Annotated in this window: 59 protein-coding genes and 1 pseudogene (1 of these 60 only partly in view); 54 read left to right on the top strand and 6 right to left on the bottom strand. The window is 39.0% G+C overall.

Features of this window, described 5'->3' with window-relative positions; genetic code table 11:
• From J2Y03_RS21915 to J2Y03_RS21780, 28 genes and pseudogenes are all read left to right on the top strand, one after another.
• Positions 1-93, top strand: partial view of a hypothetical protein gene (locus J2Y03_RS21915; protein ID WP_310198290.1) — the 3' end only. Its footprint begins 105 nt before the window's first position; only the last 93 of its 198 coding nucleotides appear in the window; its start codon lies off the left edge, out of view; it ends in the stop codon at positions 91-93.
• Between the two features lie 245 nt (positions 94-338).
• A complete protein-coding gene (locus tag J2Y03_RS21910) occupies positions 339-581 on the top strand; it encodes a hypothetical protein (RefSeq protein WP_310198287.1) in 243 nt (80 codons plus the stop codon).
• Between the two features lie 19 nt (positions 582-600).
• Positions 601-738, top strand: coding sequence for a heavy-metal-associated domain-containing protein (locus J2Y03_RS21905; protein WP_310198284.1), 138 nt, complete (start codon positions 601-603; stop codon positions 736-738).
• A gap of 30 nt (positions 739-768) precedes the next feature.
• Complete coding sequence (locus tag J2Y03_RS21900) at positions 769-1,365, top strand: short chain dehydrogenase (RefSeq protein WP_310198281.1); 597 nt, start codon at positions 769-771, stop codon at positions 1,363-1,365.
• A gap of 300 nt (positions 1,366-1,665) precedes the next feature.
• Complete coding sequence (locus J2Y03_RS21895) at positions 1,666-2,265, top strand: TetR/AcrR family transcriptional regulator (protein WP_310198279.1); 600 nt, start codon at positions 1,666-1,668, stop codon at positions 2,263-2,265.
• A gap of 21 nt (positions 2,266-2,286) precedes the next feature.
• Positions 2,287-2,655, top strand: coding sequence for a DsrE family protein (locus J2Y03_RS21890; protein ID WP_310198277.1), 369 nt, complete (start codon positions 2,287-2,289; stop codon positions 2,653-2,655).
• Positions 2,656-2,669: 14 nt separating this feature from the next.
• Entirely contained in the window at positions 2,670-3,380 is a 711-nt protein-coding gene (locus J2Y03_RS21885; protein WP_310198275.1) for an isochorismatase family protein, read from the top strand.
• A complete protein-coding gene (locus J2Y03_RS21880; RefSeq protein ID WP_310198272.1) occupies positions 3,377-4,186 on the top strand; it encodes a DUF3891 family protein in 810 nt (269 codons plus the stop codon). Before J2Y03_RS21885 ends, J2Y03_RS21880 begins: the two co-directional genes overlap by 4 nt.
• 131 nt (positions 4,187-4,317) lie before the next feature.
• Complete coding sequence (locus J2Y03_RS21875; RefSeq protein WP_310198271.1) at positions 4,318-4,545, top strand: hypothetical protein; 228 nt, start codon at positions 4,318-4,320, stop codon at positions 4,543-4,545.
• A gap of 40 nt (positions 4,546-4,585) precedes the next feature.
• The gene (locus J2Y03_RS21870) at positions 4,586-5,680 is read left to right on the top strand and encodes a zinc-dependent alcohol dehydrogenase (protein ID WP_310198268.1); all 1,095 of its coding nucleotides are present in this window, start codon (positions 4,586-4,588) and stop codon (positions 5,678-5,680) included.
• A gap of 22 nt (positions 5,681-5,702) precedes the next feature.
• Positions 5,703-6,860 carry an aromatic ring-hydroxylating oxygenase subunit alpha gene (locus tag J2Y03_RS21865; protein WP_310198266.1) on the top strand — a complete coding sequence of 386 codons (1,158 nt, stop codon included), beginning with the start codon at positions 5,703-5,705 and terminating at the stop codon, positions 6,858-6,860.
• A 24-nt stretch (positions 6,861-6,884) separates the two neighbouring features.
• The gene (locus J2Y03_RS21860; RefSeq protein ID WP_310198263.1) at positions 6,885-7,367 is read left to right on the top strand and encodes an aromatic-ring-hydroxylating dioxygenase subunit beta; all 483 of its coding nucleotides are present in this window, start codon (positions 6,885-6,887) and stop codon (positions 7,365-7,367) included.
• 15 nt (positions 7,368-7,382) lie between these two features.
• Complete coding sequence (locus J2Y03_RS21855) at positions 7,383-8,366, top strand: CobW family GTP-binding protein (protein WP_310198260.1); 984 nt, start codon at positions 7,383-7,385, stop codon at positions 8,364-8,366.
• Between the two features lie 153 nt (positions 8,367-8,519).
• Entirely contained in the window at positions 8,520-8,999 is a 480-nt protein-coding gene (locus J2Y03_RS21850) for an SRPBCC family protein (RefSeq protein WP_310198257.1), read from the top strand.
• Between the two features lie 50 nt (positions 9,000-9,049).
• On the top strand, positions 9,050-9,805 hold the full coding sequence (locus tag J2Y03_RS21845) for a maleate cis-trans isomerase family protein (protein WP_310198255.1): 756 nt from the start codon (positions 9,050-9,052) through the stop codon (positions 9,803-9,805).
• A 37-nt stretch (positions 9,806-9,842) separates the two neighbouring features.
• Positions 9,843-10,724, top strand: a complete 882-nt coding sequence (locus tag J2Y03_RS21840; protein WP_310198253.1) for an FAD binding domain-containing protein — start codon at positions 9,843-9,845, stop codon at positions 10,722-10,724.
• Complete coding sequence (locus tag J2Y03_RS21835; protein WP_310198251.1) at positions 10,721-11,197, top strand: (2Fe-2S)-binding protein; 477 nt, start codon at positions 10,721-10,723, stop codon at positions 11,195-11,197. The genes J2Y03_RS21840 and J2Y03_RS21835 overlap by 4 nt, the downstream gene beginning before the upstream one ends.
• Before the next feature lie 15 nt (positions 11,198-11,212).
• On the top strand, positions 11,213-13,576 hold the full coding sequence (locus J2Y03_RS21830; protein WP_310198250.1) for a xanthine dehydrogenase family protein molybdopterin-binding subunit: 2,364 nt from the start codon (positions 11,213-11,215) through the stop codon (positions 13,574-13,576).
• A gap of 74 nt (positions 13,577-13,650) precedes the next feature.
• Entirely contained in the window at positions 13,651-14,505 is an 855-nt protein-coding gene (locus J2Y03_RS21825; RefSeq protein ID WP_310198248.1) for a branched-chain amino acid ABC transporter permease, read from the top strand.
• Positions 14,505-15,494, top strand: coding sequence for a branched-chain amino acid ABC transporter permease (locus tag J2Y03_RS21820; protein WP_310198245.1), 990 nt, complete (start codon positions 14,505-14,507; stop codon positions 15,492-15,494). Before J2Y03_RS21825 ends, J2Y03_RS21820 begins: the two co-directional genes overlap by 1 nt.
• Entirely contained in the window at positions 15,469-16,218 is a 750-nt protein-coding gene (locus tag J2Y03_RS21815) for an ABC transporter ATP-binding protein (protein WP_310198242.1), read from the top strand. The genes J2Y03_RS21820 and J2Y03_RS21815 overlap by 26 nt, the downstream gene beginning before the upstream one ends.
• Before the next feature lie 2 nt (positions 16,219-16,220).
• The gene (locus J2Y03_RS21810; RefSeq protein ID WP_310198240.1) at positions 16,221-16,925 is read left to right on the top strand and encodes an ABC transporter ATP-binding protein; all 705 of its coding nucleotides are present in this window, start codon (positions 16,221-16,223) and stop codon (positions 16,923-16,925) included.
• A gap of 15 nt (positions 16,926-16,940) precedes the next feature.
• Positions 16,941-18,188, top strand: coding sequence for an ABC transporter substrate-binding protein (locus tag J2Y03_RS21805; RefSeq protein WP_310198238.1), 1,248 nt, complete (start codon positions 16,941-16,943; stop codon positions 18,186-18,188).
• 90 nt (positions 18,189-18,278) lie between these two features.
• A complete protein-coding gene (locus J2Y03_RS21800; protein WP_310198235.1) occupies positions 18,279-19,508 on the top strand; it encodes a benzoate/H(+) symporter BenE family transporter in 1,230 nt (409 codons plus the stop codon).
• A gap of 213 nt (positions 19,509-19,721) precedes the next feature.
• Entirely contained in the window at positions 19,722-20,774 is a 1,053-nt protein-coding gene (locus J2Y03_RS21795) for an XdhC family protein (RefSeq protein WP_310198232.1), read from the top strand.
• Complete coding sequence (locus J2Y03_RS21790; RefSeq protein WP_310198230.1) at positions 20,767-21,360, top strand: nucleotidyltransferase family protein; 594 nt, start codon at positions 20,767-20,769, stop codon at positions 21,358-21,360. Before J2Y03_RS21795 ends, J2Y03_RS21790 begins: the two co-directional genes overlap by 8 nt.
• Before the next feature lie 104 nt (positions 21,361-21,464).
• Positions 21,465-21,563: pseudogene (locus J2Y03_RS21785) on the top strand (twin-arginine translocase TatA/TatE family subunit); the annotation flags it as partial.
• A 63-nt stretch (positions 21,564-21,626) separates the two neighbouring features.
• A complete protein-coding gene (locus tag J2Y03_RS21780; protein ID WP_310198227.1) occupies positions 21,627-21,941 on the top strand; it encodes a hypothetical protein in 315 nt (104 codons plus the stop codon).
• Positions 21,942-22,255: 314 nt separating this feature from the next.
• On the opposite strand, the gene J2Y03_RS21775 is transcribed toward J2Y03_RS21780, so the two are convergent.
• From J2Y03_RS21775 to J2Y03_RS21765, 3 genes are all read right to left on the bottom strand, one after another.
• Positions 22,256-22,951: a hypothetical protein gene (locus J2Y03_RS21775; RefSeq protein WP_310198224.1), complete on the bottom strand. Its 696-nt coding sequence runs from the start codon at positions 22,949-22,951 to the stop codon at positions 22,256-22,258.
• A gap of 32 nt (positions 22,952-22,983) precedes the next feature.
• Positions 22,984-23,676 carry a uracil-DNA glycosylase gene (locus J2Y03_RS21770; RefSeq protein WP_310198221.1) on the bottom strand — a complete coding sequence of 231 codons (693 nt, stop codon included), beginning with the start codon at positions 23,674-23,676 and terminating at the stop codon, positions 22,984-22,986.
• Between the two features lie 134 nt (positions 23,677-23,810).
• Complete coding sequence (locus J2Y03_RS21765) at positions 23,811-25,145, bottom strand: Sau3AI family type II restriction endonuclease (protein ID WP_310198218.1); 1,335 nt, start codon at positions 25,143-25,145, stop codon at positions 23,811-23,813.
• A 278-nt stretch (positions 25,146-25,423) separates the two neighbouring features.
• Between J2Y03_RS21765 and dcm the strand changes: the two genes are divergently transcribed.
• Together dcm and J2Y03_RS21755 are read left to right on the top strand one after the other, a co-directional pair.
• Positions 25,424-26,668, top strand: a complete 1,245-nt coding sequence (dcm, locus tag J2Y03_RS21760; protein ID WP_310198215.1) for a DNA (cytosine-5-)-methyltransferase — start codon at positions 25,424-25,426, stop codon at positions 26,666-26,668.
• Between the two features lie 177 nt (positions 26,669-26,845).
• Entirely contained in the window at positions 26,846-27,166 is a 321-nt protein-coding gene (locus J2Y03_RS21755; protein WP_310198213.1) for a hypothetical protein, read from the top strand.
• A 250-nt stretch (positions 27,167-27,416) separates the two neighbouring features.
• Here the strand turns inward: J2Y03_RS21755 and J2Y03_RS21750 are convergent, their stop codons facing one another.
• Together J2Y03_RS21750 and J2Y03_RS21745 are read right to left on the bottom strand one after the other, a co-directional pair.
• Positions 27,417-28,166, bottom strand: coding sequence for a response regulator transcription factor (locus J2Y03_RS21750; protein ID WP_165903155.1), 750 nt, complete (start codon positions 28,164-28,166; stop codon positions 27,417-27,419).
• The gene (locus tag J2Y03_RS21745; protein ID WP_310198209.1) at positions 28,141-29,913 is read right to left on the bottom strand and encodes a sensor histidine kinase; all 1,773 of its coding nucleotides are present in this window, start codon (positions 29,911-29,913) and stop codon (positions 28,141-28,143) included. The genes J2Y03_RS21750 and J2Y03_RS21745 overlap by 26 nt, the downstream gene beginning before the upstream one ends.
• A gap of 225 nt (positions 29,914-30,138) precedes the next feature.
• On the opposite strand from J2Y03_RS21745, the gene J2Y03_RS21740 reads away from it, so the two are divergent.
• From J2Y03_RS21740 to J2Y03_RS21655, 18 genes are all read left to right on the top strand, one after another.
• On the top strand, positions 30,139-31,488 hold the full coding sequence (locus J2Y03_RS21740; protein ID WP_310198206.1) for an ABC transporter substrate-binding protein: 1,350 nt from the start codon (positions 30,139-30,141) through the stop codon (positions 31,486-31,488).
• Between the two features lie 60 nt (positions 31,489-31,548).
• Positions 31,549-32,487, top strand: coding sequence for a carbohydrate ABC transporter permease (locus tag J2Y03_RS21735; RefSeq protein WP_310198204.1), 939 nt, complete (start codon positions 31,549-31,551; stop codon positions 32,485-32,487).
• Positions 32,488-32,501: 14 nt separating this feature from the next.
• Positions 32,502-33,326 (top strand): carbohydrate ABC transporter permease, encoded by an 825-nt coding sequence (locus J2Y03_RS21730; RefSeq protein WP_310198201.1) that lies wholly within the window; start codon positions 32,502-32,504, stop codon positions 33,324-33,326.
• Between the two features lie 47 nt (positions 33,327-33,373).
• A complete protein-coding gene (locus tag J2Y03_RS21725) occupies positions 33,374-33,730 on the top strand; it encodes a cupin domain-containing protein (RefSeq protein WP_310198199.1) in 357 nt (118 codons plus the stop codon).
• A gap of 38 nt (positions 33,731-33,768) precedes the next feature.
• Positions 33,769-34,854, top strand: coding sequence for a Gfo/Idh/MocA family protein (locus J2Y03_RS21720; protein ID WP_310198196.1), 1,086 nt, complete (start codon positions 33,769-33,771; stop codon positions 34,852-34,854).
• A 15-nt stretch (positions 34,855-34,869) separates the two neighbouring features.
• Entirely contained in the window at positions 34,870-35,784 is a 915-nt protein-coding gene (locus J2Y03_RS21715) for a sugar phosphate isomerase/epimerase family protein (RefSeq protein ID WP_310198193.1), read from the top strand.
• Complete coding sequence (locus J2Y03_RS21710; RefSeq protein ID WP_310198190.1) at positions 35,777-37,012, top strand: Tm-1-like ATP-binding domain-containing protein; 1,236 nt, start codon at positions 35,777-35,779, stop codon at positions 37,010-37,012. The genes J2Y03_RS21715 and J2Y03_RS21710 overlap by 8 nt, the downstream gene beginning before the upstream one ends.
• A complete protein-coding gene (locus tag J2Y03_RS21705) occupies positions 37,005-37,850 on the top strand; it encodes a phosphoenolpyruvate hydrolase family protein (protein WP_310198187.1) in 846 nt (281 codons plus the stop codon). The genes J2Y03_RS21710 and J2Y03_RS21705 overlap by 8 nt, the downstream gene beginning before the upstream one ends.
• A gap of 146 nt (positions 37,851-37,996) precedes the next feature.
• On the top strand, positions 37,997-38,920 hold the full coding sequence (locus J2Y03_RS21700) for a DMT family transporter (protein WP_310198183.1): 924 nt from the start codon (positions 37,997-37,999) through the stop codon (positions 38,918-38,920).
• Between the two features lie 134 nt (positions 38,921-39,054).
• Positions 39,055-41,412, top strand: coding sequence for an FdhF/YdeP family oxidoreductase (locus J2Y03_RS21695; protein ID WP_310198180.1), 2,358 nt, complete (start codon positions 39,055-39,057; stop codon positions 41,410-41,412).
• Between the two features lie 30 nt (positions 41,413-41,442).
• On the top strand, positions 41,443-42,288 hold the full coding sequence (fdhD, locus tag J2Y03_RS21690; protein ID WP_310198177.1) for a formate dehydrogenase accessory sulfurtransferase FdhD: 846 nt from the start codon (positions 41,443-41,445) through the stop codon (positions 42,286-42,288).
• A gap of 346 nt (positions 42,289-42,634) precedes the next feature.
• Complete coding sequence (gene hflK / locus J2Y03_RS21685; RefSeq protein ID WP_310198174.1) at positions 42,635-43,603, top strand: FtsH protease activity modulator HflK; 969 nt, start codon at positions 42,635-42,637, stop codon at positions 43,601-43,603.
• Positions 43,593-44,528, top strand: coding sequence for a protease modulator HflC (hflC, locus tag J2Y03_RS21680; RefSeq protein ID WP_310198172.1), 936 nt, complete (start codon positions 43,593-43,595; stop codon positions 44,526-44,528). Before hflK ends, hflC begins: the two co-directional genes overlap by 11 nt.
• A gap of 190 nt (positions 44,529-44,718) precedes the next feature.
• The gene (locus tag J2Y03_RS21675; RefSeq protein ID WP_396954244.1) at positions 44,719-46,002 is read left to right on the top strand and encodes a nodulation protein NfeD; all 1,284 of its coding nucleotides are present in this window, start codon (positions 44,719-44,721) and stop codon (positions 46,000-46,002) included.
• A 669-nt stretch (positions 46,003-46,671) separates the two neighbouring features.
• Positions 46,672-47,697, top strand: coding sequence for a PTS sugar transporter subunit IIC (locus tag J2Y03_RS21670; protein ID WP_310198167.1), 1,026 nt, complete (start codon positions 46,672-46,674; stop codon positions 47,695-47,697).
• Between the two features lie 383 nt (positions 47,698-48,080).
• Complete coding sequence (locus J2Y03_RS21665) at positions 48,081-48,614, top strand: GNAT family N-acetyltransferase (RefSeq protein ID WP_310198164.1); 534 nt, start codon at positions 48,081-48,083, stop codon at positions 48,612-48,614.
• 227 nt (positions 48,615-48,841) lie between these two features.
• The gene (locus J2Y03_RS21660; RefSeq protein WP_310198163.1) at positions 48,842-49,417 is read left to right on the top strand and encodes a hypothetical protein; all 576 of its coding nucleotides are present in this window, start codon (positions 48,842-48,844) and stop codon (positions 49,415-49,417) included.
• Positions 49,418-49,483: 66 nt separating this feature from the next.
• Positions 49,484-50,290: a hypothetical protein gene (locus tag J2Y03_RS21655; RefSeq protein ID WP_310198160.1), complete on the top strand. Its 807-nt coding sequence runs from the start codon at positions 49,484-49,486 to the stop codon at positions 50,288-50,290.
• A 131-nt stretch (positions 50,291-50,421) separates the two neighbouring features.
• Here J2Y03_RS21655 and J2Y03_RS21650 read toward each other — a convergent pair whose 3' ends face one another.
• Positions 50,422-51,039 carry a LysR family transcriptional regulator substrate-binding protein gene (locus J2Y03_RS21650; protein ID WP_310198158.1) on the bottom strand — a complete coding sequence of 206 codons (618 nt, stop codon included), beginning with the start codon at positions 51,037-51,039 and terminating at the stop codon, positions 50,422-50,424.
• A gap of 740 nt (positions 51,040-51,779) precedes the next feature.
• Between J2Y03_RS21650 and ssuC the strand changes: the two genes are divergently transcribed.
• The 6 genes from ssuC to J2Y03_RS21615 all read left to right on the top strand — a co-directional run bounded on the left by ssuC (position 51,780) and on the right by J2Y03_RS21615 (position 57,590).
• Positions 51,780-52,538 (top strand): aliphatic sulfonate ABC transporter permease SsuC, encoded by a 759-nt coding sequence (gene ssuC / locus J2Y03_RS21640; protein WP_396954241.1) that lies wholly within the window; start codon positions 51,780-51,782, stop codon positions 52,536-52,538.
• A 22-nt stretch (positions 52,539-52,560) separates the two neighbouring features.
• Positions 52,561-53,355: an ATP-binding cassette domain-containing protein gene (locus J2Y03_RS21635; protein ID WP_310198151.1), complete on the top strand. Its 795-nt coding sequence runs from the start codon at positions 52,561-52,563 to the stop codon at positions 53,353-53,355.
• 166 nt (positions 53,356-53,521) lie between these two features.
• Positions 53,522-54,538 (top strand): ABC transporter substrate-binding protein, encoded by a 1,017-nt coding sequence (locus tag J2Y03_RS21630; RefSeq protein WP_310198147.1) that lies wholly within the window; start codon positions 53,522-53,524, stop codon positions 54,536-54,538.
• The gene (locus tag J2Y03_RS21625; RefSeq protein ID WP_310198144.1) at positions 54,528-55,436 is read left to right on the top strand and encodes an aliphatic sulfonate ABC transporter substrate-binding protein; all 909 of its coding nucleotides are present in this window, start codon (positions 54,528-54,530) and stop codon (positions 55,434-55,436) included. The genes J2Y03_RS21630 and J2Y03_RS21625 overlap by 11 nt, the downstream gene beginning before the upstream one ends.
• Complete coding sequence (locus J2Y03_RS21620) at positions 55,433-56,575, top strand: LLM class flavin-dependent oxidoreductase (RefSeq protein WP_310198142.1); 1,143 nt, start codon at positions 55,433-55,435, stop codon at positions 56,573-56,575. The genes J2Y03_RS21625 and J2Y03_RS21620 overlap by 4 nt, the downstream gene beginning before the upstream one ends.
• A gap of 34 nt (positions 56,576-56,609) precedes the next feature.
• On the top strand, positions 56,610-57,590 hold the full coding sequence (locus J2Y03_RS21615) for an ABC transporter substrate-binding protein (RefSeq protein WP_310198140.1): 981 nt from the start codon (positions 56,610-56,612) through the stop codon (positions 57,588-57,590).
• Positions 57,591-57,671: the final 81 nt, after the last annotated feature.

Below are 57,671 nucleotides of genomic sequence, written 5' to 3'. Positions count from 1 at the left end.
GAACACGTCAAATCCACTAATCAACAATTAAACGAAAATGCTTCTTTGAACAATAAGAGTACAAATGAAATATGTGGATCTTTTTTACCCTGATTATTTGGAGGTTTAAATTTCACTTAAAAAATCTCCTCAAAAGAGTCCATCAAATTATTCGATGGGCCCTTTTTTTGGAGGCCATATCCCAAGCTAAAAATGAACCTTTTACTTATTGGAATAACGCAAGCAGATTAATAGAGGAAGGGATAATTTAATAATTTATAGAATAATTGAGTTACAAATGCTAGGTAGCGATTCTTGGTTTTGATGTAGGCATTATCATTGGAGGGCAACTTAACTGCATGGTAATCCAGAATATTCCGACGAATGAAAATGGGTTGCGCCATTGGATTTTTAAGTTTATTTCGATCGGTTGGTTCAACAATGGGACCAACAATAGCAGGGATGATTCTTACTTTTTATCAAAACGATTTTACGCCCATCTATCTCATCAGCGCGCTGTTATCACTTTTCTGTTTATCGATGATTTTTACGATGAAAAGGAGTGCTTAGCTAAGATGTCCATCAGTAAAATAAAAGAGTAATTATTCGGAACAGCAAAAGATGACCTGTGCATCTTGCGCCATCCGCATTGAGAAAGGACTCGGCAATGTGGAAGGAATCTTTCAAGCAAATATCAGTCTAGCCTTGGATAAAGATGAACGAATCAACAATCCAGCACTAACATACCAATTTTACTAGATAGTGACCTAATTTGAGGAGGAATTCAAAGTGAAAGTTCTTTTAATAGGAGCCAATGGGACAATTGGCCGTGCGGTTCGTAAACAGTTAGAAAGACATGAAGTGGTGACGGCTGGGCGGAATGAAGCAGAGTTACTGGTCGATATCACATCGCCAAATAGCATCAAAGAGATGTACTTAAAAATAGGGAAGGTGGATGCCGTTATTTGTGCAGCGGGTGCCACATTCTTTGGCCCACTGACAGAACTTACGCCTGAAAAGAATGAACAATCGATTCAAAGCAAGTTAAAGGGCCAAGTAAACTTAGTTCTCCTTGGTCATGAACACGTAAATAATAGTGGTAGTTTTACCTTAACAACCGGTATTATTATGGAGGACCCAATTGTGGGTGGGATTTCTGCTGCCATGGTGGGGGGAGCAATAAAAGCCTTTGTGGAATCAGCGGCATTTGAGCTACCAAGGGGAATCCGGATTAATCATGTTAGTCCAACGGTCATAGCTGAATCAATTGAAAAATATGGTCCTTATTTTCCTGGATTCGAGCCTGTTTCTGCATACCGAGTGGCTAAAGCCTATCAAAAGAGTGTAGAAGGTGGTCAATCAGGGAAGACATATCGTGTTTACTAGGTGAGGAAAATCATTTAAAAGGAGATATATGAAGATAGAACATGGACGTCTTGGCCAATTTGGAAATTTTAGCGGTGTTTCGGGGACTTTTGAAACAAAGGATGTTAGATGTAGGGGTAAGAGGGGAATCCACTCACAATGACATAAGTGATAACCCCCGTTTTGGTCTTTATCAATCACTTGTTAAAATTTTTAAATAATTCAGAAAATGTATTGACACATTTTTGTCACTATTATAACATTCATAATAGGAGTAAGTTAGTGAGTACTAACAAACATAGTTAGGTAGGTAGAAGGAATATGAGTACGGATGAAAAAATATTAAAAGTGGCAATTGATATGATTGCGAAAAAGGGATTTAAGGGAGCGACGACAAAACAAATAGCAGAAAAAGCTGCTGTGAGTGAAATGACTCTTTTTAGACATTTTCCGAACAAAAAGAAAATATTAGAAGCAGCAATTGACCGTTACTATTATAGTTTTCAGATGAAGGAACTTTTTGAACATAAGTTAATTTGGGATCTAGAAAAAGACTTATTGATGATTGCCGAGACTTATCACACAATCATGAAAAAGAATAAAAACGTTATAAAGATTGCCATCCAAGAAGGGCATAATGTACAAGGGCTGAATGAGCAGGTAAATAAACACCCAAGGCAATTAAAGGAATTACTTATTAAATATTTTGAGGAGATGAAAAAACGAGGACTTATTATAGACGACGATTATGAGCTAACAGCCATGAATTTCCTTTATATGAGTTATGGTCTTTTTATATCCAGATCTTTCGTTCAAGGTCAAACGATAACAACACTTTCAGAAGATGATGTAATTAAAGGGAGCGTACAGGTATTTATCAATCACTTAACTCCGAATGAGGTAAGTCGAGGAATTCATTAAACAAAAAAGGGAGGAATAAACATGCATTTAATGATTCACTTAACACACGGCCCAGAGGCACCAACACAAGCTGACCGGGCTTTTCTAATTGCAAAAACAGCTCTTAGGGATGGTCATCAAGCGTCGATGTTTCTTGCTGGAAGTGCGGTCCAATTAGTAAAGGAAGAACATCTTGACACTGTTTTGGGTGTTGGGGTAACGGCAACAGAGTTAAGGAATTCTGTTAATGAAATCATTGAACGAGGAGGCCGTATTGTGTTATCACAGGTTTCCTGCGGGGCTAGGGGAATAACGGAAAAGGATCTCCTTGGGAAAAAGATAGAATTAGGTTCTCCTAGTGTCCTAGTTGAAATGACTGCTGCTTGTGATAAAGTCATTACTTACGGATAAAAGGGGGAAAACGAATGGCCAGAATATGGGAAAAATACTTAGATGAGCGAGATTCAAAAATTTACTCTAACGCTGGATTAGGGACTACTTATGGTTTAGGTCAAAAGCCTGCACTCCTAATTGTAGATGTCCAATATGGGTTTACTGGGGATGGACCAGAAGAAATTGAAGAGGCGATCAAAACATACCCAACAAGTTGTGGAACAGCGAGTTGGGAAGCCATTCCATACATTAGAAGAGTACTAGAAACATTCCGTCAAAAAGGACTTCCTGTTATATATACAATTATTGAAGGAAACAAGAGCGGTGATAATGACCGTGTAGCAATTAAAGGTAACATATTCAACCATCCTCTACTTCTTGAAGGTGAAAAAGGAACAAAGGTAGTTGAAGAATTAGCACCTTTACATGGTGAGGTTATTCTCTCAAAGAAAAAACCTAGTGCGTTTTCTGGAACCCCATTGGTTTCCATTTTAACCGCTAAGGGGATAGATAGTGTAATTGTTACAGGATGTACGACTAGTGGATGCATTCGAGCAACGGCAGTGGACGCTTTTTCAAATAATTATAAAGTTGTGGTTCCAGAGGAATGCGTGTTTGACCGTGGTATTACGACCCATGCGATTAACTTGTTTGATATACAACAAAAGTATGGTGATGTCATACCAACAAAACAAGTTATTTCCCTTTTGGAAGCGCTTAATAATGAGGGGGAAAGTAAATGATTATTTCAAAGCAGGACGGAAAGTTAGTATTGGTAAGGCAGGATGAACATGCTACTCAAATGGGAACCGTGTCAAGGTTATGGGGAAACGAAAACTTTCAGAAGCTGGCGAATCACGAATCTGTCAGTTTTGGGATTGAAAAACATGACTCTGGATGGAAACAGCCTGATGATGAAGTATTGTTTAACGAAGCTACAAAGCGACCAACCAATTTTCTGGAGGTTAATTTACCAGAACATGTTCGTTTCTACGAAATTGGGTATCGAAATACCTTAAAACAGGATCCATATGCAGGAATGATGTTAGGAATGCACTGGATTGGACTATATACAAGTAGATTTGGATATGATCCAACCTTTACTTACAAGGTTTCAGATAATCTAAGAGGTTTCATGAATGATACCATTAACACAATCCAGAAAGAATGGATTGATATCAAGCAAAAATATTGGGAAGCACAGCAGAAACGAAGTGAATTTGAAGATAAAATTTGGATGCAATATGAGTACTTTCAAGTTTTGGATCGCTTAGGATTATTTATGGGTCTTAACAATCCTAAGGAAGTAAATGAAGTTACTTTGGGTCCAATAAGAATGGCGCGGGAAAGTGAGCCGGTATACTTAACCGTTAAATCTAAAGGGAATGGAGAATTACTAATTCATCCTTTCCCATTTGCTGATGAATTTAGCACTTGCGTCCCTGGCAGAAAAATAGAAGACCGTGACTATGAAAATCATCAGGAAGCAAAGGAAATAGTTATAGGAACCGAAAAAGAAGATATCCAATGGAAAATTGTTGCTAGATAATCTAACAAACTTTGTTTTTTAAATTCAGAATATTGTTAAAATAGTAAAAGCTAGAGTTTTAATTATGTACAGAGGTCCATTGTAATGTTAGTTGGTACTAACTAACTTCAAATGATTGCAGGTGAAGAGCCGTGAATGAAAGCTTTGTCCTTAAAAATGAATTTGCACATGTATCCGTTCAAATAGATAAGTCAGCAAATGGTGACAGGCTGTTACTAAAGGATATCCGAACGGGAAAAGTTTCTTACTTTGATCCTCTTGAATTAGAGAGTCTAATTTGGACTACACATAAGGATCTTACAATTCTATTAGACCCATCTCAAACTAGATGGATAGATGAAGCAGATGATCTGGAATAGAAGATTTCTATTGGCAATGAATTAAGTAGGGGGAATTAATTTGACTAAAGTAAAAGCAGCTGTTCTCACAGCTAAAGAAACGATAGAAATCATGGAGTTCCCAATCCCTGAAACAGGAGAAAATGACGGACTTCTCCATGTTGAAGCCTGCGGGGTATGTGGATTTGATAGTGAAGCCTATTTAAATGGCGGAAATGGGGTTTTCCAACTACCGTGTGTGATTGGTCATGAAATAGTTGGAAGAGTGACAAATTTAGGACAAAAGGCAGCAGAGCGCTGGGGGTTACAAGAAGGTGACCGCGTAGTAGTGGAAGAGTATATCCCATGTGGTGCCTGCAATAATTGTCTTACCGGTAATTATCAACAATGCTTTGATTTGCGATATGGAGCAATGAGAATTGACAATGAAACAACCTCTTTATGGGGAGGTTTTGCAGAATATATGTATCTGCACCCTAATTCTATCATTCATAAAGCGAGCACAGATGTTTCGCCGGAACTTTTACAATTATATATTCCCATTTCAAATGGTATCCACTGGGTTCAGGAGGTAGGAAATACGAAGGTCGGTGATACAGTCCTTATCCAAGGACCCGGACCAATGGGCTTAGGAGCTGTAATCGGGGCTAAAGAAGCTGGAGCAGGAAAGATCATTGTTACGGGGATGTCTAAAGACGAACATCGTTTGAAGTTAGCCAAAGAATTTGGTGCTACACACACGTTCTTTGCCGATACCCAGGATCTTGTTAAAGAGGTTCATGAGGTAACGGATGGAAAAATGGCGGATACGATTATTAATGCAGCGACTGCCCCGCAACAACTTGTAACTGCATTGGATCTAGCTGGACTCAGAGCGACAATCGTTCACTCTGGCACCGATGAAAAGTTATCCCAAAATCTAATGTCCAGTAAAATCACTTGGAAGCTTTTAACGATAAAAGGAGTCCTGGGACGTCCAACTAGAGCTGTTGGGGTGGCATTAAGGGTAATCGAATCTAGAAAATATCCGCTTGAAAAGATGGTTACCCATAGTTTTCCAATTGAAGATGCAGCTAAAGCTGTAAGGATGCATGCATATGGCGAGGCTGATTGTATTCATGTAGCTGTTGTAAACGAATCTTTGAAGAAAGAATGATAAAAAATCGGAGGTGGAGAATGTGAATATTTCTGAACTAGTAAGAGTAGGGGCTGTCCACGGGGATGTTTATACGGATGAGGAAATTTTTAATTTAGAAATGAAGAAAATTTTTGAGAACACATGGGTTTATGTAGCGCATGAAAGTGAAATTGCTAATTCTGGGGATTATAAGACAACCGTGATAGGCTCCAATCCAGTAATAGTAACTCGTGACTCCGACTCGAATGAAATACATGTTGTTTTAAACCGCTGCAGACATAGAGCTGCAACAGTTTGTCAGCAGGAGCAAGGAAATGCAAACTATTTCCGCTGCGCCTATCATGGATGGACATATTCCAATAATGGCGATTTAACTGGAATGCCATTTCAGGATGGATATGATGAAAAGTTTGACCGCTGTAAAATGGGGTTAATTAAAGTACCAAAGGTTGGGGTATACCAGGGTTTTATCTTTGCTAGTTTATCAGAGGATGTTCCAAATATCGAAAACTATTTAGGTCATGCTCGAAAATATATCGATTATGTAGTTGATACAGGACCTGAGGGAATTGAACTTAATGCAGGTGTTCATAAATACAGCTTTGATGGCAATTGGAAGCTTCAGGTGGAGAATACGATTGACCCCTATCATTTAAGTGTTACCCATCGCAGTTTCTTTAATTTGATAGCGAACAAAACAGGAAAGAGAATAAATTTTTCAAAGATGCATAAGAACGAAAAAATTCGTGACCTAGGGAATGGACATTCCTTATATGAATTAGACGGGGACCTTGGAATAGGCGCATTGCCTTTTAATCTAATTATTTTCCCTAACCTTGGATTTGTTGGTTCTCAAGTTCGTGTCACTAGACCTATTTCCGTGAATAAAACGCATGTCAGTCTGTATCCTATCATGCTTAAGGGAGCATCAGTTGAGGAAAATGCCAGCCGGTTAAGAAAGCATGAAGGTTTCTATGGACCAGCAGGTTTTGGGACCGTAGATGATCTTGAAGTAGGCTTTGATCGAGTCATGGAAGGCCTGAAAGCAAAGGCGATGGATGGAGATTGGATGGAGATAAGCCGTGGTATGAATCGCGAAGTAATAGATGAAGATGGAATTATTACTGCCACTTCGAGTGACGAGGTATCTGCTAGAGCATTATACAAAGAATGGAAACGACTAATGGCGAGAGACTAAACTATTATTCTAGGAGGCATGTAAATGAATGAAGTTCTTGTAGACCGAAAGGATATAGAAGCTTTTCTTATAGATGAAGCCTCTTATTTAGATGAAGGAAAATTGAGTGAATGGTTAGACTTATTTACGGAGGACGCTTGGTATTGGATTCCTTCTAATAAGGATAACTACGACCCGAATACACATGTATCTATCATATATGATAGTAAAGAGCGAATGGATGAACGAGTATGGCGATTACAAAGTGGTTTAGCATATGGACAGGATCCGCAATCGAAAACAAGACATTTAATTACAAATGTAAAAGTTCTAGAAAGAAAGGAATACTCTCTTACGGTTAGCTCTAATTTTATTATTGTGGAATTAAGACGCGGGATCCAAACGATATATTCCGGCAGATTTGAACACAAGCTGAGAATCAACGGTCACTCTTGGAAGATTGCTTCTAAAAAAGTAGAATTGATTAATAATAACGAATTTCTCGGAAACCTGAGCTTCTTGTTATAAATGGGTGCAAGTATTATGAGTAGAGTGCCCGTTATCATATTAAGTGGATTTTTAGGGAGTGGAAAAACAACCGTATTATTGAATTTGCTAGAAGAATCAGAGCGAAAAGAGATAACATCTGGAATACTCATGAATGAATTTGGAAAAATGGATGTTGACAGCCACATTATAAACGGAAGAAGTTCTGTACCTATTCAATCACTTTCTGACGGATGTGTCTGTTGTAGTAAAAAAAGTGAACTGATAAATAGCTTTGAACAACTATTAAGAACGAACCCACAAGTCATTTTTGTGGAATTAACAGGTATTGCAAATCCAGAGGAAGTCATGGATGAAATGTTGAAAAAGGAATTAATTTCCAGAGTGTTTGTGAAAAGTGTAGTTACACTTGTGGATGCTGAAACTATTTCAGGGATAACATCTTTCGATATGAGGACCACATATGCAAGACAACTATCTTCCGCTGATTGTATTATCGTCAATAAGATGGATAATGTAGAGGATAGGCTTAGATCCAAAATGGAAAAAGTAATTAAAGAGTTAAATGAATCGGCTGAGATTACATTCACAACCTTAGGTAAGGTTTGCCTGGATAAACTTCTAAATGTTAAAAGGGCATGCAAAAAAAGCGATCGAAAGGATTCATTCAAAACCTCTAAAAATCATGAGTTGGCAGGAGACCAACCTTCATATGATTATTTATCAACAATAGCAATTCCTGTTCCAATCAAAGTGACTAAAAGAATGATAGAAGAGTATTTCTCTTGTCTACAGCCAAACTTAATTAGGGCAAAAGGATTTGTCCAATTAGAAGACGATAATAAGATTTATTTAGTTCAGCTTACTAGGAATAGGGTTAGCTGGGAGGTCTTTTTGGAATTTGAAAGTAATCCATTTATTACCTTAATTGGTATAGATATAAATGCTAATCAAGCATTTGAGGAATTTTCGAATATTGTAAAAAAACCAATTGATGAACTTTTGATGATCTATATTTAAAAATATAGAACAATAATGATTGGAGAAATACCTTTTAAAAGTAAATGTCACAATACGTCGTTAATTACACTATTCGGAAAATACTGAATTATGTATAATTAGAAGCATGCTAACTAGTAAAATATCACTAGATTAAAAGGGGTGTTTGAACAAATGAATCTTGAAGGCGAAGCGAAATTTTCGATGGATGTAAATCAGTTATGGGACTCACTTCTAGATGAAGAAATTTTAAAAAAAGTAATTCCTGGCTGTCATGAATTAGTCTTAAAAGAAAATGGGGAATATGATGTAGTTTTAAAATTGGGTGTTGCTGCCGTCAAAGGAGAATATATCGGTAAGGTGAAAATTGAAGGTGTAGATAAACCAAATTATTATATTCTCCATGCATCTGGCAGTGGTTCTCCAGGTCATGTAGAAGCCCAAATGCATTGTAGGATTTTTGAGATGGAGGGTGGATCAAGACTTGAATGGAAGTGCGACGCTGTTATCGGCGGTACAATTGCGAGTGTAGGTAATAGGGTACTCGGAGGAGTGGCTAAATTTCTAGCTGGCAAGTTTTTCAAAGATATTCAAAAGGTGGTCAAAGCTGTATCACTTGAGACAGCCGAAGATTCCACTGTAGAAGTCGAATAATAAAAATAAATATTGTTGTCCAAAAAAACTTAAAAGGTGGATATAAAAGAATGAAAAAAAATTATCGAGTAGGACTTATAGTCCCTAGCTCCAACACAACAATGGAAACTGAAATTCCTGCAATGCTGCATTCTAAGATGACTGAATCTTCAGAAGCTTCATTCACTTTTCATTCAAGCAGGATGAGAATGAAGCATGTTTCAAAAGAGGAATTATCTAAGATGGATGTGGAAAGTGACCGGTGTGCGGTCGAATTATCGGATGCCCGCTGTGATATTCTTGCTTATGCCTGTCTTGTAGCGATTATGTGCCAAGGAGCTGGTTACCATATAAGCTCTGAAAAAAGACTGTATGGTGCCACGGTTGAAAACGGGGGAGCAGCCCCTGTTATTAGTAGTGCCGGAGCATTAGTAGAGGGTATAAAAACCATTAATGCAAAGAAGGTCTCCATTATTACGCCGTACATGAAACCATTAACTGAGACGGTAATTGATTATTTAGAACAAAGTGGGATTGAAGTGATTGATTCGATTAGTCTTGAAGTACCAGATAATTTGGATGTTGGGCGATTAGATCCAAATAATCTGCCTGCCATTGCAAAAAAGTTAAACATTGATGGAGCTGATGCAATCGTTCTTTCTGCGTGTGTTCAAATGCCATCTCTCCCAGCTGTTCAAAAGGTAGAAGACGAGCTTGGGTTACCAGTGTTAACTGCAGGCACCTCAACTGTATATAAAATATTAAAGCAATTGGAGTTGGAAACATTTGTCCCCAACGCTGGAAGCTTATTATCCGGAAAATATTAATAAAAGAAAATGAATCTAGTATAAGGAGGTCAACTTAATGAAGCCCCCAAAGTTCTCCTATCTAAGACCTAATAATCTCTCAGAAGCACTTGAAATGTTGGCTGAATATGGAGACGAGGCCAAAATCATGTCAGGAGGTCAAAGTTTGATTCCATTATTAAACATGAGGCTGTCAACTCCTGCCTACATAATAGATATTGGCAGAGTCGAAGAATTGAAAGGGATAAGAGATGAGGAAGATTCCATCGTTATCGGCGGGATGACTCGGCATGCAGATGTAGAAAAATCACCATTAGTTAGGGAAAAATGCCCACTTCTGTCTGAAGGGATCCGGTGGGTAGGACATAATCAAATCAGGACGAGAGGAACGATAGGCGGGAGTATTGCTCATGCTGATCCCTCAGCTGAGCTGCCATGTATGTTAACTGCCTTAAGAGGGGAAATCGTTATCGTTTCAAATGAGGAGGAAATAATCTTATCACCTGAGGAATTCTTTTTAAGTTATTTATTAACCTCTCTGGAGCCAAATCAACTTGTAAAGGAAATCCGTTTCCCAAAAATAAAAAAGGGAAGTGGATATGCCTTTGAAGAGGTTGCTAGACGACATGGGGATTTTGCTTTAGTAGAGGTAGCCGCAGTCATAGAACTGAATACGGATGGGACGATTGCAGAAGCAAAGATCGCTTTAGGCGGTGCAAATTCTGTTCCTTTTATCCCAGAAGGAACAGAGGGATTTTTAATTGGAAAGCTGCCTGACGATTCCATTCTAAAAGAAGCTGCTGTACTTCAAATAGATGAACTAGATCCTGAAGGTGATATACACGGCTCGAAGGAATACCGCCGATATTTATCGGGTGTTTTACTAGAACGAGCATTATATAAGGCGGTTGAACGGGCAAGGGAAGGAGTAATCGCATGAGTATGAATACCGTTAAAATAAAAGTTAATGGAAGGTTAATAGTAAAAGAGATTGAATCTCGATGGCTGTTATCAGACTTTCTACGGGACAAACTTGGATTAACTGGAACACATGTAGGATGTGAACATGGTGTTTGCGGAGCCTGTACGGTTTTAATTGATGGTGAGCCTGTTCGTTCCTGTTTAATGCTGGCTGTTCAGGCAGATGGCTTAGAAGTTGAGACTGTGGAATCACTAGCTGAAGATGATGGGTCCCTCCATCCGATACAAAAAGCGTTTGCCAACAATCATGCCTTACAATGTGGGTTTTGTACTCCAGGTTTTCTAATGTCTGTCAAAAACTTCATGGAGATTCATCCTGATGTACCAACAGATGAAGAAATCCGCGAAGCAATCTCTGGTAACCTTTGTCGTTGTACGGGATACAGCAATATTATTAAAGCTGTGAAAGAGGCATACGTTCTTAAATGTTAACAAGGAGGATTCGTTGTGAAACAATTTGTTGGACAGAATGTAAAAAGAAAAGAGGATTACCGGCTTCTCACGGGTTCCGGAAGGTTTGTCGCTGATATTCGAATTGAGAATATGGTGGAAGCGGCAATTTTAAGAAGTACTTATGCTCATGCCAAAATAAAAAACATAGATCTTTCTCAGGCGAAAAATTATGAGGGTGTTCTTGATGTCATCATAGCAGACGACTTAGAGGGCAACGTAAAACCATTTACTGAATTTGTAGAATTCACTTTGCCCCCACAGCTAGAAGCTGATATTAAACCAACCATCAAGAAAAACCCTGAACCCATGCTGGCTAAAGATAAAGTAACGTTTGTCGGTCAAGCGGTTGCCATTGTATTAGCTGTAGACCGCTATGTTGCTGAGGATGCACTTGCCTTGATTAAGGTTGAATATGAAGCTTTGCCTGTGGTCACGGATCCTTTTGAAACAATTAAGGATGACGCACCAGTCATTCATCAAGAGCTGGGCAATAATATCCAATCACATTTTGAGGTGAAAGTTGGAGATATCGACCATGCCTTTAAACAGGCTAATCATATTTTAAAAACACGAATAACAACTCCAAGAGTATCTGGAAATCCGCTTGAAACAAGAGGGGTAATTGCCGAATATGAGGTGCGGAATCAACAGCTTGAGGTTTGGACATCTACACAAGTACCGTATATGGTTAGGTCCTATCTTTCTAAGCTGGTTGGGTTGGTGGAAGGCAATATCCGTGTTGTAGCCCCAGATGTAGGGGGAGGCTTTGGTCCGAAATGCGCCGTCTATCCGGAGGAAATCATCATTCCCTATCTTGCAATGAAATACAAGCGACCTGTTAAGTGGATTGAAGACCGCCTTGAACACATGCAAAGTACTAGACATTCACGTGATCAGGTACATGACGTGGAGGTTGCTTTTAAAAACGATGGAACAATCCTTGGATTAAAAGATCAGTTCCTGCTGGATAATGGTGCACATAATTCCTTTGCCTTATGCTGTGCCTATAATTCGGCGGCTCATTTAAGGGGAATGTATCACATTCCAAATTATAATATTACTGGTCGAATCGTCTTGACCAATAAAACACCTAACGTCCCTTATCGTGGCGCAGGAAGACCGGAAGCGGTATACGTTATGGATCGAATTATTTATATGATTGCCTCTAAGTTAAATCTTGATCCGGTGGAAGTGTCTATGAGGAATTTTGTACGTCCTGAACATATGCCATATGACACAGGGATTTTTTACCGGGATGGAGCCAATATGGTCTTAGAAAATGGAGATTATACTGAGTCATTAAAACAAGCCATGAAAATTGTTGATTATGAGGAGTTCCGCCAACAGCAAGAGGAAGCTAGAAAAAAGGGTAAATATATTGGCATTGGCTTTTCGTCTTATATTGAAGGAACAGGTATTGGTCCTTTTGAAGGGGCTGTTGTTAAAATCGATTCAACCGGTCATATTTTGGTCGGAGTTGGTTCAAGCCCGCACGGTCAAAGTCATGAGACCACATTCTCTCAAATATGTGCAGATGTATTTGGAGTGAACCCGGAGCAGGTAACTGTACGGGCAGGAGATACAAGTTTACTGCCATATGGTGTTGGCACATTTGCCAGCAGGGGAGCCGTTACGGCAGGGTCCGCGGTACAAGGGGCTTCAAAACAATTAAAGGAAAAATTTATCGCAACAGCTGGAGTAATGCTCGGAGTTTCATCTGATGTATTAGAAATGCATGGTGGAAAAGTATATTTTAAAAATGATCCAGCTAAAGGAGTTTCTCTACAGGAAATTGCTCAGGCTTCTAAGCCAGGACCGCGCTGTAGGGTTCCAAAAGGAATAGAACCAGGAGCAAGCGCCACTTACTATTTTGTTCCGCCTACCGTGACATTTTCTTCTGGTTTTCATGTAGCGGTTGTGGAAGTTGACAAGGAGACAGGATTTGTTAACATCCTTCGTTATATTGTAGTACATGATTGTGGCCGAGTTATCAACCCGAAGATTGTAGATGGGCAAATTCAAGGTGGAGTTGCTCAAGGAATTGGCGGTGCTCTCTATGAAGAAATTATTTACGATAAAAACGGTCAATTAATAACCGGAACTTATATGGATTATTTAATCCCAACATCAATGGAAATTCCTAATGTTGAAATGGGCCACCAGGAATACTTATCACCTCACAATCCAATAGGGATCAAGGGAGTTGGAGAAGGCGGTGCGATCAGTCCCCCTGCTGCGATTGCAAATGCAGTATGCGATGCAATGAAACCATTAAATATCGAAATAAACACACTCCCTATTAGTCCAAATAAACTGAGAAGTTTAATAGAGGAAGCGGAATTGCAGGAAGTGTACTAAATTGTTTCGATATTTTTTTACTCTATAAACAATATAAACACAGTGATAATAAAAAATAAAAGGGGAGGCTGAAGATGGATTACATTATTTATGGAATAATCACTGGTTGTATTTTGATAATAGCTTCCATCGGTTTTTCAATGGTTTGGAAAACAGAAAACTTCTTAAATATTGCTCATGGACAAATGCTCTTAATCGGTGCTTACATGGCCTATCTTTTTAAAAGCGTACTCAACTTCCCGTTTGCGCTTTCAATGATTTGTTCTGTCATTGCTACAGCGGTGTTGGGATTATTATTTGCGAAAGTTTTCTATTTCCCAGTACGTAAAAGTGGAATTCTAGTCTTACTCTTTACTTCTATCGGTCTTTCATGGGTAATCTACGGAGTGGTTCAGGCAATTGTTGGCCCTCAGATTCGAACATTTGGACTTGAGACGAGTAATATGATCGAATTGTTTGGGCGGCAGCTCCTTTCTTATCAAGAATTACTAATTATTCTTATTTCGATAGTTTGTGTAATCGTGCTTCATTTCATCTTAACAAAGACCAAAAATGGTAAAGGCTTCAGAGCAATGGCTGAGAATCGTGATTTAGCTCAAATTAGAGGAATCAATTCTAAGAAACTATCCGATTATGTTTGGCTTATCTCTTCGGGATTAGCAGGATTAGCCGGAATTCTTCTTGCAATGACAGGGACTTTGAATATGGAGTTAGGCTGGCAGCAAATTTTAATCATCATGTCCGTGGTAATTGTTGGGGGTATGGGGAACCTTTACGGGACAATGCTTGCTGCCCTTATTATTGGATTAAGTATGGATGTTAGTACAATGATAGTTCCTACCTCTTACAGAACAGCAATTGCCTTTGTTATTGTCATCCTAGTGTTGTTAATACGCCCTCAGGGTCTATCCAAGGGAGGTGCTCATTAATGGAGATTTTAGTTTTCCTTTCAGGTCTCATTGCATTGGGCGGAATCTATGCAATGCTTGCTGTAGCATTGAATGTGAATGGCGGATTGCTTGGATTATGGGATTTAGGAGTTGTCGGTTATTTTGCAGTAGGCGCCTATTCATATACCTTGCTCACCATTGAAGCTCCAGAGGGGCTTGGGCTCCCAATGATTGCGGGTGTCATTGGAGCTGCGGTTATTACCGGTTTACTGAGTTTATTTATAGGGTATACCTCCCTTCGGTTACAGAATGAGTATTTATTAATTACAACCTTTGCTTTTGCTGAAATCATTAGAATCATAGCAGGTAATGAAGCATGGTTAACAAATGGAAATATTGGGTTTTTCGGCTTAGATAAACCATTTCAAGACATTATTCCGGGTTCCAATTATATGTTATTTTTCTCAGGGTTAGTGCTTTTAACCTTAGTTTTATTTTATATCTTTGCACAGCGATTGGCGGATTCGCCAATGGGCAGGTACATGAGAGCAATTCGGGAAAACGAATTAGTAACCCAGTCTATTGGGAAGAAAATATTCTCCACAAAGTTAAAAGTGTTTGTATTGAGCAGTTCCATGGTTGGTATTGTTGGCTGCTTTTATGTTTGGTACATGTCGATCATTGCACCAAATATGTTTACATCCACAATCACATTCACAGTTTGGACCGCACTTGTTTTAGGCGGGATTGGTAATAACCGTGGAGCAGTAATGGGTGCATTCGTACTAATTCTCGTCCAAGAAGGTACGCGCTTTATACCTGTACCTGCAGAATATAGCGTTGTCTTAGCAGGATTACGTCAATTTATCTCTGGGATGATGTTGATTCTCGTCCTGCGATTCCTGCCTCAAGGATTAATTGCAGAAAAGTTCAAATCAGTCGAGAAGCTATTTAAATTTCATCATAATTCGTTAATCCTCGAACCGAAGGGGGTAAGGGAAAATGCTGCAAGTCAAGGGGCTGAGTAAGAACTTTGGTGGAGTTCAAGCAGTTAAAGATGTGACATTAGAGGTTAATCAAGGTGAAATTGTTGGATTAATAGGACCAAATGGTGCTGGGAAAACAACCCTTTTTAATATGATTAGTTTATTTTTACCTTCAAATTCGGGACAGATTACCTTCTTAAACGAAAAAATTGATACAGCCACTCCAGATGATGTAGTCGAGAAAGGGTTATTAAGAACCTTTCAAACTCCTGTTGGGTTTCCGAAACTAAGTTTGCTTGAAAATCTAATGGTTGTTCCTCCAAATGAAGGAGAAGGGATATTTTCCACATTCCTTTTTAGAAAAAAAATTATCCAAAGGGAACAGGAACATTATGAAAAGGTTTGTGGACTTCTCAGGCAGTTTAATTTATTTGAGAAGCGAAACGAGCTTGCTGAAAATTTAAGTGCCGCAGAACTAAAACTATTGGAATTGTGCAGGCAGTTAATGGCTAGTCCGAAAATTATGCTTCTTGATGAACCAGCTTCTGGTGTAAACCCGGTGATGCTAGATAAAATGGTCCAGCATATTTTAAGGCTTAGAAGCGAAGGTATGACCTTCTTGGTAATCGATCATAATTTAGGTTTTATTTATCGGATTTGTGATCGTATTTATTGTCTGGCAAATGGGGAGCTAATCGCTTCAGGTACTCCTGAAGAAATTTCAAATAATGAACAGGTTAAATCTGTTTACCTGGGGGCGAGTTAATAATGAGCTTTCTAGAAGTAAAGAATGTCATTTCCGGATATGGTAAAATCCCCATTTTACATGAAATAAACCTTCATGTTAATCAAGGGGAAATGGTAGGAATCATTGGGTCTAATGGAGCTGGAAAAACTACGCTAATGCATACGATAAGTGGTTTGCTTCCTTTAATGAGCGGTTCCATTACCTTTCAAGGTAAGCGGATTGACCAATTACCTCCAAGTGATATAGCTAGAATGGGACTAGGTTATGTTCCCCAGCGAAAAAATGTATTTGCAGAATTAACTGTTCTTGAGAATCTTGAAATGGGTGCGTATACACTTAAAAAGCAAAAAGAAAAAATTAATGAAATGCTAGAGACGTTTCCTCGTCTGAAAGAAAGAATTGGACAAAAAGCAGGAACGTTAAGCGGCGGGGAAAGACAAATGCTGGCTTTAGCAAGTGCATTGATTGTAAATCCTAAATTTCTTCTCCTAGATGAACCGATAACGGGATTAGCTCCGCAGATTATCCAAGGTCTTATCGACATGATTGTTGAGATTCGAGATAAAGGCACAACCGTGATCTGGGTTGTAGAGGAAAATCCAAAAGAAGTGTTAAAACATGCAGATCGAGTTTATTTAATGGATTCTGGAATCATTAAAATGGAACGGACTGGAAAACAATTTTTGGAAGAGGAAAATTTAGAAGAGCTATTCTTGGGCCACTAAGGAGGAGGAAAGAAAATGAAAAAAGTTTCGATGGCAGCTATTTCAATTTGTACCGCATTAACAGTAATGACTGGGTGTGCAAGCTCTACAGGAAGTTCAGGGAATAGTGGTTCTAACAGTGGCGGTGAGGTGAATGTTGGGTTTTTATCAGGGCTAACTGGCTGGCTTGGAGCCTTTACTAAAGAAAATATTAATTCCATTCTTCTAGCAAAGGATGAAATTAACGCAGCAGGCGGTATCCTTGATGGGAAGAAGATCAATATCATCGACGTAGATACTGCTTCTACTGTGGAAGGATCAATTAAAGGTTTTCAAAAGCTGGTCAATGCTGATAAGGCAGTAGCGGCGATTGGGCCAGAAACCGAATCAATGCTTGCATTGTTAAAAGAAGCGCCAAAATCAAAAGTACCGATTATGTCAGCCTTTGCAGGTTCAACAGAACTTGATGAGGTTGGCGGAAATTATGCATTCAGAACAGCCGCTTCAGACTCAACAATTGGAGAGGTACGTGCAAAGGTATTAATTGAAAGCGGAGTAAAAGAAATAGCCATTATGGTTGGAAACTATGAAGGTGCTCAAAGTGATGTTGAGAGATTTAGAGAAACATATGAAGGTTTAGGCGGGAAGATTCTTGCTGAAGTAACCTTCAATTCAGGTCAGAATACGTATAATGGGGAATTGAAAAAGATTGCAGACGTAAATCCAAAATTAGTGTATTATTCTGGTGCCATTGATACAGCCCCAACTATTTTTAAGTCAGCAAAGCAAAGAGGATATGAATGGGATTGGTATATAACACCAGATGTTGCTGTTCAAGAATTCATTGATGTTATTGGAAAGGATATCGCTGAAGGAATTAAGACCATTATTCCAATGGAGGATGAAAATAACGAAGGCTTTAAACGTTTCAATAAGGATTATGAAGCAAAGTTTAAAGCTAAACCGTCTGGCGGATACTACAATGCCAATACGTATGACCTATTAATTGCATCCGCTTTAGCAATGGAAGCAGCAGGCGAAGCAAGCGGTAAGGCAATAAATGAAAAAATCCGTGAAGTTACAAACCCTCCGGGCAAGGTAGTAACTACATTTGAAGAGGGTCTTAAGGAACTGCGTGCAGGAAACGATATTGACTATCAAGGTGCCTCTGGTCCAATCGACTTTGACCAACACGGAAATGTTGTATCTTCATATGCTTTAATGGAAGTTAAAAATGGCGAATGGAAACAAGATAAATTCTTTACCGCAGATTTTCTTGAATAGAATTTCTGCATAATATAAAAACAGGAAACAAAGAGGCAAAAATCAATATTTTGCCTCTTTGTTCATTTAACAAGTTGGGAGGTAAATAGAATGAGGAAGGGTGATTTACATTCACTGAATATACCTTCAAAACATCGTTCAAATGCAGCGATAGGCTCACAGAATCTATCATCAGGTATTGTATCTGGTTTACTGGCAGCCACAGGACCGCCTGTCATTATATTAGAAGCAGCAGCTAATGGCAATTTTACAGATGCACAGACCATTTTTTGGATGTTTTCTGTCTATTTTTTTGGAGGGATATTTAGTGTTGTCCTTCCATTATACTTTCGAATACCCATTGTGGGTGCCCACTCCATTACAGGAGTTGCTTTCTTAGCAGGCATAACTTCACAGGTCCCTTACAATCAATTAATCGGCAGCTACATCATATCAAGTCTATTAATCTTTCTCGTTGGCATTTTGGGGTTATTCTCAAAATTCATGAACTATGTACCAAAAGAAATTATTGCAGCCATGATGGCAGGAATCATTACAAGCTATGTTGTAAGATTAATAGTTTCCGTCCAACACTTGCCCCTGATAGGTGGAACCGCTTTGCTTACATACTTTTTGTTTTCTAAGTGGAAATTACGAGTTCCCCCTGTCATTGCTGCCGTTCTCTCTGGGTTTATTGTTCTGATATTAACATATAATTTTGAAGCAGCAACTGGTAGTAACACTGGTTTTGTTATGCCGAAATTTCAACTGCCGGAATTTAATCTATTAACTATTTTCACTGTTTCAGTCCCTCTCGCCTTATTGATTTTGAGTAACGATGCTGCCCCAGGTATCGGCGCATTAGAACAAAACAACTATAAGCCTCCGATTAATAAAATTGTTACTTTAAGCGGGATATTTTCTCTTTTTGCCAATTTGTTTGGCGGTCAGTCTGCAAATGTTGCGGGTATGATGACAGCTATTTGCTCGGGCGAGGAAACTGGCATGAAAGAAAAAAGGTATATAGCAGCTATTGTTTCAGGGATTTTAATTATTTTGTTTGGTATCTTTGCCTGGTGGACAGTGCCTTTTATTAAATCATTGCCAGGTGATTTTGTGTCAATGCTGGCAGGATTTGCACTATTTGGAGTTTTGGGGTCCAGCCTAAATCTGAGTTTTTCGCAGCCTAATATGATGATAAGTGTTACGTTTACCTTTGTTATTGCAATGTCAAACATTAGTGTATTTTTTATTAGTGCACCTGTTTGGGCATTAGCGGGAGGAGCTCTAATTGCAAACTTTGTAGAAAAGAAAAAAGAAAAACAGGTGGGAAAAGGGTGAATTCATGGGGAAAATCCAAACTATTAATGTGAAGCAGAAATTAGATTGAACATGGCATCTAAGGAAATAAACCATTCTCAGAAATAGGAAAAGTTTATTTGTTTTTTTATCTAAACAAATATGAAATCTCCAGAATTAACAGATTATTGATAATATTCTTAAATAAATATATTATTACTATAAAGTAACACTTACTTGGGGAGGAACTTGATTATGTCACAATTAAAAGAATTTCGTACAATCATGAATTCCATTAAATCTGTTTGGGAAAAGGATAAAAAAGCTTCCATTGTTATGTTAATTGGTGTTAATGGATCAGCATACAGATTGCCAGGCACTAAAATGATGATGGCAGAGGATGCTGAAATGATGGGAACAATCAGCGGTGGGTGCTTAGAAGGTGATATTTATGGTTATGCAGAAAAAGCTCTCCAAAAAGGAACACCGACGATAAAAAACTATGATCTAAGTGACAACGAAATCTGGAGTTTGGGAATTGGCTGTAAAGGTTCATTAGAAATTCTCATCCTTCCGGCTAAAAGGGAGGATCCATTTTGGGACATTACTGACAAACTGTTAAACGACGAAGAGGAATTTTCCTTTATTATAGAAATACAAACAGGAGTTAAAGCAATAGTAACAAAATATGGAGATATCATTGGTGACAGCGAGTTCCTTCCTTCCGTCGTGTACGAAAGTGCACTAAAGAGCCTCAAATCACAAAAACGAGCTGAAATAGTGAAATGGAAAGGGTGTAAATTTGTGGTTGATGTAATTCGTCCAAGCCAAAAATTAATCGTAGCAGGAGCTGGAAAGGATGCAATACCAGTTGTTGAATTTGCTGCAAAAGCAGGCTTTTCTGTAACTGTTCTAGATCCGCGCAGTGAATTTAATAAAGAACGCTACTTCCCTGTTGCACAACATCTTGTTGAGCTGCCGGAAAATATAAATCCAGAAAATGTAAGCAATGCATGGTGGGTTATAATGAATCATTTGCAGAGTCGTGATGAAGAGGCTCTCCATCTAGCCCTAAAAAGTAATCCAAAATACATTGGTGTTTTAGGACCTGTATCAAGAACACAGGAAATGATATTAAATATAGGGGAGGACCTAACCATTGGAGAAGATATTTTTTCACCGGTTGGTCTGGATATAGGCGCAGAAACGATGGAAGAAGTGGCAATTAGTATTGTTTCTGAATTGATGGCGGTACGATCCAATCGTGATGGGAAATCACTAAAAGGGAAATTGAAGATTCATGCCTAAGATAGGGGCAATCATCCTTGCAGCTGGATTATCTAAACGAATGGGGCAGTCTAAACTTTTACTGTCCCTAAAAGGAAAACCACTTTTTCGTTATCCACTTGAACAAGCAATAAGAAATCACATGCAGCCAATCTGTTTAATAGCGGGTCAACATATGCAGGCGTTTCAAACAGAATCCTCTGATTTACTAAATGTGGAATATATTTATAACCCTAGATATGAAAAAGGCATGTCTTCGTCACTAAAAATAGGGATTGAAAATATTAAGTATCGTACAGATGCAACCATCATTTTTTTAGCAGATCAGCCATTTGTTCCAGATTTGGTCCTACAATCTATGATTGAACAGTTTGGTAAAGATACGCGTATTGTACGACCCCAATATCAAGGCAATTTCGGTCACCCCATTTTAATTGATAAAAGCTTATATGATGAATTTCTAAATTTAGAGGGTGACCATGGTGGTAAAGAAATCATAAATAAATATAAAAACGATACAAAAATCCTTTCATTTGATAACACATTTTGGGGTATGGATATTGATACACCTGAAGATTATCGAAAAGGTGAACAATTTTTGGTTTAAAGATTGAGGACTTTTTCAACAAATCAAATTTATGTTTGTAGTGCTAATGCATTCCCTCACTTTGGAGTATCGAACCCAACCACAACCGTTAGAGGTGTAAATATATGTTTTCAAATATCGGAATACCTGGTTTGATACTTATTTTGGTTTTAGCATTAATTATTTTTGGTCCTAAAAAGGTAAAACAAGTAGTGCGTATTGCCAAGTTTTCATTTTTTTATACCCCTTTCATTCTATAAAACATAAAAAGCCACACAGCTATATAAGTGCTGTGTGGCTATAGTCAGTGGGTAAGTGATGACAGATGGCATTCCTTAGATGTACAGCAAAACACGGAAAAAAATAATCAATTAACAGGTTTTAAAGAACAATCCGAATTAAATAAGCTAGGATATAAAATTACTGGACTGAATCGAGAACAACGCTGGGCAATATTAGTGAATAAAGCCATTCCTCAATTAGGCGTACAAAACGTAGTTAATATCATTACATCACTTGTAAAAAATAGAAAGCGGCAGGAAAACGGAAGTACAATATATAAACATGCAATTGCAGAATGGGAAATGATCTTGAAAGTTTGAGAAGTATTTGCAAGAATAGTAAATAGCCTCTTCAAAGATTGAGGCTAGTTTCCTGAGTTTTTAGAAAAAAAGTGGCTATGATGTTAGTTTGACAAGGGCAAAGCAAGAAGTCTATTTGTTTTTCCATATCGGAACAATCCTGAAGAGGTCATTTCTTCTTTTGTTCATAATTTTAGTCAAAAAGATTATATAACCAAATTCCCTACATGCCAATCGTGAAAGGGGACCAAGATTTTGGTCACGTAAGAGCCTCTACGTGACCGTTTTGGTGTGGATTAAGATTTGGTCAAGTACAGTTTGTCTTCACGCGAAAATTATCGAAATTGCGTTCTTAACCAAATAGTCGAATTTGTATTTTTAATATAAGGCTTATCACGATAGATGTTAAAGTGGAAAATGGCCAAATCTTTTAATGTGTTTTTTTGAATCACCAGATTGATGGGGGTTTCAGCTAGATACTCTGTATAGTAGTAGTAATGATTCGAAGTGGGGTGGATGGTATGTAGCTTTCTGAATTTCTGTGCCTTTATGATATTGTCCACTTCACCTTGAATGAGATTCCTATCAATCTGATAATTCTTAAATAAGTAATCCTGCAATTCCTTTCGGGAAAGGAGCATCACTTCCACTTTTCGAATATCATTCACCTGTAAATCAGATAACTCCACAGGGTTTCGGATTGGCCATGTTAAAAGATAGTACCTGGTTGCTTTTGTTTCATCATAAAACCAGCCTTCCCGCCATTGATTATTCTTTTTATATCTTAGTTCTAACGCAAAAGTAGGAATGCCGTCAGGGTACTGAAGGGTAGCTTTTTCATCGACGATATAATCTGTCCCGTTAAAGGTAAAGGTGACATCGATCCCTTTGAATTGATATTCCATGTAATTGGGCTTAAGACGGGAATTTCTTGTAAACTCCTGAATCTGCAGCTTCCCATAAAGGAATTTATCCAAGAATTCTCCCAGTACACCTTCGCCATGTAAATCCTCCATAAACTTGCTTTTCATATTGATAGCCTCCGTGAACATATGATTTACAATTATAAAAACAAATTCCTCATCGCAGTTTTAAAATCATTTACACCCCCATTGGCCGGATGTGGAACAGGGATGTTTTCTATGTTGTATTGATTCAAGGTGTTATTGGAGTACCTGCCTATGGAAATAATTGTAGCGAAAGGATATAAGTCTATTAACTTTTTTACATAAGCGACCCCTGTTAGCAATTCTTCTGAATTAGGTGGTCGATTGCTTAACGGACCTTTCGTTTTATTAAAAGGATGGAATGGGAAGATGTTCCAAAGGATGGTCTGAAAAGAATCAATCCCGCAGTGCTTCAGCTCCTTCCATACAATAGTCGCAGTTGGTTCCGTGAATCCGTTTTGTTTTTGTGTTTTTGCTAACAGAGAGCTTGATGGGTTACTGGTTCGTCTTGGGATGAAGGTTTGGAGAACATTCGATGGAGAAATCTCTTGTTGGTGGCCAAGCAATATTCTTTCAGAGGTCATAGCGATACCGGTAAACCTGCCGCCCTGATACCCTAGGCCCTCAGCAACAAATATCCTTTTAGCGGTATTGGAGCGCAAGCGCAGATATTGCTCGAGTTGCGCCGAACGTATATTAGGGACATCACTACCAATATCTAATTCGTCCGTGTCACTCCAAGGGTTAAATACATTATCTCCGGAGCTGTATGACTGCAGGTCCGAGATAAAAGCACTTATTTTTGGCATAAATACACCCTTTCAAATAGGTTAACCATATTATGCCATAATCCTTATTTAATAGAAATGTTCACTTCAGTAAAAATGTGTCTATTTTTTTAATATAAAAAGACAACCCCATATTAAATTATGAGGTTGATATGTTATGTAGGGCTTTTGCTCCCTAATTTTTCTGCGATTTTTTTATATAAAAAATCCTTTGAAATCATAAAACAGGTTTTGGTAACATCTTTTTCAAAGAAAGCCTGATAGGTTTTGTCGCCGCCTTTACCTCTTGGGGCAATTTCGAGTACCTGGCCTTCAAATGAATTGGGATATGGTAATTTGCTGATATCATGTTTACCAATTGCATTTTGGAGCATCTTATAGCTCTTTTGTAGTAATTGTAAATCTTCGTCGGTAAATGAAATCGTCAACACATCTTTTAATACGCGTTCCCCGTTTTTCTTCCCTTTGCCTTCATAGCAAATTAAAGCGAAGGTAACTTCTTCGAAATAACTTTTCCAAGAGGATTCTTCCCAATCAACGTTGAATTCTGAACGGACGATATTCCTGAAGGTTAACCGCTCAAGTGGGTAATAGTTATGGTCCACAGGGATGTTTTTGATTACATGAGTTGTCTTGGCAAAGAGTGGGTGCTTTTCTGGAAGGTCATCATCCCTGCCAATCAAAATATCAGATATCATTTTACTCAGCTGTTTAGGGATAGATCCAGTCATACCTTTTTGGGAAACAGTCTGATAGATTTCCATCTGTGTTTTTCTAAAAAAAGGTTTGAGTTTGGATTTTATATATTCCTCGATACTGGTAAATAACGGATATTCTGATAAGATTGTAGGATTTCTAAGAATCCCTGTTAAGTATCCCTGTTTTAACGAAAAGGCTCTAGGCTTAGCTGGGATTGAAGAATAGGGCTGCTTCCGTTTTACTTTCGAAGTTGCGCTTTTGGTTGCAGCTCCTAAATAGGAAGTATCCCCTTCCGAAAGGAGGTGGGCTTCACCATTCATAACCTTATGTTGGATTTTTTTGTAATCCATCTCAATGATGGGTAAGTCCTGATCCATATCATATAATTGAAAGTCTTCAATAACAAAGTCGTGATATGCCGTATCTCTCTTATACTCATACCAGATGATAAGCAGCAATTTACTTTTAAATAATAATGAACTGAACTCAAATGGTTGCTTTACGATGTTAAAATAATCAATCATGCTTAAGGATAATCTTTCTTTAGCAGATCTGGATTTGTCTTTATTTTTGATAAAGCCTGTAACCTTTAATTCGACATTTAGCTCTTCAAAATCTGCTTTACTTTCATTGTTTAACGCATACCCATAAAAGCCTGTTTCAACCACCTTGCCTAGAGCGCCTTTATCTTGCTTTTTTTGCAACAAACCAAGCTTATCCAAATCTGCAAAGGTTTTGCCAATAATATTGTTTGTGTAAGTAAGCAGATCATTAATAGTCGTAAATTTCATTTATTTACTCCTTGGAAAATTTAATTGATAAAAACTTAATAAAATTCAAGAAAATAAATTAGAACGATCGTTCTTGATTGTGCTATTATTGATTTATAATATCTTGTCCTTATAATGGAACTGAAAAAATCATGTTTTTATGGTAAGATAGTTTAATCTAGCTTTTTTAAAAAGAAAATAAGTAAGCGTAGATTAGAACTTATTATTAGGTTGATCTTTTTGTTTATATTTATTATAATATTTCTTAGGTATATTCAGTACCGAAAGGATGTTCGTTCATGTTGAAAGCAATAGAATTATTTGCAGGAGTAGGAGGTTTCCGACTAGGCCTTGAGGAAACAAAAGGGTTTGAAGTAGTTTGGGGAAACCAATGGGAACCATCCAAAAAAGCTCAAGATGCTTTTGAATGCTACGCTAAAAACTTTGTAGGAAAAGGAATTCATTCCAATGAAGATATAGCTGCTGTTGATGAAAAGTTCTTAAAGGATTTAAATGCAGAGGTAATAGTTGGCGGTTTTCCCTGTCAAGATTATTCAGTTGCCCGAAGTCTTTCAGGGGAGAAGGGGATTCAAGGAAAAAAAGGAGTGCTATTTTGGGAGATTATCAGGCTTGCAACCGAAATAAAACCTAAATATATTTTACTTGAAAATGTAGACCGTCTTTTGAAATCTCCTTCTAAACAACGAGGCAGGGACTTTTCCATCATGCTTGCTAGTTTCCGTGATTTAGGATATTCGGTTGAATGGCGTGTTATCAATGCTGCTGAATATGGACAAGCACAACGCCGTCGGAGAATCTTTATTTTTGCCGTTCGGAATGATATTCAGTTTATTCAAAACAGATTAAATATAGAAGATTCTGTGATGCTCCGTACCGAAGGCTTTTTTGCAAAAGCGTTTCCTGTATTGGATGAAGAAGGAAATAAATTTCATGGATTTACTTTCACGGATGATATCGTTGATATATCAGATAATTTTTCTAAAACCTATTATAACTCCGGTATAATGAGGGATAACAGAGTTTATTCAGAAGAATTAACACCACAATATGAAGAACCGATTACACTAGGTGAAATCCTTCAATCGGGTGTTGATGAAAAATATTACTTAAATGAAAGTGCCATTGAAAAATTTAAGTATCTAAAGGGTCCAAAAAAGATAGAGCGTACTGCTGCAAATGGGCATCAGTATATATTTTCAGAAGGTGGAATGGCATTCCCAGAGTCACTTGATAAACCTGGCCGGACGATGTTAACAAGTGAAGGAACCGCCAACCGTAGCACTCATGTTGTATTAGATTCAGAAACGAATCGCATTCGATTTCTAACTCCAGTGGAATGTGAACGTTTAAACGGCTTCCCTGATCATTGGACAGATGGTATGTCCGATAGAATGAGATATTTCTGTATGGGAAATGCGTTGGTCGTAGGATTAATTAACCGAATGGGGTATAGAATTCTAGAAATTGAAAAAGAGGATATCGATGCTCTTAAGATTAATCCACTACAGATGAGTTTATTTTAGTATTTAAAAATATCCTAGGATTTTTTATATCCTAGGATATTTTTATTTTATAACCAGAATAATTGTTCAACAAATAAAGAATATATGGGAAATAATGATAAAATAAATACAATAGTTAATTTATTAATTGGAAGCGGCCAAATCATGGTGGGAGGTTTTAAAAGGAAATGATCAGGAGTGGAAAATATAATGGATTATAAAAGGTTATTAAATAGTGTTGGAAAAACTAGTTTTATTGAAAATTACGATGGATACAAGAACTTGTTCTTATTAGGAGAAAATCTAACTTCAGAACATAAAAAAATATTTGCAAATGAGTTATATGACAAGAATCGTGAATCCACTTCTCTTCAAACACAATTTACCCGTGTGAACTGTGCCATTAATATATTTAAAAATGGTTGGGAGAAGGAAGCGTTAAATGATATTGTTTTATCGACAAGTAAAAGTGTTTCAAGGGAAGTCATACAAAAAGCAGAGAAACTATTAAACAACTAACATTTGATTCTTAATAACCTAATATGGAGGGAAACAGGCCTATTTATAATAAACTTGTCCGTGATCGTATTCCACAAGTAATTGAAAGTGATGGGAAAAAATGCTCAACAAGAATACTTGAAGACGATGTCGGTGTATTCTAAGTTTTAATAAACAGAACAACGTGTTCTAGGTTCATTAAGTTTCAATTTGAAAGCATTATAAACCCCGAATAACTATCGGGGTTTATAACTTTTCCTCGGATTTATACCTATTCATTCGTAAAGTATTGTTTCCGAAATTCTTTAGGTGTCATGTTGTATAATCGTTGGAATGTTTTTGCAAAAGATTTAGGATCCTTGTATCCCACAAGAGTACCAATTTCATATATTTTTAGAGTAGGGTTTTTGGTTAATTCACAGGCTTTCTCCATTCGAACCCTTGTTAAATAATTTAAAAAGGTTTCACCCGTGACAGATTTAAATACTTGACCAAAATAGTGATCGGTAAGATGTAATCGGTTTGCAATTTCCTTTAATGTTAACGGTTTTATTAGATTAGACATAATGTAGGATTGGGCACTTAACACCAGTCTTTCATGATAAGTGGTTGGGTCGTTTGCAGGTTCTGGCTCAACCTTTTTGGTAGGGTTCATGTCCATTTTTATTCTATCAATGGCATCCATAAGTTCATCCGTATCGATTGGTTTTAGTATATATCCTTTAGCGTTATATTTCATCGCTTTTTGTGCAAAAGAAAACTCTTCGTATCCACTCATAATGATCACATGGATGTTAGATTCCTTTTCATATATATGCTTGGTTAACTCAATACCATCCATTTCTGGCATACGAATATCTGTTAAAATGATGTCCAGTTTCTCTTTCTCCATCCAAAATATTGCCTCTTTTCCATTCTCAGCCGTGCCAACCACATCTATATTTCGCTCATGCCACTCATCCAATGATTTCAAACTATCCGATATTAGCCAGTCATCATCTACTATTAACATTTTGAGCATCATATACCTCCATTGGGATTGAAATCGTAACGGTAGTACCCAAATTTACCTCACTATCTATCGTAATACCAAAAGGACTGCCGTAATGTGAGAGAATTCTAGTTTGTACGTTGTAAATTCCAATTTTATTCTTATATTTCGCAAGGTTTTTGGAGCTGAATTGAAGCTGGTGACGAATCTGTTGAAGCTTTAGGGAATCAAGTCCTACGCCATTATCTTTAATGGTAAATATGATTATTGAGCCTCTGTTTTCCCCAATAATCTCTATATTTCCGGATGATTTTAAGGGATCAATCCCATGAATGATTGCATTTTCAACGATAGGCTGCAGAATCCATTTTACCGATAGATATTCATCTAACATGGGATCAATCGAGATCGTGTAGTTTAATGGTTCTCTCATCCGTACCTTTTGAATCTCTAAATAATTGACGATATAATTGATTTCCTGTTTGATTGGGATTTTTTCTTCAAATGAACTTATGCTAGACCTCAGTAGTTTTCCAAGTAGCACTATCAGACGGCTAATTTCAGGTTCTCTTTTTTTACGTGCCAAAGAATTAATCGTTTCTAAGGTGTTATAGATAAAATGTGGGTTAATTTGTAATTGTAAGGCGGTAATTTCCGCTTCTTTCTTTAATTTTTCTTCGTGTTTAACCGCTTGAATTAATTTCTTTAATTCCCCAATCATCGTATTAAAACCTTTTCCAAGGTCACCGATTTCATCCTTTGAATGGACAACAAACCTTTCATCAAGGTTTCCTGATTCCACCTTTTTCATCACTCTGCCAAGATTCTTAATAGGTGTGGAAATGCGATGTGAAATAAATAAGGATGCAAGTAAACAAATGAATGCAGATGTAATCGTAATAATAATGGCGATTTTTCTAATTTCATTAACCGTTACGTAAAATGCATTTTTCTCAAAATACTCTGATACGTACCATCCTGTTTGTGGGAAATACTTCGTGAAAACAATAAATTCTTTTCCAGAATTACTTTTAATGGTAGATCCAGATATAGACGCTGCTACATCCTTATATTCCAGATTAATCTCTGGTTCTAAGACAAATCCAAGACTGTCATGAATGAAGGTTCCCGAACTAGTAAAAGAAGTGCTTCCATCATGTCGTAGGATGGCTTCTAACAAATCTTCTTTAAAATCGATGATAAGATATCCGTATGACTTTATCTTTCTATCCCATACTTTTTTAACATAAGAATAAACCTTTTGCTTCTTATCAACATTCGAATAAGGTTGATCGTGAAGGTAGGTAATTTGTGGAGTGACATAATTGTTTTTTTCTATTTCTTTGACCCATGGAAGATTCTTGAAGTCCTGATTTTTAAAATGTAAATCATGAGAATACCCATAATTGTAAATAAAGCCATTGTTGCTGACGATCATGATTCCTTCCGTTTCTGGTCTTATATTTTGAATACTTAGTAGTAATTCATCAAGCTCTATATAATATTTTGGGTGGTCTATTGGATTTGTATTGGTGAGAAACTCAGAAAAAATCTTACTTTGCGTAATTCCTTGATCCATACGTTCCAAGTCCTTTATGAATGCTGAAAGAAAACTCATCTTTTGCTCCAATACGTCATCTGCATGATACTGTAAGTTTTCATATAAATTATTGGAATACTTATCATAAGCAAACCAGCCAACAATGCCCATTGGAATAAATGAAAATAGAACAAATGTCATAAATAACTTAAAAAAAATAGAGTTAATGAATTTCATTAATTTCCCCCGACTTTTAGACATTATAGTAATCTATAAAATATTAACCACGATTCACCCCCCTTTTACCCATCTCTTACGCCATTGAAAGAAAGTTTAAATCATTTAGAATTATAAATATATTAATGTTACTTATATTCTATGGAAAGGAGCGTAAATTGTAAAATAATAATTTTACTATTCTGTTACAATAAAAACTAATATGAAAAAGGGATGGGGATGTTTATGAAGGGGAACAAACATAAGATTTCTTTTTTACTAGTGTTATTGATGATTATTACAACAGCGTGTCAGTCGCCAACATCATCAACTGATGAACAAACAAAAACAGATTCTAAGGAAGTAAAAAACGAATCAGCAAGTGGGAATAATAATGTACTTGATCTATTAATACCAAACTACTATAACGATATTGAAAAGAAGCAATGGGCAAGCGTTGTTGAAAAGTTCAAGGAAATTAATCCTGATATAGATGTAAACATTACAAATGGGGATGTGCAGGTAGAGTCTGGAAAACTTCCTACTCTGTTACAATCAGGAATTGAACCACCGGATGTTATCTTAATGAATGCTGGTCCAGGAAGGGTATCGATTCTATCAGATGTCAATCTAATCCAACCATTAAATGATCTTTACGAGAAGAATAATTGGAAGGATGACATTAGATCATTTGCATATGACCTGATTTCAAAAGGTGATAACATTTATGAGGTTCCACATATGATAGATGCAATTGGAATGTTTTACAACAAAGATATTTTTGAAAAGCATGGTGTTGACGTTCCAACTAATAAAGACGATTTTTTGAAAGCGCTTCAAACACTTAAGGATGAAGGCGTTGCACCCATCACAGTTGGGGCAAGAAATGGGTATGCGATTGGTTGGATCTTTGGTGTCATGATGGAAAGTGTAATGGGTACAGAGAAAGTAGTGGAATTATTCTATGGTGATGGAAAATGGACTGACCCTAATGTAGTTCAAGTTGCTGAAATGATGGCTGATTGGGTTGAAAAGGGCTATATCACGAAAGAATCAGTTACACAGACCCAACCCGATTCAAAGTTTAGATTTTTATCAAAACAAGCTGCAATTGAAGCTACAGGTACTTACCTCATTACGGATTTAGCGGATCAAAAGCTTGAGGACAGTGTAAATATGTTTATGATGCCATCCTTTGTTGATGGAGATGTTGCGCAACCTGTCGGTGGAGTGGGGTTAACATGGGTAGTTCCATCAAAGGCGAAGGACGTAGAATACGCTGAAAAATGGATGGACTTCATTCTATCTGAGGACTATAGCAATATCGTATTAAACCTGCCAGATTATAACTTTATCCCAGCTTCTAAGGCTTCAGAAAGCATTGAACCGGTTGGTGAGGTATTAAAATCTGCAATGAAATCAATTGAAGATGGTTCCGGGTATAATCCGAGTGTGTTTATGGGCGTAGAAGCGAAGGAAGCTTATTACCAAAACTTACAAGGGCTTGTTGGTGGGTTGGTTACACCACAAGAGGCAATGGCCAACATCGAGAAGGGTGCAGAAAAAGACCGAGCGAATGGATTTAGTTTAAAATAATGGATTGCTAATGGGACTTGGTCGTGTGAACAGGTCCCTACGAAGAAGGGAGGTTAGTATATGAATCAATCAACTCCACTACTAGAAATGGATAAAAAAAGTGTATTCGCTGTGAATAGTAAAACAAAGATTAAGATTAAGAAAGCCATAACAATTGCATCCTTTCTTCTGCCAGGATTGATACTATATGCCGTTTTTATGTTATATCCGATGATTGACGCCGTTCGATATAGCTTCTTCGATTGGGATGGAGCAGCTCCTAGCATGAACTTTGTAGGGATCGAAAATTATGTCCAACTTACAAAGGACGATGTTTTCTTAAAATCATTAGGACATAACCTATTGTGGGTGGTACTTAGTCTTACTCTTATGGTGGTTCCTACCTTAGTGTTGGCGGTATTTATCAGTAGGGTTAAAAAAGGGAAAATGTTTTTTCGGGCAGGATTTTATCTGCCAAGTGTTCTTTCCTTAGCAGTTGTTGGGGTTCTTTGGTCGAAAATCTATGATCCAATGATGGGACCCATTAATGTCTTTCTAAAATCAATTGGGTTAGAGAGCTTAGCAAAAAACTGGTTAGGGGAACCGTTATTTGTTATTCCAGCTCTCGTCATTGCAAGTACATGGGCGTTCTATGGATTATATTTAATTCTCTTCCTTGCAGGTCTTCAAAGCATCGACTACAGCTTATATGAAGCTGCAGACATTGATGGTGCAGGACCAATAAGTAAGTTTTGGAATATTACCATCCCAAGTTTGAGAAATACATTAAATGTTGTTATCAGTATGGTTATCATCCACGCACTTAAAGGATTTGCTTTGATTTGGATCATGACACAGGGCGGACCATTCTATATGAGTGAACTTGTATCAACATATGTGTATAAAGCAGCATTCAGTATGAACAAAGTGAGTTATGCAACAGCTGGCAGTGTGGTATTGGGGGTTATTGTAATCGCATTCACGATTGGCTTTAACTATTATCGAGAAAGGACTGAATAGAAATGATTACGCGATTGAAACAGCTAAAAGGGTCCCAGCTAACACTCTGGATTACATTGTCAGTTTTGTTGTTATTCATTACGTCTCCTATCTTTTACGCAGTATTAGCTAGTTTTAAATCGAATATGGAGATTTTTAGTTCTCCTTTCTCATTACCTAAATCATGGAATTTCGATAATTATATCGGTGCTTGGAATTTAGGTAACTTTAAAACTTACTTTTTAAATAGTGCATTTATCACAATTGGCGGCATGGTGCTCGTTGCATTAGTTGCAGCACCAGCAGGCTATGCTTTTGCACAGCTTTCTTTTAAAGGAAACAATTTAATCTTCTATTTAGTCTTATTGGGTATGGCACTGCCGGTTCAGGCAATTATTATTCCAATCTTCTTCCAGCTTAAGTCTTTGGGGATGGTAGACACTTTAACTGGCGTAACATTAGTATCTGTCGGACTTGCACTTCCGTTTTCAATTTTCCTTATGAGGAATACCTTTCGGGATGTTCCTAAGGAACTGCGGGAATCTGCTGCAATTGACGGTGCTGGGGAATGGAGAACGTACTGGTCGATTATGTTACCTTTAGCAAAACCTGGTCTAGTTGCACTCCTTATCTTTACTTTTATGAATATTTGGAATGACTTCTTACTTCCACTTGTCCTATTAATATCTAAAGAAAAATTTACGATTTCATTAGGTCTTTATTCTTTCCAAGGAGAACAATCAACTAACTTTGGATTAATCTTTGGAGGCACCGTTATTAGCATGATCCCAAGTATTATTGTGTATCTGATCTTCCAACGTTCCTTTGTTGAGGGAATGGCAAGTGGAGCAAATAAATAATATTTGTAGATTCATATAAAAAATGAAAACAAAAGGAGAGATTTTTAATGGCTACAATTACAGACTTAAATGAGGAAAAATACTTATTACAAAATGACTGGGGTTCCATCCAATGGTTATGCGGACAGGAAATCGATCCGGAAGCTGAAATGACATTTGGAATGGTTTATATCAATGCAGGTGTGTCGAACCCGCGACATGTACACCCGAATTGTGAAGAAGTTATTTTTGTACTTTCTGGAGAGTGTGATCATTCTTTAGGCGATGAAACCTATCATCTTAAACCAGGAATGATGTTGCGCATCCCAAGAAATGTCCCCCACAATGCAACAGTTACTAGCTGGGAACCATGTAGAATGATGATCGCGTATTCTGCGCCTGACAGACAAACAATTGGTGAGTAGACCGACGAAAAATTCAAGTCAAAAAAGGAGACCGGACAATGGAACCAATTAAATTTAACTATGAGTATAGTAACAAACTTCGCATAGGCTTTATCGGCTGTGGTGCACATGCCTATCGAAATGTATATCCTACGTTTGATTATGCACCAATCGATCTTGTAGCTGTTTGCGATTTAAATCAAGAAAGAGCAGATCTTTACAAGAACCGTTTTGGAGCAAAAAGTGCATATACAGATTATATGGAGATGATCAAAAAAGAGGACCTCGACGCAATATTCATTGTTCTAAATTTTGATAAAAACGGTCATCCAATTTATCCGAAAATTGTTCCAGATATCCTTAAAGCAGGGCTCCCAGTTTGGATGGAAAAACCACTTGCTTACACGACGAAGGAAGCCGAAGAATTACAAGAACTTGAAGCTAAGACAGGACAAACTGTACTTGTTTCGAATAAACGCTATTTCTATCCGACTTTTGTAAAAGCAAAACAAATCTTAGAATCTAGCAGTTTTGGAGAAGCAGCCTCAGTAACTGGCAGATATCCATTAACATTAACTCCGTTTGATGAGAAGCTAGGAGAAAGAACGGGATTACATTGGTTCTTAGACATTTGTCACCCAATGTCAGGGATACATTACCTTATGGGTGATGTGAAAGAAATGATGTTCATAGAACATCAACCAAGTGGAAATGTTCAAACTCTATTAAAATTCAAGTCTGGCGCAATTGGTAATTTAGAGCTGCCTTCAACGCAAGCAGACACAAGTCCATTAGAACGTTATGAAGTAATTGGAAACAAAGAAAATGTTGTCATAGATAATGCAATCCGCCTTGCTTATTACAGAGGGTCAAAGGGCAGTGGAGAATACGGAAAGGCTCCCCATTACATAGGGGATAATCCGTTAGAGGGTCCGGTTCATTGGGAGCCAGAATTTTCCCTAGGGCAGCTTTATAACAAGAACCTATTCTTACAAGGAATGGTTCAAAGTGTAAATCATTTTGCCCATGCTGTATTGAATGATAGAAAAGTAGAACGTGCTACATTAAGCGACGCTGTTCATTTAACAAAGATCTTTGATGCTTACAAGAATAATCGTTCTGGTAACTGGATCACAATTGAGTAGACGGGGGGAAATAAGATGAAATTTAGCATTTTCACAGATATGTTAGGAACGGAATCTTTTCAAGAGTCATTGGAGTATGCAAAAAGCTTAGGTTTTACGAATATTGACTTAAGAGGAAAAATAGACGGATCTACAATTGACGATATCACTCCAGAAAAAGCGCGAGCAATAAGTGAACTCATCCAAGAGAAAGGTCTACAGGTAAGCAGCCTTAGCTCTTGGGCAGTTAACTCTTGTACGTTCTCTGGACCGCCTAAATATGATAATCATGATGAAGAGCACCATAAGCAAATGGGAGAGGTGCTTAATCGTTTATTTGACTTAGCTGATATTTTTTCTACTAACTTTATTCGTATTTATTCCCTTTACCGTCAAGAGGATTTCAATCTTCTTTCCGATGAAGAGAAAGATACGCAATATCGTCAAAATGCAAACGTGATGTTACGACATGCAGAACAAGCAAAATCTAGAGATAAAATTCTCTTAGTAGAAAACGAACCGCCAACATTAACGAACAGTTGTAAAGAACTCGGAATTATTATGAAATATACGAACCATCCGAATTTAAAGGTCAACTGGGACGTATTGAATGGTTGGAGAGCAGGGGAATATCCTACTGTTGAGACTTATGGGCATATAAAAGGTCATGTATATCAAACACATTTAAAGGGTGCATACCGATTATCAAATTCCATTACGGTAGATAATCCTACTGGTACTTTCGGTAATTTTGCCATCGCAGGAAAAGATGATTATGACCATGGTCCAGTAATGAAGGCCATTGCCGAATATGATCCACAAGCCATCTTAACCATTGACACTCATTATCCGTCATTCTATGTACAAGACCGAATTGGTGAGGTGGAAGTTGTACGACAAACAAAGGAATTTTTCGAAGGAATCGTAGCGAAGGAGGGTGCACATGAGTAAGAAAATTGTTTTAGTAGGTTCATTGGATACGAAGGAAAAAGAGTTTCTGTATGTCAAAGGAATTATTGAAGAAAATGGACTTGAAACAATTTTAGTTAATACTGCTGTTTATCCTTCCTTTACTGAAGGAGATGTTTCTAATGAGGAAGTCGCGAAAGCTGGCGGCTCCTCATTGGAGGAGTTAAGAGAGAAAAATGACCGTGGTACTGCTGTTACAGTTATGGCGAATGGTGCAAGAAATGTAATAAATAGATTAGTAGAAGAAGGTAAGGTTGGAGCTGTGTTCGGAATGGGCGGAACTGCTGGAACTACTGTAGGCGCTACAGCAATGAAGGATGTTCCAATTGGAATTCCAAAGTTATTAGTTTCTACCGTAGCTTCTGGAAACACCAGACCTTATGTGGGTGAAAAGGATGTAATGATGCTGTATTCTATTGTGGATATTGCAGGTATTAATCGTCTTTCTTCACTGATCCTAAAGAACGCAGCCAATGCACTTAGTGGAATGGTTAAAGGAAATAGAATTAGTATAGAAGTGGAAGAAAAGCCAATGATTGGTGCAACCATGTTCGGGGTCACGACACCATGTGTGAATCAAACAAGAGAAATCCTAGAGCAAAGTGGATATGATGTTCTCGTATTCCATGCCACTGGAGCTGGTGGAGACTCAATGGAAGCTCTGATAAAGGAAGGTTTCATTAAAGGAGTTGTAGATATTACAACAACTGAATTAGCAGACGGACTTGTAGGTGGAATCTTCAAATCCGGTGAATCCCGCCTTGAAGCAGCCGGTCTAGTTGGTATTCCACAGGTAGTTTCAGTCGGAGCGTTAGACATGGTAAACTTCGGTCCTCCAGAAACAGTTCCTGAGCAATTTAAAGATCGTAAATTCTATCAGCATAATTCAACAACTACCCTAATGAGAACAACTGTAGAAGAAAATCGTAAACTGGGTGAAATCATCGCTCAAAAATTAAATAAAAGTACATCTCCAGTTGTACTTGTGCTACCTAAAGGTGGCATATCTTTATTAGACCGTGCTGGGCAGCCATTTGACGGTCCAGAAGAACGTGATGCGTTATACTACGCAATTAAGGAAAATATACAAGAACATGTTACTTTAATTGAAGTAGAAGAAGATATCAATGACCCGAGTGTTTCTAAGCTTATTGCTTCAAAATTATTGGAACAAATGGCTGCAAAAAAAGGAGATGCGACACATGTCTAAATCGAGAGCGGAAGTTATTCAAAAATTAAAACAAAAAATTCAAAATAATGAGGTTATTATTGGTGGAGGAGCAGGTACTGGTCTTTCAGCAAAAAGTGCAGAAGCAGGTGGCATTGATTTAATTATCATTTATAACTCAGGTCGATATCGTATGGCTGGTCGTGGGTCATTAGCTGGATTAATGCCATATGGCGATGCTAACCAAATTGTTGTGGAAATGGGCAATGAAGTTTTAACAATTGTTGAAGACACACCTGTATTAGCTGGAGTTTGTGGTACAGACCCATTCCGAAATATGGATGTATTCCTAAAGCAGCTCAAGGAACAAGGCTTTACTGGAGTTCAAAACTTCCCTACAGTTGGACTTATCGATGGCCAATTCCGTCAAAATCTTGAAGAAACAGGAATGGGTTATGACCTAGAGGTTGATATGATCCGCAAAGCTCATAATATAGGGCTCGTCACTTCCCCTTATGTTTTTAATGAAGAAGATGCGATTAAAATGGCAAAAGCAGGAGCAGACATTTTAGTTGCTCATGTCGGTCTTACTACCAAAGGTGCAATTGGTGCACATACAGCAATGGATATTGATGATGCAGTTGAATTAGTTCAAAAGATTCACGATGCTGGGAAATCAGTTAATCCAGATATTATTGTATTGTGTCATGGCGGACCAATCTCTGAACCTGAAGATGCAGAATATGTACTAAGGAGAACAAACGGAGTTTCTGGATTCTTCGGAGCTTCAAGTATTGAAAGATTACCAACGGAACAAGCCATTTCTGGTCAGGTAAAACAATTCAAGAATATTAATCTAAGTTCAAAGGTTCAAGCGTAAGTGAATAACTAAAAGTACGATTTAACTCGTCTCTATTATCCTAACCAAAGACCACTGTAATCTCGTATTTTTGTGCGTAATTGCAGTGGTCTTTTTATGGGAAAATTGGTGAATCAGGAAGATTTTATTGGAATGGGGATTAATGAATGAGGCAGAACTATCTATACTTATTATTAATAGCCATGATGGCCATTTGGGGTTTTAACGTAATTGCTGTAAAAATCGTCGTCTCTGAATTTCCACCGGTTACAATCACAGCATTTCGCGTTTTTATTGCGTTTCTTGCACTAGCACCATTCATTTTCTATAAAAAATTGTATCGTAAATTAACAAGGAAAGAATGGTATTACGTAATTGGTATTTCCACTTTTGGTATATTTGGTTTTCAATACTTTATGTCTGTTGGATTGAATTATACAACTGCAACAAATGCCGGAATTATTCTAGGAGCATCGCCTATTGCAACCGCAATTGCAGCAGCGATTTTTCTCAAAGATAAATTAAACATCCAAAGAGGAATGGGCTTTGTATTAGGTTTTATCGGGGTTACCGTTATTATTTTGGCAGGAAGCAATGAAGGCTTTTCGATTTCAATGGGTGATTTGTATCTGTGCATCGCAGTAATTGTTCAGACGATTAGTTTTGTCTGGATTAAGAAGGCTTCAGAAACATTGAATACTACTTATATGACTGGAATGACCCTATTAATAGGTTCATTTATTATATTGATTATTGGTTTAATCACTGAACCTAACGGTATCTCTCAAATTCCAGGGGGAAGTGGTGTTGCTTGGGGATTATTAATTTTCTCTGGTTTTGTTGCCACTGGATTAGGCTACTTAATTGTCAATTCTGCTATCCAACAGATTGGAGCTGGAAATTCCGCAATCTTCCTAAATCTTTCTCCATTTTTCTCAGTGATTTCTGCCTATTTTGTTTTACATGAAATTATTTATATCTCCCACTGGGCTGGATTTGGTTTAATCGTAATCGGTGTACTACTAGGGGCTGGAATCGGGCAAGTCAAACCAAACAAAGATAGTACAGTAGGAACCACCATAAAGGCATAGGATCTTGTTGGTATTTGACAGCGAACCTGGTAAAGACAATCCACCTCGGAGAATTACCCTTGGCATTAGAGGATCTCCTTGGTGGTTTCTTTATTGGATTAGGTAAACTCAGACCACTAAAGGAGGAAATATAAATGGGAAATACACTTCATCCAGGACCACAAAAAAAAGCAAAATTACCCGCTCCGGAACATTGGGTAAGTCCAATCCCTTTCGGACTAGGAAAAATAAAGCCAAAACATATTCGAGATACGATGAAAATCGCTTGGGATAATCGAGATAATTTAGGCTATGCAGCCAATATTATTACAAAAGGTGTTTGTGACGGCTGTGCGCTAGGTGTATCTGGTTTATATGATCAGACATTGGAAGGAATGCATGTTTGTACGACACGTATGAATGTACTTAGGTTAAATACAATGCCTGCCATTAAGCCGGATATTCTTCATGCTGATATTGATGAATTAAGAAAATATGATAGCACTGAACTTCGTAAGCTCGGTCGTATTCCCTATCCGTTGATTCGCAGAAAAGGAGAACGGAATTTTTCACGTATTACTTGGGATGAAGCGATGGATTTCATAGCAGACAAAATGAAAAAGTTGAATCCAAAGCAATATTCGTTTTATTTAACGGCTCGTGGAATTACCAATGAAAGCTATTATGCGGCCGCAAAGGTAGCACGTTTTCTTGGGACCAATCATATCGATAACGCTTCTCGTATTTGTCATGCTCCAAGTAAGACGGCTTTAAAACGTTCGATTGGTGTAGGAGCTTCCACCTCTAATTATTTGGATTGGATCGGAACCGATGTCTTATTGTTTTGGGGGAGTGTCGCTTCAAACTCTTCACCTGTATCTTCAAAGTACATGCTTGAAGCAAAGAAGAAAGGGACGAAAATCATCGTAGTAAACCCATACCGTGAGCCGGCCATGGATAAATATTGGATTCCCTCAAATCCTGAGTCTGCATTATTCGGAACGAAAATTGCCGATGATTTCTATCAGGTCAATATCGGCGGAGATATTGCTTTTATGCATGGAATAATGAAGCATTGGTTTAATATGGAAGAAAAAGCATATGGTTCAGCAATCAACCATGAGTTTGTTCAAGAACATGTTAACGGTTATGAAGAACTGAAGAGGAATGTCCAGGAGCAAGGCTGGGACGAAATTATTGAATCTTCAGGTGTTTCAAAAGCAAGGATTATTCAATTAGCTGAAGCTTTAGCAAACAGTAAAAACGCTGTCTATGCTTGGGCACTTGGACTAACGATGCACTCCTTTGCAACAGACAACATCTCACAAGTGGCAAATCTGGCACTGCTTCGTGGCCACCTAGGACGTAAACACGCAGGCCTTATGCCATTCCGTGGACACTCCAGTGTTCAGGGGAGCGGCGAAATGGGAGCAGATCCATTCGTGCTGCCTGGTGGCGGCTGGGATGGCAAGAATGTGGAAAGGATAGAAAAACTTTGGGGATTTGAGCTTCCAAAATGGCAGGGGGATATCGTTGGTGTAACCTTGGAAAACATTGTGCTTCCAGAAGACCATGAACGGAAGGTAAGGCTTTATTATTTATCTGGTGGTAACTTTTTAGAGACAATGCCAGACCCTGACTTCATTGAATATGCCTTATCAGAGCTTGATGTTCGTGTCCACCAAGATATTATTCTAAATACCTCCACATTAGTCGATGCTAAAGAAGCGGTTATCGTACTCCCAGCGAAAACACGTTATGAACAAGAGGATGGAGGGACCAGCACATCCACTGAAAGGATGGTCTACTACTCGCCTGAAATACCTGGTAACAAAAACAATATCGAAGAAGCGCGTGCTGAATGGAAGGTATACATTGACCTTGCAAAGCGTGTAAAACCAAAGACAGCTCACTTGGTTGATTTTGCCGATGGATTTGCGATTCGAGCAGAGATTGCGAAAGCAAACCCTGAATACGATGGAATCCAACACTTGAAAAATCAAGGGGATGTATTCCAGTGGGGTGGTGCCTGGTTATGTGAAGATGGAATTTGTCCAACGCCAGACGGCAGAGCAACCTTGATTCCAGTAGAAATTCCCGATCTTAATAAAAAGCCAGAACAGTTAATCATTACATCCCGTCGGGGCAAACAATTTAATTCGATGGTTTATAAAGATGTTGATCCATTAAATGGAGCTGGCCGCTATGATGTATTAATGAGTCCTGTTGATGGACAAAAATTAAGCATTGGTGAGGGAGAAGGAATCGTTGTATACAACGGTTTTGGTGTCTTCCAAGGTAATGCAAAGTTCGTTGATATTGCACCTGGAAATCTAGAAGTACACTTTCCTGAAGGTAACTTCTTGCTGCCGCGGGGCAGGTACGAGAAGTTTGCTGGTATCCCAGATTACAATATTACGGTAAATGTTGAAAAAGCCGAGCGGTATAACGCTCGTAAAGACAGTCAATATGTAGAAAAGCCAATTGCAGATCTTGAAACCGAAGTTGGTTAAAAGGAAAAGATTTGGAGAGGGGGGACACGATTGTTAAAGAAAATTACAACTTCTCAAAACATTGTCAGATATAATGGACAAAGCTTTTTTGAAGAAGAGGATGACATTGCAGTTGAAACGGCATTAACGATTATTTTAGATGGTAAGGAGTTTGCCACCATGGTTTGTACTCCATCTGAATGGAACGAATTAGTGGTCGGTTTCCTTGCATCCGAGGGTGTTATTCGCTTGTATCAAGACATCGAATCCCTCCACATCGATGAAGATAAGGGATTCGCATATGTTGAACTTGTGAATAAACACTGTAATCAAAAGGATTTCCACTCAAAGCGATTTATTGGTTCTTGCTGCGGAAAAAGCCGGCAATTTTACTTTCATAATGATATGAAGACCGCAAAGACGGTGATGACGAAATTGACAGTTACACCGGAACAATGTAAAGACCTGATGAAGCAGCTGCAGGAGAGTTCCTCACATTTCCAACAAACTGGTGGTGTTCATAATGCTGCATTATGCACCAGTGATGGAATCATTTTATCTAGAACTGATATCGGCCGGCATAATGCGCTAGACAAACTATTTGGTTATTGTATAATCAATCGAATTTCTATTAAGGATAAAATTATTGCCTTCAGTGGTAGAATTTCTTCAGAGGTTTTACTTAAGGCAGCTAAGATTGGTGTCGGAATTATTCTTTCTAAATCTGCTCCTACCAATCTAGCCTTAGATTTGGCAGAGGAACTTGGCATTACGGCAGTTGGTTTTATACGGGGAAACGGATTCAATATATATACCCATCAGCAACGGATTCAAGGGATTGAATATAATCAGAGGTCTTCTGTGCAACTCTTCAAGAAACTACCACAAAAATTATGATAGATGGTTGCTTTCTCAGAATGAGAGGTAGTAGACATACCTGGAATTTCATTTTCATTCAATAATTATTCAATTATCCATAGTCATACAGACCTCTATATCTTATTAGGGGTCTTTTTGTTGTCTTTATTATATGTTGACAAGGAGTAACTAGAAATGAATGTATTTGATAGAAACCATTATGGTTTCTTCATAATAGGAAACACATAAGTCTAAGAAAGGCTATCTATAAAAATAATTAAATAGGAATATAGCAATGAGGATTTACTATTTATTAAATATTGAAACTTTTTTGTAATATAGCCGTAATAAACATATAGCCTTATAGAAAGAAGGGGGAGACCGAATGGATAATTTAAAAAAGATATATAAAACCGTTGGACTTATTTTTTTAGCAGCAATCCTCGTTATTGTTGGTTTTACCACTTGGTATACGGTCGATGAAAGTGAGCAAGCCGTTATTATTACCTTTGGTAAGGTTGAAGAAGGGGTAACCGAACCTGGGTTACATTTTAAGTTGCCATGGCCAATTCAATCCGTGGAAACGCTATCGAAGGAAACTTTTAGTCTGCAATTTGGTTATGAAGAGAAAGATGGAAAAGTAAAAGAGTTCCCAGAGGAAACGAAAATGATTACTGGTGATGAAAATATCGTTTTAGCGGACTTAGTCGTCCAATGGAAAATAACCGAGCCAGCCAAATATTTATTTAATGCTGAGAAGCCAGAAGAAATATTGTATAATGCTACCTCTGCTTCTTTAAGAAGTATTATCGGCAGTTCGAAAATTGATGACGCTTTAACCTCTGGAAAGGCTGAGATCGAGGCGGAGGTCCGGGATTTGTTATCTACATTGGTAGAAAAATACGATATCGGGATTTCGATCCTTGCGGTCAAGCTTCAGGATGTGGAACTGCCCAATGATGAGGTGAGAAAGGCATTTACAAATGTAACAGATGCCCGTGAAACGATGAATACAAAAATTAATGAAGCAGGGAAATATCGAAACAAACGGACCAATGAAGGCAAAGGGGAAGTGGCTGCCATAGATTCAGCAGCCCTAGGTGATAAAGTAGCAAGGATTGAAACGGCAAGAGGGGATGTTGCCGTATTCAATAAGCTGTATGAAGAATATCGTACGAATCAAGACATTACTCGGGAGCGGCTAATTTTGGAAACGCTTGAACAGGTTCTTCCCAATGCTGAAATCTATATTATGAACGATGATGGAAATACGTTAAAATATTTCCCAATCCGACCTTTGGAAAACGAACAGCCAAAGACAAAAGCGGAAGGAAGTGAAAAAAATGAGCAATGATAATGTGGTTAACATGGATGGCCGTGGAAGAAAAGGATTCAACTGGAGAAACTACACAAAAATAGGAATCTTTATTGTAATCGTAATTGTCCTGTTAGGATTATTCCTTTTAAACCTCATTGTGGTTAAAGAAGGAGAATATAAAGTTATTCGTCAGTTTGGTGAAGTGGTTCGGATTGTGAAAACTCCAGGTCTAACCTATAAAGTTCCGTTCATTCAAAGTGTCACGACTCTACCAAAATATCAAATGACGTATGATGTTACCGAAGCTGAGATTAACACCAAGGATAAGAAACGGATGCTCATCGATAACTATGCAATTTGGAGAATTGAAGATCCGAAAAAGATGATTTCCAATGCTAGAACCGTTGAAAAAGCGGAATCCCGAATGGAGGAATTTATTTACTCCGTGGTTCGTTCAGAGCTTGGGCAGTTAAACTATGATGAAATCATTAATGATGAAAAATCTTCACGTGGTTCTTTAAATGATCGGATTACTGAAAAGGTGAATGATCTTCTTGGGAAAGACAATTATGGGATTGTGGTTACCGACGTAAGGATGAAGCGTACTGATCTTCCTGCAGAGAATGAACAGTCCGTATTCACAAGAATGATTTCTGAACGGGAATCTAAAGCACAGGAGTATTTGTCAATGGGTGATGCAGAAAAGAACAGAATTGAGGCTGATACGGATCGCGAAGTGCAGGAATTGCTATCAAAAGCGAAAGCTGAAGCTGAAGCCATTCGTGCTGAAGGGGAAGCTGAAGCGGCAAGAATCTATAATCAAGCGTTCTCAAAAGATCCGACCTTTTATTCTATGTTCCGTACTTTAGAATCTTACAAAAAGACAATTAATGATGAGACGGTTATCGTCCTTCCATCTGACTCCCCTTATGCACGTTTGTTAATGGGATATACAGATTAATCATTTAAACCAGGAATATATATAAATGGTAATGCCCTGCTATTTGCTTCTGTAAAGCAGGGCTTCTCCTGTATAGTAAGAAAAGGAGCTTTTGGGCGTAATCGTTTATAGTATGGACACTACAAGAAGGGAGCGAAAAGGAGTGAATCGAATACGGATCGTTGCCATTTTAATATTGATATTTGGCTTTATGCTTATGCTGCTCCCAGTGGACAGTTCCGCGAAAGGGGAAGTTGTCTATGTTGTACCGATTGAAAAAACAGTTGAAAAGGGATTGTACGCCTTTTTGAAAAGAGCCGTTGAAACCGCTGAGAATGAAAATGCGGGCGTTATTATTTTTGAAATTAATACCCCTGGAGGAGCAGTTGATGCTGCTGCAGATATTGGCAAGCTGCTTACTTCCACGAATATCAAGACAGTAGCTTTTATTAATAACCGAGCGTTATCCGCTGGTGCCTATATTTCATTAAATATGGATGAAATCTATATGGTGAAAGGAGCAACGATGGGAGCGGCTGCTATCATTGATCAGAACGGCAATACAGCTGGAAAGAAAGCGGAATCCTATTGGTTTGCCGAAATGAAAAACGCGGCAATGCATGCGGACCGGGATCCAATTTATGCCCTGGCGATGGCCGATGAAAATGTTGATTTACCAGAGTACGGAGCCGAAAAAGGAAAATTATTAACATTAACCTCCGAACAGGCTGTAGAGGTTAAATACGCTGAAGGAATTGTTAACAATCTTGATGAGCTGCTTGAAACACTCGGATATACCGAAGCGGATGTACGACCACTTGAACTAAGCATGCCAGAAAAAATTGCCCGCTTTATCACAAATCCATTTGTGTATTCGATTTTACTAACGATTGGCATCGTTGGTCTCGTATTGGAATTATTCTCGCCAGGTTTCGGTGTTTTCGGGTTTACTGGAATTTCGGCATTGCTGCTGTTTTTTTATGGACATCTCGTCGCGGGACTTACGGGATATGAAACTCTCGTTCTATTTATTATCGGGATCGCCCTTATATTATTAGAGTTTTTTATATCGGGTGGTATTGCAGGGTTCGTCGGTTTTGTGGCAATTATTGCAAGTTTATTCTTGGCAGCAGATAACGCGGTTCATATGGGAATATCCCTGCTTATAGCAATTGTCGTTTCCATCTTGATATCCATTTTACTGATTAAGGTTTTTGGTAAAAAAATGCAACTGTTTAAAAAGCTCATTTTAACCGATTCCACGAACAGAGAAAGCGGTTATATCGCTAATAAAAGCCGTTTAGAATTAATCGGACTGGTTGGGCATACGTTAACTATGCTGCGTCCATCTGGTACCATCGTCATTGAAGACGAAAGGCTGGACGCTGTAAGTGAAGGTGGTTTTATTGGTAAAGGATCCAAAGTAAGAGTGATGAGGGCAGAAGGGGCCCGAATTATTGTAAGAGAAATACCAAAATTGGATAAGGAAAGATAGGAGGAGAGAGATAAGAATATTATTTATTAATAAGGCTGTGTTTATAGATACTGTTGATTGGAGCGAAAGGAGCTCGACTCCTACGGGATGAACGAGCTGAGTGAGACCCCGCAGGTCGGAACGACCGAGGAGGCTCACGGGTGAGCCCGCGGAAAGCGTAGCTTCTGTAGCGCAAATCAACAGCCAAGTTTAACACAGCCATTAATAAAAAGGCTGGAACCCTGCCTTTCTATAAGCTTTATTTCAACATGAAATGAGTTAAATAAACAAGCCTATAAAACATAAATAGGCTTGTTTATTTATGTTATAAAGCTATTTACTTCCTACCATAATAAAACGAAAAATTATAATTACATAATATAATAGCTGGTCTTCCCTAAATAAGGATGAATGTAATTATTCTTTAAACACTTTAAATGAAAGCGTTTTTAAAGATTCAGAATTGATGTAATTGTTGACACTATCTGAGAATAATTATACTATTATAACAATTAATCAAGAAGGATAATTCTAGACTCAAATAAAACAGTAATTATACAAGATTAATATTCAAATCATTATCAATAACCAGGTAAAAGTACGATGATTAAAACTCATTTGCTGAATAACGTTTCTTTACTATAAAATTAATTGAAAATTTAGGAATTATCACATCAGGAGGATAACACAATGAAACAAGCAACGAAAAAATATTTGATAGAACGAATGTATAAAGCTTCACAAGGACTTGCAAATGCAGTTTTAGTTACACTTGGAATTGGTCTCCTTATGGAATCACTTGGAACATTTACTGGTTGGGATGGCTTTACTATAATCGGAGTTTCGGCACAGCTCATGTTAGCTCCAGCTCTTGGAGCAGGCATTGCCTACCAGCTTGGAGGGAATACACTAGTCATTTTCAGTGCAATGGCCAGTGCTACGGTAGGAGCAAGTGCTGTTCAGTTGACTGAACATGGTGCTACATTAGTGACAGGACAACCATTAAGTGCCGTTATGGCTGCAGTGATTGCTACTTGGGTAGGGAAGCGTGTGGCAGGAAAAACGAAACTTGATATGATGGTGATACCTTTTGCTGCTATTTTTGTAGGAGGTATCGCTGGTGTATTTTTATCCAAGATTACCACTCCGTTGCTAGAATGGCTAAGCGCACAAATCGCTACATCTGTTGCTGGTTCTCCTATTATTGGACCTATGGTCATATCTCTTGTTTGGAGTATTTTTCTAATGTCGCCAGCATCTTCTGTAGCCATTGCGATTGCCTTACAGCTTGATCCTGTGTCAAGTGCAGCTGCTTTAATTGGTTGTACCGTCCAATTTGCTGGATTCACCGCAATGTCATTTAAACAAAATGATGCTGGGGCTAATATTGCACAATCCTTAATTACACCTAAAGTACAATTTCCGAACTTAATCAAAAATCCACGGCTTGCCATTCCGCCGTTTATCGCTGCGGTCATTTGTGCTCCCATTGCAACATTGATTTTTGATTTTAAAGTTCCATATAAATTAGCAGGCCTTGGTCTTAATTCATTAATTGCACCTATCAATATTTTAGCTGAACAGGGTGCTATTGTATTATCAATTTACATCGCAGTTGGAATCATCCTTCCAATTATCATCACTCTGGCTATTTATCATGGTTTAAAAGTAATTGGATGGACAAAAGCATCTGACTTAAAAATGGAATTGCAATAATATAAAACTGGGTGAAAAGGACGATTCCTTATTCTACCCAGTTTTTTTGCGTTATTTGCATTGTTCAGGTATACCAACATGACAAAAATGCTTGTTGAAAGTGAATGTAGATGGTGTAGGTCTGGGAAATTATTAAGTTATAATTTTGGCGATGACCAAATAATTATCCTGCCAGTTTGGCCTACTTTGCTCTCTTTTTATTTTTTGCTAATGGGATTGATGATTTATACTATTGTAAAAGAGGTGACGGAATTGCTTACGAACTATTAAAAATACATGTTAAAGGATCCATACATAGACATTTCATTTAGAATTTTGTCCGAGTTTTAAAATGCATAGACCTTGTGCGCTCAATATTATTTTCGATTAAAAGGAGACTATTTATGGATATCTTTATCAAACAAGAAGTAACTGATGAATATAATGCCACAGAAAAAGTGGTAAAACAGGCCTTTTTAAATGAAGAATATAGCGATAAGAAAGAACATATTCTAGTAAATCGGATTAGAAAATCTGAAGCATTTATTCCTGAACTTTCGTTAGTCGCACTAAATCAAGACAAAGTCCTGGTGGGTCATATCCTTTTATCTAAATTAAAAATTGTTGATGGTGATAACGCTTTTGATTCTTTAGCTCTTGCCCCTATTTCTGTTGTACCCGAACATCAGAAAAAGGGCATTGGCAGTCAATTAATTATTGCTGCTTTAAAAAAAGCAAAAGAGATCGGTTTTCACTCAGTTATTGTTTTAGGACACAAAGACTACTATCCCCGGTTTGGCTTTAAACAAGCTAGCTTGTGGGGTATCAAAGCTCCATTTGAGGTCCCTAATGATGTATTTATGGCGCTGGAATTAACGGAGAATGCTCTTGAACATGTTCAAGGTATAGTTCAGTATTCAAGCGCATTTTCTGAGTGAAAGGTAAGCGGAAATTTTTATAATGAGTTTGTGAAAGGGGGATTCGGCCAAATACGATAACAATTGGAAACCCATTGATAGGAGGGTTTCCTAAAAAGACCATTTCCCTGAACACTATTTTTGTAAATAAGATAATTTGAAATAATAAATGGCAACAGGAAAAGAAAGTGGTGTATGATGAAAGTGAAGTCTATACGTCATTTTGATTTTTTTAGGAGAGAAATAAATTGTCAAAAGAAATGTTAAACAAATATACTGCAGGGGTTTTGAGTGCTGTTATTAAACAGCCCCATTGGAAAAAGGATGAACTTTCCAACAAACTTAATCAAGTATTAGACGAAATGAGACAAAACGCAGGATCACAGGAAGTATACCTAGAGTCGCTCTTAAGAAACGTAACCTTTCTAGTCGAAAATACAAATCGTGCGATTTCATTATTAAAGCTATGTATTGAAGAAGAAAAGTTTATGACCCATGAAAGCTTTCAACAAGCCATGTTAGAGGTTCCTAGACTAGTCAAAGAGTCTAATTTCTTCGTTCAAAATATGCCTCGTTTTAAGGAACTTGTCTACAAAGGTTCAACTTTAGAAGAGCAAGTAGCGCATGCTGAGTCGGTTTACTGTGATAGCAGGCTAGTGAACGACATGGTAATTGATTTTATTGGAACTTTCCTACACCCGAATAACAAGGAATTTATGATCAACTTTATGGAGTATGCTTCAGATGTGATCGTGGATACAGTCATGCAATTTTGTAAAACTTATTCCAGCCTCATGCTAAAAGAAATGAACTCAATGAAATAATCTAAAGTGGTAGAATAGATATATTGGAATTTGTATCAAGTAATTTTATCGTAGAAGGAGGTTACTATGGAGGTCACAGCAATTCAGCAGCGTGATAACGTCAGTAATTATCAAAGTCTTCGCTCATTATTTGAAAAAAACATAACGGTTAACAGTATCTCAGAGGTTTTAGACACCTGCAATGTGAGTGATCAAGCACAACAGATTAGCGACCAAATGGTTTTAAAAGACTATGACGTCATTGGAATCGAAGAAAATGGTATGGTGATTGGTTATGTATTAAGAGATGACTTGGGCGAAGGAACTTGTAGGGAATATTTTCGCAGCTTTAGTCCATCCGAGCTCGTCTCGGAATCCACACCGCTGCTTCAAACACTTTTTATTTTTAAAAATACTGAAAGATTATTTATAATAGAAGGAAATAGGATTACCAAAGTAGTGACGCTTGCAGATCTCCAGAAACCACCGATTCGAATGCTTTTATTTGGCGTGATTTCTTTATTAGAAATGCATCTGTATCGAATCATAAATGATTATTTTCATGAAGATAGCTGGAAAAAACACTTAAGTGATAAAAGGATTCAACTGGCAGAGGAATTATTTTTACAAAGAAAAGCTCGAAATGAAGCGATTCAGCTTTGTGATTGTTTGCAGCTTTGTGATAAGAGGGATATCGTATTAAACGAGCAACCATTAAGAGAGCTTTTGGGGATTGAATCAAAAAGTAAAGGGAAGGATTTCTTTAAGAAATTAGAAATCCTTCGCAACAATCTAGCACATTCTCAAGATCTTAATACACAAAATTCCTGGAATGAAATGATCACATTAATCAAACAGACGGAGAATGTTTTAGAACAATGTGAAAAATTTTAAGAAATAACTGCATAGGATATTAAACAACCCACCAATCGTCATGTTGGTGGGTTCATTTATAGGTTACGTTTACTTGAACTTTACATAAATTTAATCTGTTTTAAAATGTGGAGGCTCACTTAACCATGATTTCAGATATTCAATGAACTTTTCGTAGCTGGAGCAAGAGTTTTAAAAGATGTAGCAGCAATACCAATTGTACGATAGTTTTCTCCCTCTAACTTAAGAGTTCGAACGTTCGGTGGAACCCGATGTAAAACCATCTCAGGAAGGATACTGATTCCCATACCATTTCCAACCATTGAAATAATTGCTTGGTCATCTGAAAGTTCAAATTTTATAGTAGGAGTAACATTGTTTTCTTTTAAAATTCGTTTTAGATCGTTATCGCTCCCTTTTTTCGACTTAATTAGAGGCTCCTCTTTGATCATTTCAAAACTAATCTCATTTTGTTCGGCAAGGGGGTGTTTATTTGAGAGGATACAGAGCATTCTATCTTTTATTAAGGGAATCACTTTAAAGTGTTGCGAAGTCGGTAGAGACACAAAACCAAAATCAACCAAACCTGTTGATATCCATTGCTCGACGTCATCATAATCCCCCTCCAGGAGCTGGACCTCGATAGAAGGGTGATCCTCATTAAACATTTTCATGATTTCAGGCAGCCAGTGAATGGACACACTGGAAATCGTTCCAATCCGTACTGTACCGATTTCCAGCCCATTGATATTCGCTATTTCTTGAACCATTTCCTCGTTCCACTTTAGAATTTCGCGTATGTATCTTAAGTTGCGCTCCCCGTTACTGGTCATATATTTTCATTAGAACCTGTTTTCGCGGCATTATTTGCTTTTATTTTCGTAGCTGAAACACTCCCAGCCAAAGGTATATAGGGGCGATTCTTATCTTAATAGGTGTCTTAACGGCTAAGATCCATTTTAAAAGCCCTTTATGAGAAAAAGATTCAATCAAGCAGTTGACGGTTCTGAAGCCTAGCTTACTATCCACTGTCATAATCGTAAACGTTATGCACTGGGGCTTTGAAAACTACATTAAAAAAAATTTATTTTATCTTTCTATTTCTAGGTTGACGCCTGGAAGTTTATTGAATATAATAACAATATCGAATAATCCTATTATTCGGATAGGAATTATAAAGATGCTGACCATTAAAATGGAAGCCTCAATCCCAGCAGATTGTTTTCTGCAGGAATTGGGGCTGTTTTATTTTTAAAGGAAAATAAGGGCAGCAAACGCTATTTAAAGGAAGGAGAGTGAAAAAGTCTATTTGTCCAATATTCATATATTTTACAACTAGGAATTATATATATGCTGACCATTAAAATGGAAGCCTGATCCCCGCAGATCGATTCTCTGCAGGTGTCAGGCTTGTTTTATTTTTCGAGAGAAAAAGATGAGGCATTAACAAAACAAGCATGATTGAAGGGAAGGAGAGTGACAAATGAACAAAGACATTCTTTATAATCGGGTGTTTAAAAGGTTCGTACCTTGGCTGCTGCCTGTTCTGTTACTTTTTGGTTGGCTGTTGTTATCTGAATACGGGCTTCTTTCGAAAAAGATACTTCCTGCACCAACGGATGTCTTGGTGGCGTTTGTGGAATTGGTCCTTTCTGGGGAATTGTTTGGCCACCTTCTTATCAGTTTTCAGAGGGCAATCATAGGCTTCCTTATTGGTGGAAGTATTGGCCTTCTATTGGGTTTAACGAACGGTTTATTTCCAATTGCTGAGAGATTACTTGATACCACGATACAAATGGTTCGTAATATCCCGCATCTTGCCATGATTCCGCTGGTTGTTCTCTGGTTTGGTATTGGGGAAGAGGCAAAAGTGTTTTTAGTAGCTATCGGCGTGGCGTTTCCTATTTATGTGAATACGGTCCATGGTATACGTTCCGTTGATTCGGGACTGGTAGAAATGGGGAGGGTATACGGGCTGCGATCGGGAGCGCTTTTCTGGAAAGTTGTTTTGCCTGGTGCGCTTCCATCCATTTTGGTGGGTGTGCGTTATGCATTGGGGATAATGTGGTTGACGTTGATCGTGGCCGAGACGATTGCAGCTGAATCGGGGATTGGCTTCATGGCAATGAATGCACGGGAATTTATGCAGACCGATGTGGTGTTGCTTTCGATTCTACTCTATGCATTATTTGGAAAACTGGCCGATTTGATGGCCAGATGGCTGGAAAGAAGATTTCTACAATGGCACCCGAATTACCAAAAGGTGTGACCGCTAAAGGAGGTACATCGCGTTGAAGTCATCTGGATACGGTGTGAGTCTAATAGGAAGAGCAGTAAAAAAAGATTTTGGAAGCCAGCATGTGCTCGACAGCATTGAGCTTGATGTCCAACCGGGGGAATTTGTGGCGGTTATCGGACGAAGCGGTTGTGGAAAAAGTACACTGCTGCGCCTGATTGCAGGTTTGGAAAAGCCAACGGAAGGAGAGCTGCTGATCAACAATGAGCCGGTTCGCGCACTGAATCCGGAAATGCGCATCATGTTTCAGGATGCTAGATTGTTGCCTTGGATGTCTGTGATTGACAATGTTGCCCTTGGACTGAAAAAGGGAGAGGGAGAAAAAGCGGAGACGGCCTTAAAGCAAGTTGGTCTTCTTGATCGTGCGAATGAATGGCCATCAGTACTTTCCGGCGGTCAAAAGCAAAGGGTAGCGCTGGCACGTGCGTTGTCGAGCCATCCGCGGCTTTTGCTGCTGGATGAACCGTTAGGCGCCTTGGATGCACTGACACGAATTGAAATGCAGCAGCTGATCGAATCGCTCTGGCTGGAGCAGAAATTTACAACCGTTCTAATCACGCATGATGTAGAAGAAGCGGTAGCCATGGCAGACCGGGTGATATTAATTGAACAAGGGAGAATCGCGATGGACCTGCCGGTTCCATTTTCCCGCCCTCGCCAGCGGGGCCAAGCAGCGTTTGCAGGGCTGGTTGATAAGGTACTTAAGCGTGTATTGGGCGTGACGAAGCAAGAAACCGAAGAAAAGAAAGAATGGGAAGTAGCAACTCCCGGCTATGCGATTCACAGGTAAGGATAAAACTGTTGAAATCATACGTATTCCTTGAATTGAGGTGATGAAACCATAAATTAATCAGAATTGGAATTTTCACTGTATGTCAAGGAAGGCTAACGCTCGAGCCGATCCTGTCGGTTAATGGCTCAATGGAAGAATCAATAAAAAATAGGAGTGTGTACTTATGTCCAATAACCCGAAAACAACGGTTAAACACATTTCGGTTACACGATGTCCGGTTCCGACTGCAAGCAGCCTTGCATTTGATCGCGGGCTTCTTCATAAGGAACTTGCTAAGGTGGGCTTCCTTACCGTTGACCTTAATAATGAAAGAAACGTACCCTTACTCAATGCCCACTTTGATCACTCGCTGCCGTTTCTCGTCCGTGAAGGGGGCAACATCCCTGCTCTGTGGGCACGCTCGACGGGACGCGACACCAGGCTTGTTGCATTGAGCTGGGTAGATGAGTATCAGGCCATCCTCGCGCTACCCGACTCCAGCATTTTCACGCCGGCCGACTTGCGAGGGCGTAGAGTCGGAATCCCCCGACACCGTTATTTGGAAATTGATTTCCGTGCTGCACAGGCGCTTCGAGGGGTACATAATGCGCTCGGGCTAGCAGGACTCACGCTTGACGATGTCGAGTTGGTCGACCTTGAAGCTCCCAACGAAGGACGCCGCGACACCTGGATAACGGAGACGGATGCACTGCGCAGCAGGGAGGTAGATGCCATTTTTGTAAAAGGTGCAACCGGCCTCCAAGTAGCTCGTGCTTTTCCTACCCGGGAAATCGTGGAACTAGGTTTCCACCCAGATCCATTAGTGCGGGTGAATAACGGGGTGCCGCGAACGGTGACGGTCGATGCGGAACTGACCCAGCACGAAGGTGTCGTTGAGCATATTCTTACCGCTCTTCTTCGCTCAGCGGACTGGGCAGAGAATCATCGCGATGATTTCACCCGGATCATTGCACAAGAGACAGGAGCTTCGCCAAACTATGTTGAGGCTGCTTACCGAAATGGTTCCCTGCGGCCGACATTGCATAAGGACTTGCTGACTGCACTTGACGCTCAGCGTAAATTTTTGTTAGATCATGGTTTCCTTGCTGGTGATGTCAACGTATGGGAGTGGGCTTTCCCTGGACCGTTGACAGCCGCAGAACATAATTTGAAAAAGGAGAGTCCACTCAATGACAAATAACGTTAAAGCCGAAGTGAAGGTCGGTGTTCATCCAAACAACCATTCCCTGTTCGTGCTCCGCCGCACTGGGATCCTGGAGAGTATATTGAAAAAACTAGGTACTGAAGTCACCTGGGTCGATTATGAGGACGGGGCGAGAACTCCGCAACGGCTTGCTGCAGGAGAAATTGACTTTGGCGGCACGGGTGCTACCCCGCCGTTAACCGGGCAAGCTTCCGGAATCAACCTCGTTTATGTCGCCGTCTCAGAACCACGTCCGGCAAGCGGTGCGCTCGTTGTTCTTACTGACTCCCCTGTAAACGCAATTACTGATTTGAAAGGGCGGCGTGTTGCTCTTTCCGAAGGCTCGTGGCAGACTAGTTTTCTAGCTTCAGCACTCGAAGAGTCTAATTTGCAATACAAGGATGTTGAACGTGTTAACCTTTCCGTCAGAGGGGATGAGGCACTGGTTGCCGGAGAGGTTGATGCGTGGATTGGAAATGATCCACATCTTGCGGCACTTCAGCGGAAAGGTGTGGTACGCACCATTGTTCCTGTTAACCCTTATATTTCTCACCGATCCGTATGGTTCGCGAGCCGTAGCTTTGCAACAAATAAACCGGAAATACTTGACGCGATTGTCAAGGCCTTGCAGCGTTCCGATTTGTGGTTAAAGGAAAATCCTCGTGAGGCTGCTGAACTTTTCGCCCGCGACCTGCCCAATTGGCCTTCTGTTGATTCATGGGAGGCTGCGCTCAGGCGGAGGCCGTGGGGACTGCAGCCTGTCACTCAAGAATTTGTCTTAGAACAGCAGCGTGTAGCGGATCTTCTTGCCCGTCAAGGACTGCTGCCTCGAACGATTAAGGTGGAAGATGCGGTGTTAAGTCCCACAGCTGCACTTGGAGGGAGGACGTTATGACGGCGCCGAAGGATGGGGTTGAAGTATTCTGGTATCTCACTGCGCCTGACGGAAGGAATCCATGGACGCCGAGTGGTGCGCGGAAAATCGACCTTCCCTATTTGCGGCAAATCGCATCCGCAGTTGACCAGCTTGGCTTTTCTGGTGCGCTGCTTGCGACTGGACCACATGATACCTGGGTACTTGCTTCCGCTCTTATTGCGAGCACAGAACGGATGCGCTTCTTAATTGCCGTTCACCCGCCGTTAATTTCTCCGGTGCTTGCGGCGAAAATGGCGCAGACGTTCGATGAGTTTTCTAATGGGCGAGTATTGCTGAACATCATTAATGGGAACACAACCCAAATGCGGGCGTACGGAACGACACTTGTGCATGACGAACGCTACGCGTACACGGATGAATGGATTCAAGTGTGGCGAAAGGCTGTGGCAGGTGAGAGTCTGGATTTTCATGGTAAGTATATTACAGCAGAGGGGAAGGCATTGCAGCTCAATTCGGTACAAAAGCCAACGCCGCCCCTATGGTTTGGAGGCTCATCGTTGGCAGCGCATGAAACGGCTGCCAAGCATATAGACACCTATTTAAGCTGGGGCGAGCCGCCTGCGCAGGTAGCAGAAAAGATTAAAGATCTTACTGCGTTAGCCGCTAAGGAGGGCCGCACGCTCCGCTACGGAATTCGTCTCTACCTCATCGTTCGTGACACCGATGAGGAAGCGTGGGCGGAAGCAAACCGACTTCTGAGCACCATGGATGAATCGACGGTAGGGCATATGCAGTCGTTGCTTCGCAGCGCCGATTCTGTAGGGCAGCAACGCATGCTTGACTTCCATAATGGCCGCATACCAAAGGATGCTCGGGAACTCGAAATTTATCCAGACTTGTGGGCCGGCATCAGTCTTGTAAGACCAGGTCCGGGCACGGCCATCGTCGGCAGTCCAAAGACTGTCCTTAAGCGCATCCAAGAGTACAGGGATGCCGGTATATCTACTTTTATTCTTTCTGGTATTCCGCTACTAGAGGAAGCGTACCGTGTTGCGGAGCAGATTCTGCCCCATCTTCCGGTAACCTATGATTCTGGATCTGCTGAAGACAAGGGCGTCAAAGATAGCGTCTTTACTTGGAATCACAGCATTCCATAAAACTACTACTATATCAATCGAAGGATGTGACCTGATGCGAAAAGTTAGTGCGATTTTAGTCTTATTCACGTTTGTCATGGTTTTATCTGCATGCGGTAATAACGCAAAGACTGCAAAAAAAGACGGTGAGGTAACTGCCCGTATTGGCGTGTTGCGCGGTGCGGAACCGCTGAGCTTAGCCCAAGAGGGGGGACCACTCCAGAAACGGATTGAAGCAGCTGGGGCAAAGCTCGATAAATCGGGGAGCTTCCCCGCATTGGCACCTGCGATTGAAGCGCTGAATGCGGGATCAATTGATATCACGATTGGATCCATTACAGCGGCAATCAGTGCTCTTGTAGGGGATGCATCGGAATTTACCATTTTTGCCAGGCAAGAAAGTGCCTATAACAATACGGGCATAGTTGCAAAGCCAGAATCAGGGATCAAAAGCGCTGCTGACCTCAAGGGCAAAAAGGTAGCCGTAAACCGCGGCGGCACAGGCGAGTATTTGCTTTATAAAGCCCTTGATAAAGGAGGGATTAAACCTAGTGAGGTTGAAATTGTCTATCTTCCTCCTACCGAAGCAGGTCCAGCGTTCGGAAACGGGGAAGTAGATGCTTGGGCTACATGGGGGGCTTTCACGTCCCTAGCTGTGGAACAGCACGGTGCCGAACTTGTAATCCCGGCGTCTGATATTGGAACACAGAATGACGTTGTTTTTGTGGTTAGAACTGAATTTCTGAAGGTGCACCCTCAATTGGTGCGTGAAATCTATGAAGGTCTACGTGAAGAAGCAGAACTCTCCGCTGAAAACTTTGAAGAAACGGTAAAGCTCATCAAGGACACACAAAATGTTTCTGAGCAAGTTGCCCGCCGACAAGCGGAAGAAGCCGTAATTCCCGTCGAACCAGTAGATGATGTGATTCGCAAACGGTGGCAGGGGATTGCAGACTACGTATTTGAGAAAGGAATCATTCCAGAATCTGTAGGGTTAGATTCTTACACTGTAGACGTACAAACGATTGAAGATTAACTAAGCTTAAAGTAACTTTATTTTTACTATTTGTACAAAGATGTTTATCCTTATTCAATCATTAATCGGGGATATTGAATA

The sequence above is a fragment of the Neobacillus niacini genome, assembly GCF_031457145.1.
Classification (GTDB): Bacteria; Bacillota; Bacilli; order Bacillales; family Cytobacillaceae; genus Neobacillus; species Neobacillus niacini_J.
Note: the sequence above shows the minus strand (reverse complement) of the source record. Positions and strands in the feature narration are given on the sequence as shown.

Coding starts and splice junctions, on each gene's coding strand:
- J2Y03_RS21860 (WP_310198263.1), top strand. CDS start 6,885: ATGAATGAAGTTCTTGTAGACCGAAAGGATATAGAAGCTTTTCTTATA.
- J2Y03_RS21675 (WP_396954244.1), top strand. CDS start 44,719: ATGCTTATGCTGCTCCCAGTGGACAGTTCCGCGAAAGGGGAAGTTGTC.
- J2Y03_RS21710 (WP_310198190.1), top strand. CDS start 35,777: ATGAGTAAGAAAATTGTTTTAGTAGGTTCATTGGATACGAAGGAAAAA.
- dcm (WP_310198215.1), top strand. CDS start 25,424: ATGTTGAAAGCAATAGAATTATTTGCAGGAGTAGGAGGTTTCCGACTA.
- J2Y03_RS21670 (WP_310198167.1), top strand. CDS start 46,672: ATGAAACAAGCAACGAAAAAATATTTGATAGAACGAATGTATAAAGCT.
- J2Y03_RS21665 (WP_310198164.1), top strand. CDS start 48,081: ATGGATATCTTTATCAAACAAGAAGTAACTGATGAATATAATGCCACA.
- J2Y03_RS21805 (WP_310198238.1), top strand. CDS start 16,941: ATGAAAAAAGTTTCGATGGCAGCTATTTCAATTTGTACCGCATTAACA.
- J2Y03_RS21835 (WP_310198251.1), top strand. CDS start 10,721: ATGAGTATGAATACCGTTAAAATAAAAGTTAATGGAAGGTTAATAGTA.
- J2Y03_RS21695 (WP_310198180.1), top strand. CDS start 39,055: ATGGGAAATACACTTCATCCAGGACCACAAAAAAAAGCAAAATTACCC.
- J2Y03_RS21815 (WP_310198242.1), top strand. CDS start 15,469: ATGCTGCAAGTCAAGGGGCTGAGTAAGAACTTTGGTGGAGTTCAAGCA.
- J2Y03_RS21720 (WP_310198196.1), top strand. CDS start 33,769: ATGGAACCAATTAAATTTAACTATGAGTATAGTAACAAACTTCGCATA.
- J2Y03_RS21750 (WP_165903155.1), bottom strand. CDS start 28,166: ATGCTCAAAATGTTAATAGTAGATGATGACTGGCTAATATCGGATAGT.
- J2Y03_RS21655 (WP_310198160.1), top strand. CDS start 49,484: ATGGAGGTCACAGCAATTCAGCAGCGTGATAACGTCAGTAATTATCAA.
- J2Y03_RS21740 (WP_310198206.1), top strand. CDS start 30,139: ATGAAGGGGAACAAACATAAGATTTCTTTTTTACTAGTGTTATTGATG.
- J2Y03_RS21650 (WP_310198158.1), bottom strand. CDS start 51,039: ATGGTTCAAGAAATAGCGAATATCAATGGGCTGGAAATCGGTACAGTA.
- J2Y03_RS21620 (WP_310198142.1), top strand. CDS start 55,433: ATGACGGCGCCGAAGGATGGGGTTGAAGTATTCTGGTATCTCACTGCG.
- J2Y03_RS21845 (WP_310198255.1), top strand. CDS start 9,050: ATGAAAAAAAATTATCGAGTAGGACTTATAGTCCCTAGCTCCAACACA.
- J2Y03_RS21725 (WP_310198199.1), top strand. CDS start 33,374: ATGGCTACAATTACAGACTTAAATGAGGAAAAATACTTATTACAAAAT.
- hflC (WP_310198172.1), top strand. CDS start 43,593: ATGAGCAATGATAATGTGGTTAACATGGATGGCCGTGGAAGAAAAGGA.
- J2Y03_RS21905 (WP_310198284.1), top strand. CDS start 601: ATGACCTGTGCATCTTGCGCCATCCGCATTGAGAAAGGACTCGGCAAT.
- J2Y03_RS21885 (WP_310198275.1), top strand. CDS start 2,670: ATGGCCAGAATATGGGAAAAATACTTAGATGAGCGAGATTCAAAAATT.
- J2Y03_RS21775 (WP_310198224.1), bottom strand. CDS start 22,951: ATGAAAAGCAAGTTTATGGAGGATTTACATGGCGAAGGTGTACTGGGA.
- J2Y03_RS21850 (WP_310198257.1), top strand. CDS start 8,520: ATGAATCTTGAAGGCGAAGCGAAATTTTCGATGGATGTAAATCAGTTA.
- J2Y03_RS21700 (WP_310198183.1), top strand. CDS start 37,997: ATGAGGCAGAACTATCTATACTTATTATTAATAGCCATGATGGCCATT.
- J2Y03_RS21790 (WP_310198230.1), top strand. CDS start 20,767: ATGCCTAAGATAGGGGCAATCATCCTTGCAGCTGGATTATCTAAACGA.
- J2Y03_RS21745 (WP_310198209.1), bottom strand. CDS start 29,913: ATGAAATTCATTAACTCTATTTTTTTTAAGTTATTTATGACATTTGTT.
- J2Y03_RS21910 (WP_310198287.1), top strand. CDS start 339: ATGGTAATCCAGAATATTCCGACGAATGAAAATGGGTTGCGCCATTGG.
- hflK (WP_310198174.1), top strand. CDS start 42,635: ATGGATAATTTAAAAAAGATATATAAAACCGTTGGACTTATTTTTTTA.
- J2Y03_RS21825 (WP_310198248.1), top strand. CDS start 13,651: ATGGATTACATTATTTATGGAATAATCACTGGTTGTATTTTGATAATA.
- J2Y03_RS21770 (WP_310198221.1), bottom strand. CDS start 23,676: ATGCCAAAAATAAGTGCTTTTATCTCGGACCTGCAGTCATACAGCTCC.
- J2Y03_RS21715 (WP_310198193.1), top strand. CDS start 34,870: ATGAAATTTAGCATTTTCACAGATATGTTAGGAACGGAATCTTTTCAA.
- J2Y03_RS21880 (WP_310198272.1), top strand. CDS start 3,377: ATGATTATTTCAAAGCAGGACGGAAAGTTAGTATTGGTAAGGCAGGAT.
- J2Y03_RS21630 (WP_310198147.1), top strand. CDS start 53,522: ATGTCCAATAACCCGAAAACAACGGTTAAACACATTTCGGTTACACGA.
- J2Y03_RS21895 (WP_310198279.1), top strand. CDS start 1,666: ATGAGTACGGATGAAAAAATATTAAAAGTGGCAATTGATATGATTGCG.
- J2Y03_RS21765 (WP_310198218.1), bottom strand. CDS start 25,145: ATGAAATTTACGACTATTAATGATCTGCTTACTTACACAAACAATATT.
- J2Y03_RS21615 (WP_310198140.1), top strand. CDS start 56,610: ATGCGAAAAGTTAGTGCGATTTTAGTCTTATTCACGTTTGTCATGGTT.
- J2Y03_RS21795 (WP_310198232.1), top strand. CDS start 19,722: ATGTCACAATTAAAAGAATTTCGTACAATCATGAATTCCATTAAATCT.
- J2Y03_RS21735 (WP_310198204.1), top strand. CDS start 31,549: ATGAATCAATCAACTCCACTACTAGAAATGGATAAAAAAAGTGTATTC.
- J2Y03_RS21625 (WP_310198144.1), top strand. CDS start 54,528: ATGACAAATAACGTTAAAGCCGAAGTGAAGGTCGGTGTTCATCCAAAC.
- J2Y03_RS21705 (WP_310198187.1), top strand. CDS start 37,005: ATGTCTAAATCGAGAGCGGAAGTTATTCAAAAATTAAAACAAAAAATT.
- J2Y03_RS21840 (WP_310198253.1), top strand. CDS start 9,843: ATGAAGCCCCCAAAGTTCTCCTATCTAAGACCTAATAATCTCTCAGAA.
- J2Y03_RS21890 (WP_310198277.1), top strand. CDS start 2,287: ATGCATTTAATGATTCACTTAACACACGGCCCAGAGGCACCAACACAA.
- J2Y03_RS21800 (WP_310198235.1), top strand. CDS start 18,279: ATGAGGAAGGGTGATTTACATTCACTGAATATACCTTCAAAACATCGT.
- J2Y03_RS21820 (WP_310198245.1), top strand. CDS start 14,505: ATGGAGATTTTAGTTTTCCTTTCAGGTCTCATTGCATTGGGCGGAATC.
- J2Y03_RS21855 (WP_310198260.1), top strand. CDS start 7,383: ATGAGTAGAGTGCCCGTTATCATATTAAGTGGATTTTTAGGGAGTGGA.
- J2Y03_RS21810 (WP_310198240.1), top strand. CDS start 16,221: ATGAGCTTTCTAGAAGTAAAGAATGTCATTTCCGGATATGGTAAAATC.